The organism is Brevibacterium sp. 1718 (genome assembly GCF_051131255.1).
In the GTDB taxonomy this organism is placed as follows: Bacteria; Actinomycetota; Actinomycetes; order Actinomycetales; family Brevibacteriaceae; genus Brevibacterium; species Brevibacterium sediminis.
In genome coordinates this window covers 1,992,963-2,048,919 of record NZ_CP186550.1, presented here as the reverse complement: position 1 = coordinate 2,048,919, position 55,957 = coordinate 1,992,963, and the positions used below count along the sequence as shown (strand labels likewise).

At 64.1% G+C, this 55,957-nt stretch carries 52 protein-coding genes, 4 tRNA genes and 1 other RNA gene (1 of these 57 running past the window's edge); 29 read left to right on the top strand and 28 right to left on the bottom strand.

Translation table 11 applies throughout. The features are described from left to right. Positions 1-65, top strand: the 3' end of a protein-coding gene (locus ACOZ9V_RS09215) for a DUF3043 domain-containing protein (protein ID WP_434595261.1). 547 nt of this gene lie to the left of the window's left edge; the window shows 65 of its 612 coding nt (coding positions 548-612); the start codon falls outside the window, past its left edge; its stop codon occupies positions 63-65. Here the strand turns inward: ACOZ9V_RS09215 and ACOZ9V_RS09210 are convergent. Further along, positions 40-1,146, bottom strand: coding sequence for a quinone-dependent dihydroorotate dehydrogenase (locus ACOZ9V_RS09210; protein WP_434595258.1), 1,107 nt, complete (start codon positions 1,144-1,146; stop codon positions 40-42). The genes ACOZ9V_RS09215 and ACOZ9V_RS09210 overlap by 26 nt on opposite strands. A gap of 122 nt (positions 1,147-1,268) precedes the next feature. On the opposite strand from ACOZ9V_RS09210, the gene ACOZ9V_RS09205 reads away from it, so the two are divergent. The 3 genes from ACOZ9V_RS09205 (at position 1,269) to sucB (ending at position 6,131) form a co-directional block, all read left to right on the top strand. Continuing rightward, entirely contained in the window at positions 1,269-2,744 is a 1,476-nt protein-coding gene (locus ACOZ9V_RS09205; RefSeq protein ID WP_139908011.1) for a leucyl aminopeptidase, read from the top strand. Positions 2,745-2,897: 153 nt separating this feature from the next. Further along, positions 2,898-4,286, top strand: coding sequence for a dihydrolipoyl dehydrogenase (gene lpdA, locus ACOZ9V_RS09200; protein ID WP_139467181.1), 1,389 nt, complete (start codon positions 2,898-2,900; stop codon positions 4,284-4,286). Between the two features lie 21 nt (positions 4,287-4,307). Then, complete coding sequence (gene sucB / locus ACOZ9V_RS09195; protein ID WP_139467180.1) at positions 4,308-6,131, top strand: 2-oxoglutarate dehydrogenase, E2 component, dihydrolipoamide succinyltransferase; 1,824 nt, start codon at positions 4,308-4,310, stop codon at positions 6,129-6,131. 62 nt (positions 6,132-6,193) lie between these two features. Here the strand turns inward: sucB and ACOZ9V_RS09190 are convergent, their stop codons facing one another. Further along, positions 6,194-7,609, bottom strand: a complete 1,416-nt coding sequence (locus ACOZ9V_RS09190; protein WP_434595255.1) for a hypothetical protein — start codon at positions 7,607-7,609, stop codon at positions 6,194-6,196. 158 nt (positions 7,610-7,767) lie between these two features. Here ACOZ9V_RS09190 and lipB point away from each other — a divergent pair, with 158 nt between their 5' ends. The 3 genes from lipB to ACOZ9V_RS09175 all read left to right on the top strand — a co-directional run bounded on the left by lipB (position 7,768) and on the right by ACOZ9V_RS09175 (position 10,270). Continuing rightward, positions 7,768-8,406: a lipoyl(octanoyl) transferase LipB gene (gene lipB / locus ACOZ9V_RS09185; RefSeq protein WP_139467178.1), complete on the top strand. Its 639-nt coding sequence runs from the start codon at positions 7,768-7,770 to the stop codon at positions 8,404-8,406. 10 nt (positions 8,407-8,416) lie between these two features. After that, positions 8,417-9,469, top strand: coding sequence for a lipoyl synthase (gene lipA, locus ACOZ9V_RS09180; RefSeq protein ID WP_139467177.1), 1,053 nt, complete (start codon positions 8,417-8,419; stop codon positions 9,467-9,469). Between the two features lie 63 nt (positions 9,470-9,532). Beyond that, entirely contained in the window at positions 9,533-10,270 is a 738-nt protein-coding gene (locus ACOZ9V_RS09175) for a DUF4191 domain-containing protein (RefSeq protein ID WP_139467176.1), read from the top strand. Positions 10,271-10,443: 173 nt separating this feature from the next. Here ACOZ9V_RS09175 and ACOZ9V_RS09170 read toward each other — a convergent pair whose 3' ends face one another. Further along, positions 10,444-10,884, bottom strand: coding sequence for an RDD family protein (locus ACOZ9V_RS09170; protein ID WP_139467175.1), 441 nt, complete (start codon positions 10,882-10,884; stop codon positions 10,444-10,446). Between the two features lie 143 nt (positions 10,885-11,027). Between ACOZ9V_RS09170 and glnA (ACOZ9V_RS09165) the strand changes: the two genes are divergently transcribed. Further along, a complete protein-coding gene (glnA, locus tag ACOZ9V_RS09165; RefSeq protein ID WP_101547431.1) occupies positions 11,028-12,452 on the top strand; it encodes a type I glutamate--ammonia ligase in 1,425 nt (474 codons plus the stop codon). Between the two features lie 150 nt (positions 12,453-12,602). Then, the gene (locus ACOZ9V_RS09160) at positions 12,603-14,069 is read left to right on the top strand and encodes a mycothione reductase (protein WP_434595250.1); all 1,467 of its coding nucleotides are present in this window, start codon (positions 12,603-12,605) and stop codon (positions 14,067-14,069) included. A gap of 78 nt (positions 14,070-14,147) precedes the next feature. Here the strand turns inward: ACOZ9V_RS09160 and ACOZ9V_RS09155 are convergent, their stop codons facing one another. From ACOZ9V_RS09155 to ACOZ9V_RS09145, 3 genes are read right to left on the bottom strand one after another with little or no spacing between them, the layout of a single operon-like run. Further along, positions 14,148-17,189, bottom strand: a complete 3,042-nt coding sequence (locus ACOZ9V_RS09155) for a bifunctional [glutamine synthetase] adenylyltransferase/[glutamine synthetase]-adenylyl-L-tyrosine phosphorylase (RefSeq protein ID WP_434595247.1) — start codon at positions 17,187-17,189, stop codon at positions 14,148-14,150. After that, entirely contained in the window at positions 17,189-18,547 is a 1,359-nt protein-coding gene (gene glnA / locus ACOZ9V_RS09150) for a type I glutamate--ammonia ligase (protein ID WP_062242448.1), read from the bottom strand. The genes ACOZ9V_RS09155 and glnA (ACOZ9V_RS09150) overlap by 1 nt, the downstream gene beginning before the upstream one ends. A 4-nt stretch (positions 18,548-18,551) precedes the next feature. Further along, positions 18,552-18,755, bottom strand: a complete 204-nt coding sequence (locus tag ACOZ9V_RS09145) for a hypothetical protein (protein ID WP_062242447.1) — start codon at positions 18,753-18,755, stop codon at positions 18,552-18,554. Between the two features lie 319 nt (positions 18,756-19,074). Between ACOZ9V_RS09145 and ald the strand changes: the two genes are divergently transcribed. Next, positions 19,075-20,193, top strand: a complete 1,119-nt coding sequence (gene ald, locus ACOZ9V_RS09140) for an alanine dehydrogenase (protein WP_139467172.1) — start codon at positions 19,075-19,077, stop codon at positions 20,191-20,193. Between the two features lie 77 nt (positions 20,194-20,270). On the opposite strand, the gene ACOZ9V_RS09135 is transcribed toward ald, so the two are convergent. Then, positions 20,271-20,996, bottom strand: coding sequence for a FadR/GntR family transcriptional regulator (locus ACOZ9V_RS09135; RefSeq protein ID WP_434595243.1), 726 nt, complete (start codon positions 20,994-20,996; stop codon positions 20,271-20,273). A 125-nt stretch (positions 20,997-21,121) separates the two neighbouring features. Here ACOZ9V_RS09135 and map point away from each other — a divergent pair, with 125 nt between their 5' ends. Together map and ppgK are read left to right on the top strand one after the other, a co-directional pair. Then, a complete protein-coding gene (gene map / locus ACOZ9V_RS09130) occupies positions 21,122-22,030 on the top strand; it encodes a type I methionyl aminopeptidase (RefSeq protein ID WP_434595241.1) in 909 nt (302 codons plus the stop codon). 1 nt (position 22,031) lies between these two features. Next, positions 22,032-22,865 (top strand): polyphosphate--glucose phosphotransferase, encoded by an 834-nt coding sequence (gene ppgK / locus ACOZ9V_RS09125; protein ID WP_434595238.1) that lies wholly within the window; start codon positions 22,032-22,034, stop codon positions 22,863-22,865. Positions 22,866-22,893: 28 nt separating this feature from the next. Here the strand turns inward: ppgK and rnpB are convergent. Next, positions 22,894-23,262, bottom strand: an RNA gene (gene rnpB, locus ACOZ9V_RS09120) — RNase P RNA component class A. Positions 23,263-23,403: 141 nt separating this feature from the next. On the opposite strand from rnpB, the gene ACOZ9V_RS09115 reads away from it, so the two are divergent. Further along, positions 23,404-24,180, top strand: coding sequence for a YaaA family protein (locus tag ACOZ9V_RS09115; protein WP_434595235.1), 777 nt, complete (start codon positions 23,404-23,406; stop codon positions 24,178-24,180). A 57-nt stretch (positions 24,181-24,237) separates the two neighbouring features. Here the strand turns inward: ACOZ9V_RS09115 and ACOZ9V_RS09110 are convergent, their stop codons facing one another. Continuing rightward, positions 24,238-24,966, bottom strand: a complete 729-nt coding sequence (locus ACOZ9V_RS09110; protein WP_139908001.1) for a zinc ribbon domain-containing protein — start codon at positions 24,964-24,966, stop codon at positions 24,238-24,240. 14 nt (positions 24,967-24,980) lie between these two features. Further along, complete coding sequence (locus tag ACOZ9V_RS09105; RefSeq protein ID WP_434595231.1) at positions 24,981-25,835, bottom strand: Nif3-like dinuclear metal center hexameric protein; 855 nt, start codon at positions 25,833-25,835, stop codon at positions 24,981-24,983. Positions 25,836-25,963: 128 nt separating this feature from the next. Between ACOZ9V_RS09105 and ACOZ9V_RS09100 the strand changes: the two genes are divergently transcribed. Next, the gene (locus ACOZ9V_RS09100; RefSeq protein ID WP_434595228.1) at positions 25,964-27,505 is read left to right on the top strand and encodes a fatty acyl-CoA synthetase; all 1,542 of its coding nucleotides are present in this window, start codon (positions 25,964-25,966) and stop codon (positions 27,503-27,505) included. A 14-nt stretch (positions 27,506-27,519) separates the two neighbouring features. Here ACOZ9V_RS09100 and bioB read toward each other — a convergent pair whose 3' ends face one another. Continuing rightward, positions 27,520-28,674 carry a biotin synthase BioB gene (gene bioB, locus ACOZ9V_RS09095; RefSeq protein ID WP_434595225.1) on the bottom strand — a complete coding sequence of 385 codons (1,155 nt, stop codon included), beginning with the start codon at positions 28,672-28,674 and terminating at the stop codon, positions 27,520-27,522. A 260-nt stretch (positions 28,675-28,934) separates the two neighbouring features. On the opposite strand from bioB, the gene ACOZ9V_RS09090 reads away from it, so the two are divergent. Next, positions 28,935-30,392 (top strand): uracil-xanthine permease family protein, encoded by a 1,458-nt coding sequence (locus ACOZ9V_RS09090; protein ID WP_434595222.1) that lies wholly within the window; start codon positions 28,935-28,937, stop codon positions 30,390-30,392. 309 nt (positions 30,393-30,701) lie between these two features. On the opposite strand, the gene ACOZ9V_RS09085 is transcribed toward ACOZ9V_RS09090, so the two are convergent. After that, positions 30,702-30,778 (bottom strand) — tRNA-Pro (locus tag ACOZ9V_RS09085). 82 nt (positions 30,779-30,860) lie between these two features. On the opposite strand from ACOZ9V_RS09085, the gene ACOZ9V_RS09080 reads away from it, so the two are divergent. From ACOZ9V_RS09080 to ACOZ9V_RS09070, 3 genes are all read left to right on the top strand, one after another. Then, on the top strand, positions 30,861-31,346 hold the full coding sequence (locus ACOZ9V_RS09080; RefSeq protein ID WP_139467163.1) for a TetR family transcriptional regulator: 486 nt from the start codon (positions 30,861-30,863) through the stop codon (positions 31,344-31,346). A gap of 118 nt (positions 31,347-31,464) precedes the next feature. Continuing rightward, positions 31,465-31,538, top strand: a tRNA-Val gene (locus ACOZ9V_RS09075). 157 nt (positions 31,539-31,695) lie between these two features. After that, positions 31,696-32,286, top strand: coding sequence for a DUF2249 domain-containing protein (locus tag ACOZ9V_RS09070; protein ID WP_139467162.1), 591 nt, complete (start codon positions 31,696-31,698; stop codon positions 32,284-32,286). Between the two features lie 79 nt (positions 32,287-32,365). Here the strand turns inward: ACOZ9V_RS09070 and ACOZ9V_RS09065 are convergent, their stop codons facing one another. The 3 genes from ACOZ9V_RS09065 to ACOZ9V_RS09055 are packed head-to-tail and all read right to left on the bottom strand — an operon-like array spanning position 32,366 to position 33,287. After that, complete coding sequence (locus tag ACOZ9V_RS09065) at positions 32,366-32,608, bottom strand: hypothetical protein (protein ID WP_434595219.1); 243 nt, start codon at positions 32,606-32,608, stop codon at positions 32,366-32,368. Then, positions 32,605-32,793 (bottom strand): hypothetical protein, encoded by a 189-nt coding sequence (locus ACOZ9V_RS09060; protein WP_434595216.1) that lies wholly within the window; start codon positions 32,791-32,793, stop codon positions 32,605-32,607. Before ACOZ9V_RS09060 ends, ACOZ9V_RS09065 begins: the two co-directional genes overlap by 4 nt. Positions 32,794-32,810: 17 nt before the next feature. After that, positions 32,811-33,287, bottom strand: a complete 477-nt coding sequence (locus tag ACOZ9V_RS09055; RefSeq protein ID WP_101546684.1) for an Lrp/AsnC family transcriptional regulator — start codon at positions 33,285-33,287, stop codon at positions 32,811-32,813. 109 nt (positions 33,288-33,396) lie between these two features. Here ACOZ9V_RS09055 and ACOZ9V_RS09050 point away from each other — a divergent pair, with 109 nt between their 5' ends. Beyond that, on the top strand, positions 33,397-34,578 hold the full coding sequence (locus tag ACOZ9V_RS09050) for a trans-sulfuration enzyme family protein (RefSeq protein WP_181270482.1): 1,182 nt from the start codon (positions 33,397-33,399) through the stop codon (positions 34,576-34,578). A gap of 71 nt (positions 34,579-34,649) precedes the next feature. Then, positions 34,650-35,411, top strand: a complete 762-nt coding sequence (locus ACOZ9V_RS09045; RefSeq protein ID WP_139467157.1) for a MerR family transcriptional regulator — start codon at positions 34,650-34,652, stop codon at positions 35,409-35,411. Positions 35,412-35,437: 26 nt separating this feature from the next. Here ACOZ9V_RS09045 and ACOZ9V_RS09040 read toward each other — a convergent pair whose 3' ends face one another. The 3 genes from ACOZ9V_RS09040 to ACOZ9V_RS09030 form a co-directional block, all read right to left on the bottom strand. After that, on the bottom strand, positions 35,438-35,842 hold the full coding sequence (locus ACOZ9V_RS09040) for an HIT family protein (protein ID WP_139467155.1): 405 nt from the start codon (positions 35,840-35,842) through the stop codon (positions 35,438-35,440). Positions 35,843-35,905: 63 nt separating this feature from the next. Continuing rightward, complete coding sequence (locus tag ACOZ9V_RS09035) at positions 35,906-36,373, bottom strand: redoxin domain-containing protein (protein WP_139467153.1); 468 nt, start codon at positions 36,371-36,373, stop codon at positions 35,906-35,908. Further along, positions 36,370-36,813, bottom strand: a complete 444-nt coding sequence (locus ACOZ9V_RS09030) for a DUF3052 domain-containing protein (RefSeq protein ID WP_139467151.1) — start codon at positions 36,811-36,813, stop codon at positions 36,370-36,372. Before ACOZ9V_RS09030 ends, ACOZ9V_RS09035 begins: the two co-directional genes overlap by 4 nt. Positions 36,814-37,106: 293 nt before the next feature. On the opposite strand from ACOZ9V_RS09030, the gene aceE reads away from it, so the two are divergent. The 6 genes from aceE (at position 37,107) to ACOZ9V_RS09000 (ending at position 44,859) form a co-directional block, all read left to right on the top strand. Then, a complete protein-coding gene (aceE, locus tag ACOZ9V_RS09025) occupies positions 37,107-39,869 on the top strand; it encodes a pyruvate dehydrogenase (acetyl-transferring), homodimeric type (protein WP_139467150.1) in 2,763 nt (920 codons plus the stop codon). A 126-nt stretch (positions 39,870-39,995) separates the two neighbouring features. Continuing rightward, positions 39,996-41,216: a PucR family transcriptional regulator gene (locus ACOZ9V_RS09020; protein WP_139467149.1), complete on the top strand. Its 1,221-nt coding sequence runs from the start codon at positions 39,996-39,998 to the stop codon at positions 41,214-41,216. Between the two features lie 34 nt (positions 41,217-41,250). Continuing rightward, the gene (locus ACOZ9V_RS09015) at positions 41,251-42,156 is read left to right on the top strand and encodes an ACP S-malonyltransferase (protein ID WP_139467147.1); all 906 of its coding nucleotides are present in this window, start codon (positions 41,251-41,253) and stop codon (positions 42,154-42,156) included. Positions 42,157-42,174: 18 nt separating this feature from the next. Beyond that, positions 42,175-43,176: a beta-ketoacyl-ACP synthase III gene (locus ACOZ9V_RS09010; protein ID WP_139467145.1), complete on the top strand. Its 1,002-nt coding sequence runs from the start codon at positions 42,175-42,177 to the stop codon at positions 43,174-43,176. A gap of 119 nt (positions 43,177-43,295) precedes the next feature. After that, the gene (locus ACOZ9V_RS09005; protein WP_025776743.1) at positions 43,296-43,547 is read left to right on the top strand and encodes an acyl carrier protein; all 252 of its coding nucleotides are present in this window, start codon (positions 43,296-43,298) and stop codon (positions 43,545-43,547) included. Between the two features lie 67 nt (positions 43,548-43,614). Further along, entirely contained in the window at positions 43,615-44,859 is a 1,245-nt protein-coding gene (locus ACOZ9V_RS09000; RefSeq protein ID WP_139467143.1) for a beta-ketoacyl-[acyl-carrier-protein] synthase family protein, read from the top strand. 275 nt (positions 44,860-45,134) lie between these two features. Here ACOZ9V_RS09000 and ACOZ9V_RS08995 read toward each other — a convergent pair whose 3' ends face one another. After that, on the bottom strand, positions 45,135-45,626 hold the full coding sequence (locus ACOZ9V_RS08995) for a DUF3145 domain-containing protein (protein WP_039211244.1): 492 nt from the start codon (positions 45,624-45,626) through the stop codon (positions 45,135-45,137). Between the two features lie 158 nt (positions 45,627-45,784). Between ACOZ9V_RS08995 and ACOZ9V_RS08990 the strand changes: the two genes are divergently transcribed. Then, entirely contained in the window at positions 45,785-46,312 is a 528-nt protein-coding gene (locus ACOZ9V_RS08990) for a hypothetical protein (RefSeq protein ID WP_434595211.1), read from the top strand. Positions 46,313-46,353: 41 nt separating this feature from the next. Here the strand turns inward: ACOZ9V_RS08990 and ACOZ9V_RS08985 are convergent. From ACOZ9V_RS08985 to ACOZ9V_RS08965, 5 genes are all read right to left on the bottom strand, one after another. Further along, positions 46,354-46,430 (bottom strand) — tRNA-Ile (locus ACOZ9V_RS08985). A 92-nt stretch (positions 46,431-46,522) separates the two neighbouring features. Further along, the gene (locus ACOZ9V_RS08980) at positions 46,523-47,824 is read right to left on the bottom strand and encodes an EAL domain-containing protein (protein ID WP_229663919.1); all 1,302 of its coding nucleotides are present in this window, start codon (positions 47,822-47,824) and stop codon (positions 46,523-46,525) included. A gap of 102 nt (positions 47,825-47,926) precedes the next feature. Beyond that, positions 47,927-49,348, bottom strand: coding sequence for an MFS transporter (locus ACOZ9V_RS08975; protein ID WP_180345525.1), 1,422 nt, complete (start codon positions 49,346-49,348; stop codon positions 47,927-47,929). A gap of 92 nt (positions 49,349-49,440) precedes the next feature. After that, positions 49,441-50,463, bottom strand: coding sequence for an LLM class flavin-dependent oxidoreductase (locus ACOZ9V_RS08970; RefSeq protein ID WP_139467115.1), 1,023 nt, complete (start codon positions 50,461-50,463; stop codon positions 49,441-49,443). A 110-nt stretch (positions 50,464-50,573) separates the two neighbouring features. Continuing rightward, positions 50,574-50,646, bottom strand: a tRNA-Asn gene (locus ACOZ9V_RS08965). A gap of 256 nt (positions 50,647-50,902) precedes the next feature. Between ACOZ9V_RS08965 and ACOZ9V_RS08960 the strand changes: the two genes are divergently transcribed. Further along, positions 50,903-51,814, top strand: coding sequence for a DMT family transporter (locus ACOZ9V_RS08960; RefSeq protein WP_229663917.1), 912 nt, complete (start codon positions 50,903-50,905; stop codon positions 51,812-51,814). After that, a complete protein-coding gene (locus tag ACOZ9V_RS08955) occupies positions 51,815-53,026 on the top strand; it encodes a glycosyltransferase (RefSeq protein ID WP_318278510.1) in 1,212 nt (403 codons plus the stop codon). Positions 53,027-53,070: 44 nt separating this feature from the next. Here ACOZ9V_RS08955 and gluQRS read toward each other — a convergent pair whose 3' ends face one another. From gluQRS to ACOZ9V_RS08935, 4 genes are all read right to left on the bottom strand, one after another. Further along, the gene (gene gluQRS, locus ACOZ9V_RS08950; RefSeq protein WP_181270479.1) at positions 53,071-54,009 is read right to left on the bottom strand and encodes a tRNA glutamyl-Q(34) synthetase GluQRS; all 939 of its coding nucleotides are present in this window, start codon (positions 54,007-54,009) and stop codon (positions 53,071-53,073) included. Continuing rightward, entirely contained in the window at positions 54,006-54,326 is a 321-nt protein-coding gene (locus tag ACOZ9V_RS08945; RefSeq protein WP_139467109.1) for a GNAT family N-acetyltransferase, read from the bottom strand. Before ACOZ9V_RS08945 ends, gluQRS begins: the two co-directional genes overlap by 4 nt. A 95-nt stretch (positions 54,327-54,421) precedes the next feature. Next, positions 54,422-55,264 (bottom strand): amino acid ABC transporter permease, encoded by an 843-nt coding sequence (locus ACOZ9V_RS08940; protein ID WP_139907983.1) that lies wholly within the window; start codon positions 55,262-55,264, stop codon positions 54,422-54,424. Further along, positions 55,261-55,923, bottom strand: a complete 663-nt coding sequence (locus tag ACOZ9V_RS08935) for an amino acid ABC transporter permease (RefSeq protein WP_092014068.1) — start codon at positions 55,921-55,923, stop codon at positions 55,261-55,263. The genes ACOZ9V_RS08940 and ACOZ9V_RS08935 overlap by 4 nt, the downstream gene beginning before the upstream one ends. Positions 55,924-55,957: the final 34 nt, after the last annotated feature.

Below are 55,957 nucleotides of genomic sequence, written 5' to 3'. Positions count from 1 at the left end.
GCATCCAGCTGCGTCCGCTGCGCATGCCCAAGCCTCAGGTCAAGCGCCGCCAGTACCCCGAGTGAGCAGCCGGCTCGACTCGAGGCCGCGTGCGATGCGGCCGGGGAAGAACGGACCGGAGTAGATCATCTCCGAATAGAATTGAACCAGATCGGCGCCCGCGGCCACTCGAGCCCGGGCGTCTTTCGCATCCGCGACGCCGCCGACGGAGATGACGGTGAGCTCGTCGCCCACGTGCCTCTTGACCAGACGCAGCACCTCGAGAGAGCGTTCGGCCACGGGGCGTCCGGAGATGCCGCCTGCCTGACCTTCGGCGAACTCCGCCTCGGCGCCGGTCAGCACACCGCGATCGATCGTCGTGTTCGTCGTGATGAGTCCGTCGACGCCGGTGCGCAGAGCGAGGTCGCAGATCTCGGCCACATCCTCGTCGGCGAGATCCGGGGCGATCTTGACCAGCAGGGGCACATGACCCAGCGTCGACCGCGGGCGCTCGACCACCTCGGCGGCGGTGTCGCGGACGGCGGTGATGATCGGCTCCAGGCTGCCCACGGACTGCAGATCGCGCAGACCGGGAGTGTTCGGTGAGCTGACATTGATGACGAGGTAGTCGGCCAAGGGAGCCAGCGCACGGGTCGAGGCGGCATAGTCGGCCACCGCGTCGGCCGCCTCGACGACCTTCGTCTTGCCGATGTTGATGCCCACGATGGGACGCAGGCGCTGCGGGAGGGATTCGATCTTCCTCCGTTCGGCGGCGATGTTGAACGATGCCTGCCGGGCTCCGTCGTTGTTGAACCCCATCCGATTGAGCAGGGCGAGATTCTTCCGCAGACGGAACAGCCGCGGACGATCATTGCCCGGCTGCGCATGGGCGGTGATCGTTCCGACCTCGATATGTCCGAAGCCCAATGACGACAGAGCACGGACCCCCACGCCGTTCTTGTCGAACCCCGCGGCCAGGCCCACTCGGTTGGGGAAGGGCAGACCCATCACCTGAGCGGGCCGGACGGTGCCGCGGGCACAGACGACGCGGAGCAGGCGACCGAGCAGAGGAATGGAGTCAAGAAGGCGCAGCGCGGAGAACGAGAGGTGATGGGCCCGTTCGGCGTCCATGGGAACGAAGAGGAGTCTGAAGATCAATGAGTACACGCACCTAAGAATATGTCAGAGTCCCTCATCGCTTCAGCAGGCGCTCGACTCACTGCTTCAGCAAGTCGGCGTGTTTGGCATTAGGATCGAAGCAACGTTCAAAGACGACTGAAAGGGAACTCATGGCTGGTGCATCCACCCTCAGCAGCTACTCCACGACCTCACCGGTGAAGGCCACCGCCTCCGTTCTGGTGCTGGCGGCAGCCGACTCGACGGTCCTCGGACTCGAAGGGGCGAAGGCGGCGAAGACCGCCCTCGACGAAGCCGCTCGCGCCATCGGGTTCAGCGGAAAGGCCGGATCCACCGCTCGTGTTCCCGCTCCGAAGGGTGTCGCCGCCGACTCCGTCCTGCTCGTGGGGCTCGGGGACTTCGATCCCGATGACTCCGATGTCGCCGCAGCTGCTGAAACGCTGCGTCGCGGCGCGGGAGCGGCGCTGCGTGCACTCGACGGTGTCGAGTCGATCGCACTGGCCCTGCCCGCCGCCACTCCGACAGAGGTCGAAGCGATCACGGTGGGCGCGGGACTCGGAACCTACCGTTTCCTCGACTACCGCAGCGAAGGCGGGACTCCGGGCGAGATCACCGTCATCGGCCCCAAGGGCAAGACCTTCGCCGCAGCCCATGACGCCGGCGCAGTGATCGCGGCCGCGACGAACAGAGCTCGCGATCTCGTCAACACTCCCCCACTGGATCTCTACCCGGAGTCCTACGCGGAGATCGTCAAGGACCAGGCCAAGGACCGCAAGCTCAAGGTCACAGTGCTCGGCGAGAAGGAGCTCAAGGCCGGAGGCTACGGCGGAATCATCGGCGTCGGCCAGGGTTCGACTCGTGGACCCCGCCTCGTCAAGGTCGAATACGCACCTCGCGGCGCCAAGCGCCATCTCAGCTTCGTCGGCAAGGGAATCACCTTCGACTCCGGCGGCATCTCACTCAAGCCGGCGAAGAGCATGGAGGACATGAAGTCCGATATGGCCGGTTCCGCGGCCGTCGTTCAGGCGCTCTTCGGCATCGCCGACCTCAAGCTCCCGGTGCGTGTCACTGCGTGGCTGCCGATGGCGGAGAACATGCCCGGGTCTTCGGCACAGCGCCCCAGCGACGTGCTGAAGATGCGCAGCGGCAAGACCGTCGAGGTCACGAACACCGATGCCGAGGGTCGCCTCGTCCTCGCGGATGCGCTCACCGATGCGGGGGCTGAGAACCCGGATCTGCTCATCGATGTGGCCACACTCACCGGTGCTCAGATCGTCGCCCTCGGCGAACGCACCTCCGGTGTCATGGGTTCCGAGGCCGCACGGGCAGAGGTCATCGCCTCGGCTTCCGTAGCCGGTGAGCAGATGTGGGCGATGCCGATCCCCGAGGAGATGCTCTCCGGGTTCGACTCCACCGCCGCCGATCTCACGAACTCAGGACCGCGCCCCGGCGGCATGCTCGCCGCTGCGGCGTTCCTGCGTGAATTCGTCGGAGAGGATGCGAACTGGGCGCATATCGACATCGCCGGACCGAGCTTCAACGGTTCAGCACCCTTCGGCTACACGCCGAAGGCCGCGACTGGAGCCGCGGTGCGCACCCTCATCGAAATCGCGAAGGCGAAGGCCTGAGCCCGGTGGTTCTACACGCTGTCGAGGTGAACGTGATGATGCCCACCTGTGTCCAATCAGACAGCGTTTTTCTTCGCCCCGCGCAAGAAAAGTGGAAAGATAAGACTGAAAGCTGCGTACTGCAGGCTTATTCACAGCTACGAGGAGAAATCCGTGAGTGACGAATTGACCTACGACCTTGTCGTTCTGGGTGGCGGAACCGGTGGCTATGCCGCTGCTCTGCGAGCCGCAGAGCTCGACATGAAGGTCGCTTTGATCGAACGCGACAAGGTGGGAGGCACCTGCCTGCACCGTGGCTGCGTGCCGACGAAGGCTCTTCTGCACGCCGCAGAAGTCGCCGACACCGCCAAGAACTCTGAGACCTTCGGCATCGAAGCCGAGTTCAAGGGGATCGACATCGCCAAGGTGCTCGAGTACAAGGACGGGGTCATCACCCGCAACTACAAGGGTCTGCAGGGTCTGGTCAAGGCTCGCGGAATCGACACCTACTTCGGCACCGGCAAGCTCGTCGGCAAAGACACTGTCGAGGTCACCGGCGAAGACGGCAACCACACCGTCAAGGGCACGAACGTTCTGCTCTCGACCGGTTCGACATCGAAGACCATCGGTCTCGAGGTCACCGACCGCGTGATCACGAGCACCGAGGCTCTCCAGCTCGACAAGGTCCCGAGCTCGGCCATCGTGCTCGGCGGCGGCGTCATCGGCGTCGAGTTCGCCAGCGTTTGGAACTCCTTCGGAGCTGACGTCACGATCGTCGAGGGCCTCAAGCACCTCGTTGCCAACGAGGACGAGACCATCTCGAAGAACCTCGAGCGCGCCTTCAAGAAGCGCAAGATCAAGTTCAAGCTCGGCGTCATGTTCAAGGGCGTCGAAGAGACTGCCGACGGGGTCAAGGTCACTCTCGAAGACGGTTCGACGCTCGAGGCGGAGTACCTCCTCGTCGCCGTCGGCCGCGGCCCAGTCACCGAGGGCTTCGGCTTCGAAGAGCAGGGTATCCCGATGGATCGCGGGTTCGTCCTCGCCAATGAACGTCTCCACACCGGCGTCGGCAACATCTACGCCTGCGGCGATATCGTCCCCGGACTCCAACTGGCCCATCGCGCCTTCGGCCAGGGCATCTTCATCGCGGAGGAGATCGCCGGCCTCAACCCGGCACCGGTCGTCGAATCGGGCATCCCGCGCGTGACGTACTGCGAACCGGAGATCTTCTCCGTCGGACTGTCCTCCGCTCAGGCGGAAGAGAAGTACGGAGCGGACCAGGTCGAATCGCTCGAGTACAACCTCGGCGGCAACGGCAAGTCCGTGATCCTGGGCACCACAGGCCTGATCAAGGTCATCCGCGAGAAGGACGGTCCGGTCGTGGGCGTGCACGGAATCGGTGCTCGCCTGTCCGAGCAGGCCGGTGAAGCGCAGCTCATCGTCAATTGGGAAGCATTCCCCGAGGAAGTCGCGCAGCTCATCCACGCGCACCCCACGCAGAACGAAGCACTCGGCGAGGCGCACTTGGCCCTGGCCGGCAAACCCCTGCACTTCCACTCATAAGATCCGAGGAGACGAATACTCATGTCGAATTCCGTTCAGATGCCGGCTCTCGGAGAGTCGGTCACCGAGGGCACTGTCACTCGCTGGCTCAAGGAAGTGGGCGAAGAAGTCGAGGTAGACGAGCCGTTGCTCGAGGTGTCGACCGACAAGGTCGACACTGAGATCCCGAGCCCCTACGCAGGCACCCTCGAGAAGATCCTGGCCGAAGAAGATGACGTGGTCGAGGTCGGCGGCGACCTCGCCTACATCGGCGACGGCAGCGGCGCTTCAACCCACGACGAGGAACCTGCGGAGGAACCCGCCGAGGAGCCTGCAGAGGCCCCGGCTGAAGAAGCACCCGCCGAAGAAGCACCGGCGGCCGAAGAGGCCCCGGCCGAGGATCCGAAACCTGCCGCTTCGGATTCAGGATCCTCCGAAGGCACCGAGATCACAATGCCCGCGCTCGGCGAATCCGTCACCGAGGGCACCGTGACCCGCTGGCTCAAGGAAGTCGGTGAAGAGGTCGAGGTCGACGAACCGCTCCTCGAGGTCTCCACCGACAAGGTCGACACCGAGGTCCCCTCCCCCGTTGCCGGAGTCGTTCAGGCTCACTTGGCGGAAGAGGACGATACCGTCGAGGTCGGCGCGCCTCTGGCTCGCATCGGTTCCGGTGCCCCGGCCGAATCCGCACCGGCTGAGGATGCGCCCAAGGAAGAGGCCCCCGCCGAGGAAGCTCCGGAGCAGGAAGCCCCCGCCGAAGAGGCTCCGAAACAGGAAGCCCCCAAGGAGGAGGCAGCGAAGCAGGAATCGGCTCCCAAGCCGGCCGCGACCGCATCCGCACAGTCCGCCTCGGCCGCTCAGGCCGAAGAGCCGGTGGAAGCAGCTGCACAGGCACCTGCCGCCGCCGACACCGTCGGTGAGAACGCTGCCTACGTCACTCCCCTCGTGCGCCGTCTGGCCCGCGAGAAGGGTGTCGACCTCTCGCAGGTCTCCGGCACCGGAGTGGGCGGTCGCATCCGCAAGCAGGATGTCGAATCGGCCGCGAAGAACGGCCCTGCTGCCGCTCCCGCGGCACAGTCCGGCGCATCGGCCGGAGCTCCGAAGGCTCCGTTCAAGGTCGAGATCCCCGAGGAGGCTGCGAAGCTGCGCGGCACCACGGAGAAGGCTTCGCGTATCCGCCAGACCATCGCCAAGCGCATGAGCGAGTCACTCGATGTCTCCGCTCAGCTCACGCAGGTCATCGAAGTGGATATGTCTCGCGTCGTCAAGCTGCGCAAGGCCAATAAGGAGGCATTCCAGGCCAAGCACGGTTCGAAGCTGACCTACCTGCCGTTCTTCGCCAAGGCCATCGTCGAAGCGCTTCAGGTGCACCCGAAGGTCAACGCTCAGTACGATCTCGAGTCGCAGCAGATCACCTACTTCGATCACGAGCACCTGGCCGTTGCGGTCGATACCCCGCGCGGACTGCTCGTGCCCGTGATCAAGGATGCCGGTGACCTCAGCGTCGCAGGTCTGTCGAAGGCCATCGACGATGTCGCCGACCGGACCCGCAACAACAAGATCATGCCGGACGAGCTTTCGGGTGGAACCTTCACGGTGACCAACATCGGTTCCGTCGGGGCACTGTTCGACACGCCGATCATCAACCAGCCGCAGATGGGCATCATCGGCACGGGCGCGATCGTCCGCCGTCCCATCGCCGTGAAGACGGCCGACGGCGATGAGGCGATCGCCATCCGCGACATGGTGTACCTGCCGTTGACCTACAACCACCAGCTGGTCGACGGTGCGGATGCAGGACGATTCCTGCAGACCATCAAGGCACGTCTGGAAGAAGGCAACTTCGAGGCCGATCTCGACCTCTGAGCCTGACTCTCCGACACACCTGATCGAGGGGCCGACCATTCGTGGTCGGCCCCTCGGGCCATTCACCGCGTCGTCGCCTCCCGGACCTCCGCTACGAGCCATGTACCCTCGACTCTGTGCAGTTCGAACTCGACGGTCTGCTCGGCGAACTCCACCAGGGCGGCCCCGGTGCCTCCGCTCGACCGCATAAGCGCCGAGGCGACCACCCGGTCATCGTCGGCGGCGACGATCTCCACGTCCTCGACATCGATCGAATAGTCGGAGTCGGCATACGCCGAGGGATCGATGAGCTCATCGGCTGCTGCGGCAGCCGAGTCGGGCACCGTCAGTGCCTTCAGAGCCGCCTCGTCGCCATTGCTGAGAGCTGCTGCGCGTGACTCGCACAGTTCCTCGAGGACGGCGGACACGTCGTCTGCGCTCGGCGTCGACGTCGCTTCGGGCGGCCGGGTCGCCCCCTCGGCGGACGGCGCCTCTTCTCCGCTCACGGCCACGGTGGACGACCATGAGGACCAGACGACGACTCCGCCCAGAACCGTCAGGCACACGGCGAGGCCGATGAGCAGGGTGCCGTGACCGAACACACGATGCAGGTCCACCGCCCGCAGGCGGGTCCACAGGGAGCCCACGGAGCCCAGCAGCGGTACCATCCACTCCTTTCGGCCGCCTGCGCGTCGGCGATCACGTCTCGAGCGTCGCGAGCTCTTCGCCTCGGCGCGCAGCGGAGTCACTCCGCCTCCGCGCAGAGGCGGGGCCGGTGCGCTGTGCGTCGAACCGCTGTCCTCCTCGGATCGCCGGTGCGGTCTGAGTCCGGTTGCCACGCGCAGACGAGCCGTGAGGGCCGATTCCGGCGACGTTCCGCTCTCGGCAGGCACCATTGGAAGCGCAGCGGGACGGTCGAGTGTACGAAGGGAATCCGCCGCCTCGGCGAGGGCGGTGCCCAACCCGATTTCGGACGCCGCATCGTCCAGGAGGCCTGCGACGAGCGACCGCAGAGCCGACGATGACTCGGACAGAGCGAGGTCGACGGGAAGCAGCACCTCGGCCCACGGCCGCCCGTGGACGGCGTGATAGATCATCTCTCCCACGGCGCGGCGCGGTGTCGTCGCAATGGGCGCCGAGACTCCGGGAATGAGGACCGGTCGACCGTGGGCGTCGAGGGAGAACGCGGACAGAGTGAGCCGATCCTCTGGTCGCGTGCACGTCGTGAGCTCCTCGATGATGCCCAGGAACAGGGTGCACAGCTCGGCCTCGGTCAGTCCCTGATAGGTGCGGATCACGTCGAGGACGAGACCACCGGGCGAAGCGGGGACGATGAGAAGGGAACGGGCGCCGGTCGGAAGAGCCACCTCGGTGAGGGCGAGAACACGGGGGTCGTCGGCATCGAAATCATTGTGCACGACGCCCCATGCACTGCGACCGTCGGAATCGACGACGCGATGGATATCATCCGCGATCGTTGCTTGGAACTCCCATGTCATGGTTCGTCATCTCCGTTGATGATGATCAGTCGCATTTAGTGTTGTTTAATGATGCTCGCCGATGTCGTTATGTGTCAAGGGCCACAGCCTCGGTGAAGGTCGCCAGATGTGATTGGAAACAAATTGAACACTGGGGTCAAGAGTCATAGTGTGGAGCCATGCCCCTGGCCACAGAAACGCTCGGGTTCGCCCCTGTCCTCTCGGACTATCGGCAGACTTGGGAATTGCAGAAGAGATACCACGACGAAGTGCTCGCCGGCGACCGTCGATCGACGATCCTGCTCCTCGAGCATTCCCCGGTCTATACGGCCGGCAAGCGCACCGAGGACTTCGAACGACCGACCGACGGCACAGATGTCATCGACGTCGACCGCGGCGGGAAGATCACCTGGCACGGTCCCGGACAGCTGGTCGCCTACTGCATCTACAAGCTCAACGACCCCAAAGAGGTCCGACTCTTCGTGTCCCAACTCGAGGACGCGATGATCCGACTGCTCTCCGAATACGAGATCGAGGCGACCACGATCGAGGGCCGGGCCGGTGTCTGGCTGCGCGGCGACGAACTCCGTCGCGACCGCAAGATCGGTGCCATCGGCATCCGCATCCACGAAGGCGTGACGATGCACGGCCTGGCCCTGAACTGCAGCAACGACCTCGGCGCCTATGAGTCCATCATCCCGTGTGGGATCACAGACGCCGACACCACGTCCATCAGTGCTGAGCTCGGTCGGACCGTCACTCCCGAAGATGTGGCGCAGCGACTCGACGAAATCCTGCACGAGACCATCACCGCTTAGGAGAACTCAGATGACGATCGCACCAGAGGGCCGCCGCATGCTCCGCGTCGAAGCCCGCAACTCCGAGACTCCCATCGAGGACAAGCCGGCCTGGATCAAAGCGAAGGCCCATATCGGCCCCGAATACACCGCACTGAAGTCGCTCGTGCGCAAGCAGGAGCTGCACACGGTCTGCGAAGAGGCAGGCTGCCCGAACATCTTCGAATGCTGGGAAGATCGCGAAGCGACCTTCCTCATCGGCGGCGAACAGTGCACCCGGCGCTGTGACTTCTGCCAGATCGACACCGGCCGACCGGCTGAATTCGACGCTGACGAACCTCGCCGCGTGGCCGCCTCGGTGGCGGAGATGGGTCTGCGCTACTCGACGATCACCGGTGTGGCACGAGACGACCTCGAAGACGGCGGCGCCTGGCTCTATGCAGAGACCGTGCGCCAGATCCACGACCTCTCGTATGTCGACGGACGCGGCACCGGCGTGGAGCTGCTCATCCCCGATTTCAATGCCAAGCCGGATCAGCTCGCCGAGGTGTTCTCCTCCCGACCTGAAGTGCTCGCGCACAATGTTGAAACGGTTCCGCGCATCTTCAAGCGCATCCGTCCCGCATTCCGCTACGAACGATCGCTGTCGGTGATCACTCAGGCCCGCGAGGCCGGCCTGGTCACGAAATCGAACCTCATCCTCGGGATGGGTGAGACGAACGACGAGATCATCTCCGCACTGCAGGACCTCCACGATGCCGGCTGCGACCTCATCACCATCACGCAGTACCTGCGTCCCTCTCCTCGGCACCATCCCGTCACCCGGTGGGTCAAGCCCGCCGACTTCGTGATGCTGCGTGACGCTGCAGAGGAGATCGGCTTCCTCGGTGTCATGTCGGGTCCGCTCGTGCGTTCGTCGTACCGTGCCGGACGCCTGTGGGCCACCGCCATGCGCCGCCGCGGAGAGGAGATCCCCTCGCATCTGGCGCACCTGGACAAGCACACCCCCGCCAAGCAGGAGGCGCAGGCCGTTGTGGATACCTTCGGCCCCGGCGAAGAGGTAGACTTGACTGCTAAGCAATGAGCGTCGGCCTCCCCCTGATTACCGGAGGCGACGCCGCAACGCCCCTCAAGAGCAAGTGAGAGAATGAGCGAAGAACCGCGTAAGGGACTCTTCCGGCGCAAGCCAAAGGATCCGAACAAGAAGCCCGGCCGACTGGCGCAGATGCGTCAGGTCTACGAGCTGTCCGCTAAACACAACAAAGCGACTCCGTGGCTGCTGGCTGCGGCGATCCTCGGATGCACGCTCATCGGTCTGCTGATCGGTCTGCTCATCGGCGGCACCACCGCGATCTTCACGACGATCCTCGGCTTCATGGTCGGTCTGCTGTTGGGCATGTTCATGCTCGGCCGCTTCGCCGAGACCGCCGCTTTCGCTCAGATGGACGGACAGCCCGGAGCCTTCGGCGCTGTTCTCAACACGGCCCGCCGCGGATACCTGATGGATGAGAAGCCCATCGCCGTCGATCCGAAGAGCCGCGACCTCGTGTTCCGATCGACCGGTCGCGCCGGCGTCGTGCTGCTGAGCGAAGGTCCGAAGGGACGCAGCGCGAAGCTGCTGGCCAAGGAGAAGAAGCGCCACGAGCGCATCCTCCCCAATGTTCCGGTCCACACCTTCCAGGGTGGCAAGGAAGAGGGCCAGCTCGCGATGAAGCAGGTCGTCCCGGCCGTGCAGAAGCTGCCGCGCAAGCTCAACCGCGCCGAGGTCCTGGCCGTGCGCAATCGTCTGGCTGCTCTCGGGACGCAGGGCACGCGCCCGCCGATCCCGAAGGGCATCGACCCGAACAAGGCCCGCCCGAACCACAAGGCGATGCGCGGACGCTGATCCGCATCCCCTCCGCCGAAATCCCACGGCCGAGGCGAAAGAAAGCGGCGCCGACTCAACGAGAGTCGGCGCCGCTTCCCATTCCCCGTGTATTCCCCTCCAATTGCTACCTGACGGCGGCCCAGCAACCTCGCGCGAGGTTGCTGGGCCGCCGTCAGGTAGCAACTGGGAGGTCAGCGGCGGAGAATGACTGTTCCTGCCGCAAGGTCGTGGACTCCGCGGTTGTCGCGGTTGAAGATGAGCGCCGGAATGACGAGCACGACGAGGACTGAGCGGATGAGCGACTTGATCAGTCCCGGCACGTGGCCGTCGAGGCGCCGGACTTCGATGCCGAAGAGACGATGGCCAACCGAATACCCGAGAGTTCCCACGAGCACGAAATTCTCGAGGGCGAAGAACGCGGGCGCGAGGATCGGATTCGCCGGATCGATGAGATTGGCGATCGCCAGACACATCAGCCAGTCGACGAGCAGGGCGAGGATTCGCTTCCACGCCGGGGCCAGAGAATGCGAGCCGTTGACAGGCAGACCCAGCCGCTTTCCGGGCCAGTCGTCTTCTTCCCTGTCGAACCGGGGTCCTTCGAGCCAGGAACCAAGGTCGTCACGATTGATCACTCCCCCAGCCTACGAAATCCGGCCTGAGTGGATCCTCAGGAAACATGCCCGAAACATGGTCGACATCACCACTTCATTCTTCGGCGACTAAGATTGACCGTGGTCAGGACAAACGGCCACCGTACACGAACTAGGAGACCTAAGTGTTCTCGTCTGCTGAAGAACTCGTCAACTACATATCGGACAATGACGTCAAATTCGTCGATGTCCGGTTCTGCGACCTGCCCGGTGTGGTCCAGCACTTCAATCTCCCCGCCGCCTCATACGGCACCGAGGAGATCACCGAAGGTCTGCTCTTCGACGGGTCCTCCATCACAGGCTTCCAGGGCATCCACGAATCCGATATGAAACTGCTGGCCGATGTCACCTCCGCGTACATCGACCCCTTCCGTGAGGCCAAGACGCTGGTCGTCACGCACTCGATCGTCGATCCGTTCACCGATGAGCCCTACTCCCGCGATCCCCGGCAGGTCGCGGCCAAGGCCGAGGCCTACCTCGAATCCACTGGGATCGCCGACACTGTCTTCTTCGGCGCCGAGGCCGAGTTCTACCTCTTCGACTCCATCCGCTACGAGAACACTCCCGGCGGCAGCTTCTACAAGATCGGCTCACAGGAAGCTGCGTGGAACACCGGCTCTGATGAGGTCGGCGGAAACCAGGGCTACAAGACCCCGTTCAAGGGCGGCTACTTCCCGGTCTCGCCGCAGGATCAGTACGCAGATGTCCGTGACAAGATGTCGCTGACGCTCGAGGAGATCGGCTTCGAGATGGAGCGGGCGCACCATGAGGTCGGCACCGCCGGTCAGCAGGAGATCAACTACAAGTTCAAGACGCTCCAGCACGCAGGCGATCAGCTGCTCGACTTCAAGTACGTGATCAAGAACACCGCTTTCGAGCTCGGCAAGTCCGCGACCTTCATGCCCAAGCCGCTCTTCGACGACAACGGCTCCGGCATGCACTGCCACCAGTCGCTGTGGAAGAACGGCGAGCCGCTGTTCTACGACGAGAACGGCTACGGCGGGCTCTCTGACCTGGCTCGCTGGTACATCGGCGGACTCATCGAGCACGCCGGCGCGGTGCTGGCGTTCACGAACCCGACTATCAACTCCTACCGCCGCCTGGTGCCCGGCTATGAGGCTCCGGTCAACCTCGTCTACTCCGCGCGCAACCGTTCTGCCGCGATCCGCATTCCGGTGACCGGATCCTCGCCGAAGGCCAAACGGCTCGAGTTCCGCGTTCCGGACCCCTCGTCGAACCCCTACCTCGCCTTCTCGGCCCAGCTCATGGCCGGGCTCGACGGTATCCGCAACCGCATCGAACCGCCGGAGCCCATCGACAAGGACCTCTACGAGCTCCCGCCCGAGGAGGCCAAGGACATCAAGCTCGTCCCCGGCACCCTCGACGAGGCGCTCAACGAGCTCGAGAAGGACCACGACTTCCTCACCGCCGGCGATGTGTTCACTCCCGACCTCATCGAGACGTGGATCCGCATCAAGCGTGAGAACGAACTCGATGTTGCTCGTCTGCGTCCGACACCGACCGAGTTCGAGCTCTACTACGCACTCTGACCTCGGTCGGCGGTCGATTCCAGGTGAACTGAGATCCCGCCGCCGGGTGGAATAGAGTGAGGGCGTCACGGGTTATCACCCGTGGCGCCCTTTCGGCTCTGCGGCCGTCGACGCGGCCGGTCGGACCACGCACCATCGGAGGGATGGACTTTGACGCATTATGACCTGCTGCTCATCGGCACCGGATCGGGAAACATGTTCCTCGACAAGCGGTTCGCCGGACTGAAGACCGCCATCGCCGAGGAATGGCACTTCGGCGGTACCTGCCTCAACGTCGGGTGCATCCCGACGAAGATGTTCGTCTACCCCGCCACCCTCGCCGAGCAGGCCGCCCAAGCCGATCGATACAACCTCACCCCGACCCACCCGAAAGTGGATTGGGCCGGACTCCAGGACCGCATCTTCTCCCGCATCGACGCGATCGAATCCGGAGGACGCGAGTACCGCAGCAGCGACCGCCAGCCCAATATCACCGTTGTCGCTGAACATGTTCACTTCACCGGGCAGAAGACCGTGCGCACCGCCTCCGGTGAGGAGATCACCGCCGAACGCATCGTCATCGCCGCCGGCGCCCACCCGATCATCCCCGACATCGCCGGGCTCGACTCAGCCCGCATCGACACCGATGACTATCCGGTGTTCACATCGAACACGGTGATGCGCCGCGCCGCACAGCCGAAGCGACTGGTCATCATCGGCTCCGGGATCATCGCCATGGAATTCGCCCACGTCTTCGCCGCCCTCGGCACCGAGGTGACCGTCCTCGCCCGCGGCCCCCGCCTCCTGGGCAATATCGACGAGGAGGCCGCCGACGAGTTCACTCGCATCTTCGACTCCTCCCACACCGTCCTCCATGGTGCTCAGTCCAAGCAGATCGACATCGCCGACGGTGAAGTCACATTGACCCTCGAACCCAGCGGCCGCCTCGCCGAGGCGGACCTGCCGGAGACGATCACCGCCGACGGAGTGCTCGTGGCCACGGGAAGGGTTCCCAACACCGCCGAGCTCGACGTCGAGGCCGCCGGTTTCGACGTCACCGACGGCAACCGCCTGTCCGTGGACGAGCACCAAAGAGTCCTCTCGGGCGGTCAGCCCGTTCCCGGAGTATTCGCTCTCGGAGACATCTCCTCACTCCATCAGCTCAAACACGTCGCCAACCACGAAGCGAAGATCGTCGGCCGCAATCTGGCCGCAGACGTTGCCGCAGGGTCGCCCGGCAGTGCTCGGGGGAACGACCTCGCCGCGGTCAATCACCATGCCGTTCCCGGTGCCGTCTTCTCCTCCCCACAGGTCGCCTATGTGGGCATGACTGAAGCAGAGGCCATAGATGCCGGACACGACGTCACGATCAAGGTGCAGAAGTTCTCCGATGTCGCCTACGGTTGGGCGATGGCCGATGATCCGGGAATCGTGAAGATCATCGCCGATCGCAGCACCAGGCGCATCCTCGGCGCTCATATCGTCGGTCACGAAGCCTCGATGCTCATTCAACCGCTCATCCAGGCCATGGCCTTCGGCCAGAAAGCCGACGAGGTGGCAACCGGCCAGTACTGGATCCACCCCGCCCTGCCCGAGGTGGTCGAAAACGCCCTGCTCGGACTCGAATTCGACGACTGAGCACATCAACTGGCAGCTGATTCGGCCGATGACCGGGAGCGGCAGATCGCACGTAGGCGGACTGCCGCACCTGGAGAATCAGAAGTCGTAGAAGCGGTGTTCCATCACTGAACGTGCGTGCCTGGTGGTGCGCAGATAGTCGTCTTCGAGGTCATGGCCCGCCCCAGCCGGATAACCGAGCAGGCGGGCTGTGGCCTCGAGCTCGGTATGATCGGCCGGCAGCGACTCGGCGGTGCGCCCACGGAAGAGCATCACGGCCGAACGCACATCAGTGGCCAGCTGCCAGGCAGCGGCCAGCTGTTCGGCATCCTCGGTCGGCAGCAGACCCCCGTCAGCGGCCACGTCGAGGGCCGTCAGCGTCGAGGTCGTGCGCAGCCCTTCCACCTGATGCCCGTGCTGGAGCTGCAGTAGCTGAACGGTCCATTCGACATCGGAGAGGCTGCCCCGGCCGAGCTTGAGATGTCGGCGCTTATCGGCATTGCGCGGCAGTCGCTCGTCTTCCATCCGCGCCTTGAGAGTGCGCACCTGCGTCAGTGCCTTCTGCGGCATCTCCGAGGGATAGCGCAGCGGATCGATAAGCGCCAGGTAGTCGGCGATGAGGCCGTCATCGCCTGCCACCGGCCTGGCCCGCAGCAGCGCCTGCGCCTCCCATGGTTGGGACCACTTTGCGTAATAGGCCTGGTAAGACGAGAAGCTGCGCACCAAGGGGCCATTCTTGCCCTCCGGACGCAGATCAGCATCGAGATCGACCCCTTGAGCGCCTTCGCTGGCCTTGAGGCGAGTCGACAGCTGGAGGGCCACCTTCGTCACGTGCTTGCTCAGTCTTCCGCGCGCCTCGGCGTCGAGGTCGTCTGACATGGGACGGTAGACGAACATCGCATCGGCGTCCGAGAAGTAGCCGATCTCCCGTCCGCCCCACCGGCCCATGGCGATGATTGCGAATTCGTAGTCCGGGGTCTCGGGCCCGTCGAGGTCTGCTCGCACCGCCTGCAGGGCACCTCTGACCGCCAGGTCCATGAGGTCGGAGAGATCACCGGGTATGGCGACTCGGTCCCCGACCCCGAGGACGTCGCGCAACGCGATCCGCAGAAGTTCACGGCTGTAGGTCTCACGGATCGGAGTCACCGCCTCGGCGCCATGGCGCTTGAGCAGTCCATCGACCTCAGCATTGAGAATCTCCAAGTCACGGGCCTCGAGGTTCTCGTGGCGGTCCAACCAGGCGACAGCGGCGGGCTGGCGCAGCAGAAGTTCCGTCGCATATCCGGACAGGGAGAGCACTTCGGCCACAGATTTGGCCGCCAGACCGGAGTCGCGGAGCATCTTGAGGAACCAGCCGGAGGAGGACAGCGATTCGCTCAGCCGGCGGAAGGCCAGCAGTGCTCGGTCGGGCTCGACTCCATCGGAGAACCAATCGAGCAGGGCCGGAAGCACCTGCTTGATGACCATGGCAGTGCGTGACATCCCAGTCGTCAGCGCCTTGATATGGCCCAAAGCTCCTTGTGGGTCCACGTATCCGAACGCCTGAAGACGGTCGGCGGCAGCCTGCAGGCTCGACCCGCGCTTCTGTGCATCGACGACGGCGCCGTGGACGCCGACAGCCGCCTCGAGGATGGGCCGATAGAAGATCTGTTCGTGGAGGCGGGTGACTTGTTTGGCATAGTCGCGGCGGGCCTCTTCGAGGCGATCCCCGGTCCGAGATCCGGACCGGAAGACGGAACGGGCCAACGACCGAAGTTTGGCTTCATCATCGGGGATGAGCGCATTGCGCATCATCCTCGGGATCTGCACTCGGTGTTCGACGACACGCATGAACCGGTATGCAGTGGAGAAGACGGAGGCGTCCTGCTGCCCGATATAGCCATGTTCTCCGAGTTCACCGAGGGCGACGAGCGTATTCGGGGTGCGGATGTCCTCATCATTGCGTCCATGGACGAGCTGGAGCATCTGTGCGGAGAACTCGACATCACGCAAACCGCCGCGACCCAGTTTGATCTGACGCGGGGCTTCGACCGCCGGGATGAGGTCGACGACGCGCCGACGCATCGCACGGATCCCGTCGATGAAGCCGGGACGGCTGGCCGCCTGCCAGACCAAGGGCAGGAGCGACTGGGAGAACGCCTCCCCCACTGCGACATCGCCGGCAACCGGTCGGGCCTTGAGGAGGGCCTGGAATTCCCAGTTCTCCGCGATATCGGCGTAATAGTGCTCGAACTCCGAGAGCGTACGCACGAGCGCACCGGCTTTGCCTTCGGGGCGCAGCGCCGTATCGACTTCCCACAGTGCAGGCTCACCACCGGCATCGGAGAGGATGCCGCGCATGCGTTGGGCGATGTCGGTGGCCAGGCTCCTGGCCCCTTCGGTCTCGGCGGACTCGAGAACGAAGACGACATCGACATCGGAGACGTAGTTGAGTTCTCGTGCTCCGGTCTTACCCAAAGCGATGACCGCCAGACGGACGTCGGCCGCCTCGTCGAGTTCGGCTCGTGCGATGGCCAGCGCCGCGTCGAGGGCAGCGGCGGCCAGGTCGGAGAGGACTGCCATGACATGGTCGACGATTTCGTCAGGAGACTCCGCCGACAGATCATCGGCGACGAGGCGAAGCACCGCATCCCGGTAGTTCCTTCGCAGCGCCTTGACCCCGTCATCTCCGGTCACAGTCGCGCGCGGAGCCGGGTCCTCGGGGTCCGCACCGAGGACCGTGAGCATCTCTGCTCGCAGGGATACCGCCGAGGCGGCAGGCGTGGAGATCAGCAGGAACGGGTCGGGAACGAGCAGCAGCGGCAGGGAGTCGGGATGCCGGACCAGATGGTCGACCATCGCCTCCGAGGTGCCGACGACCGCGAGGAGCCGGGCCAGGAGGGGGCGGTTGAGTTCGTCCTCGGCCAGCTCGCTCTTCGATCCGGTCCGCACTGCGTCCAGCAGGGCCGCGGAACCCTCCCCTGCGGCCTCGATCACGCGCAGCAGACCCAGCGCCGCTCCATGCGGATCCGGGGTTGCCATGAGGAGATCAACGAACCGCGAATCAGTGGCCAGAGGGACACCGAGGAGCTCATCGAGCTCATGGAGGAACCGAGAGGTGGCCTCCGGGACGCTGGTCGTGCGTGAGGTGATAGCGGCCATCACATCGAGGTGAAGTGCTTCGCGAGCTCATATGGAGTCACCTGCGCGCGGTAATCGGTCCATTCCTGCCGTTTGTTGCGCAGAAAGAAGTCGAACACCTCTTCGCCCAGGGTCTCGGCGACGAGATCCGATCCCTCCATCAGCTCCAGGGCATGTGACAGACTGCGCGGCAGCGCTTCGATCCCCATCGCCCGACGTTCGGTGGAAGAGAGCAGCCAGACGTTGTCCTCGGCCTCTTCGGGCAGTTCGTAGCCCTCTTCGATCCCTTTGAGTCCCGCTGCGAGCATAAGCGCATACGACAGGTACGGGTTGGCCGAGGAGTCCAGAGCACGGTACTCGACGCGGGCGGATGAGGACTTTCCGGAGTTGTACTGCGGGACCCGCACGAGAGCAGAACGGTTGCGGTGGCCCCAGGAGATGTACGACGGAGCTTCATGGCCGGTCCAGAGGCGTTTATAGGAGTTCACGTGCTGGTTGGTCACTGCCGAGATCTCGGCGGCGTGGGTGAGCAGTCCGGCGATGAACTGTCGGCCGGTCTTCGACAGCTGATATTCGGCCCCCGGTTCGAAGAAGGCATTGTTCTCGCCCTCGAACAGGGAGACGTGCGTGTGCATCCCATTGCCTGGGTGATCGGCCATCGGCTTGGGCATGAACGAAGCGTAGACGCCTTGGGAGATCGCGACCTCTTTGATGACCGACCGGAACGTCATGACGTTGTCGGCCATGGTCAGCGCGTCGGCGTAGCGCAAGTCGATCTCGTTCTGACCGGGCCCGGCCTCATGATGGGAGAACTCCACGGACAGCCCCATCGCCTCGAGCATGGTGACAGCTTCGCGCCGGAAATCATTGGCCGTTCCCCCGTTGACATGGTCGAAGTAGCCGGCTGTGTCGACGGGCATCGGGGCTGTGCCGTCGCTGATCCCGGAGACAGGATCGAGGTTGTCGGTCTTGAAGAGGTAGAACTCGATCTCAGGATGCACATAGAAGGTGAAGCCGCGTTCGGCGGCTTTGGCCAGAGTGCGTTTGAGGACGTTGCGCGGATCGGCCGGCGCCGGCTCTCCCCCGGGCACGTGGATATCGCAGAACATCCTCCCGGTGGGCTCGGTCTCCCCGCGCCAGGGCAGCAGAGAGAACGTCGAGGGGTCGGGCTTGAGCACCATATCGGCCTCGAACACGCGGGACAGTCCTTCGACTGCCGAGCCGTCGAATCCGATGCCTTCGGAGAAGGCGCCTTCGAGTTCGGCGGGGACGATGGCCACGGACTTCAGCTGTCCCAGGACATCAGTGAACCAGAGTCGGATGAATCGCACTTCACGATCCTCGACGGTCCTGAGAACGAATTCCTCCTGACGCGACATCTATTCAGCCGTTCCACTTCTCGTCGTCTTCGTCCCACTGCTGATTGCGTTCACGTGCCTTCTCCAGGGCGGCGCGGGCGACTTCCTCGGTCTCGTAGGGCCCCATGCGGTGGGTCCAGTCGCTGACCAGGCCCTTTTCCACGGTGTTCGTCTCGAGGTTGAAGTAGTACTTCGAGTTCGGGTCGTCGATATCTTCGTAGAGTCCCATGGCGAGCCTTCTCTCCTCTGCGGGGTTCTGCATTGACGCTTTCAGCTTACCGTTTCAAGTCGCGAACTGACGGCATGTGTCGCTTATGCGTTGGAAGCGCCCTATCAGCATCTTTGGTGCAGTCTGAGTCCAACTGGAATCATGTTTTCCGTGTTATCTGGCACCCAGACGCACTGATTTCGCATCATTGGTGACGAAAACAGATTTAAAGGTTTGCTCTCCAAACCTTCTAAGGAATAGAGTTGACACCATCGACGACCGACGGAGAAGTCGGTCGCCTCCGCCCCTGCGGCACACGATCAGGAGAGAAGGACACACCATGCGCATTTCAGTGCCCACCGAGGTCAAGAACAATGAGTTCCGAGTCGCCATCACCGCTGCCGGCGTCCATGAACTCGTCGCCCACGGCCACGAGGTCACCGTGCAGGCAGGAGCCGGCGAGGGCTCCTTCATCGCCGATGCCGAATACGAGGCTGCCGGAGCGAAGATCGCCCCCGACGCCGCCACCACATGGGCAGCCGGCGACCTCGTGCTCAAGGTCAAGGAGCCGATCGCCCAGGAGTACGGCTTCCTGCGCAAGGATCTCGTCCTGTTCACCTACCTCCACCTCGCCGCGGATGAGGCGCTCACCACTGCTCTCATGGAGGCCGGCACCACCGCGATCGCCTATGAGACCGTCCAGCCCGACGGCGGCGGACTTCCGCTGCTCGCTCCGATGAGCGAGATCGCCGGACGCCTGTCGACTCAGGTCGGCGCTCACAGCCTGCTCAAGGCCAACGGCGGCCGCGGGATCCTGCTGTCCGGAGTCCCCGGTGTCGAGCGCGCGAATGTCGTCGTCATCGGTGCCGGTGTGGCCGGAACGAATGCCGCCCGGATGGCTCTGGGCCTGGGAGCGACCGTCGAGGTCATCGACATCAACATTCCGCGTCTGCGGCAGATCGATGAGACCTTCGCAGGTGCCATCGGCACGAAAGTGTCAAATAAGTACGAGATCACGAAGTCTCTGGCCACAGCCGACCTCGTCATCGGTTCGGTGCTCATCCCGGGCAAGAAGGCGCCGAAGCTCGTCACCGACGAGATGGTCTCTGGGATGAAGCCGGGCTCGGTGCTCGTCGATATCGCCATCGACCAGGGCGGCTGCTTCGAGAATTCGCGTCCGACGACTCACGACGATCCGACGTTCACCGTCCATAACTCGGTCTACTACTGCGTGGCGAACATGCCGGGTGCGGTGCCGAACACAGCCACGGCGGCGCTGACGAATGCGACTCTGCCCTTTGCCGTGAAGATCGCCGACCAGGGGTGGCACAAGGCGCTGTCGAACGATTCGGCTCTGGCCCGTGGTCTCAACATCCACAACGGGCACGTCACGAACGACAACGTCGCCGAGGCATTCGGCTTCGAAGCAGTGTCCGTGGCCCACGCCCTAGCCAACTGAAGAACCCCTATTACTACCTGACGGCGGCCCAGCAACCTCGCGCGAGGTTGCTGGGCCGCCGTCAGGTAGTAATTGGGTTAGGGGCGGGGGACGATGGTCGTGTACCTGAAGTGCTCCTCGCAGAGTCTTCCCGCAGCTTCTGCGTCTCCGGCAGCGATCGCTTCGACGATCGCGGCGTGGTCGTCCACGGCGTGATCGAAGAGCTCGGCCGAGAACGGGTCGTGACGGAACCCGGCGTTGATCTTCGTATCGAGGTCGATGGCCATGCGCACGAGTTCCGGGTTGTGACCGGCACGGGCGATGGCGAAGTGGAACTGCGCGTCCGCGGTGCGCGCGGCAGCCGCTTCGGCGCGTTGGGAATAGACTTCGGCCAGTTCCCGGAGCTCGCTCAGCTCCTCCTCGGTACGTCGCAGGGCCGCGGTGGCCGCCAGCGAATTCTGGAAGACGGCGCGGGCGTCAAGCAGGTTCCGCCTCTCGGCATGGAACTCGTCGATTCTGCCGGCCATGGGAGCCAGCGCCTCGGGGCGGGCGGTCTTGACGAACGTCCCTCCCCCGCGGCCGCGGCGGCGCTCGACGACTCCCAGACGCTCTAAGCGCAGCAGGGCTGCGCGCACGCTCGAACGGGACACCTGCAGATCTGCGGCCAACGTCCGTTCGCCCGGCAGCAGGGTGCCTTCCGGCAACGCTCCGACGGCGATTCCGGAGAGGATGTGGTCGGCGATCTGCTGCGGCGCGCTCGTCAGGCTCACCACTTCGCCCAGTCCAGCGAACTCGTGGCCCGCCGATGTCGTGTCGTCGCTCAATCTGCCTCCCGCTTCCTTGGCACGGCTGCTTCCGATTCTAGACTCCACAGGTCCCGCACCGCGGCATCGACAGGCGACCGAGCAGCGGGACAAAGCCGCGTTTCCAGCATAGGATCGACACCATCATGACTGTTCACACTCGCCTGCTCACGCCCGGCACCATTTCGCCCGAACGCGGTGTGCCGAAGGACATCCCCCGCCCGGAGTACGTCGGTCGCGCCGACGCCGATGAAGGCCGGGGAAACAATTTCTACAGCCCCGAGGAAGTCGAGGTCGTCCGGGCGGCCGGTCGGATCGCAGCCAATGCCCTGGCCGCCGTCGGCGAGATGATCGTCCCCGGCATCACGACCGACGATATCGACAGGGTGGCGCACGAGTTCATGTGCGATCACGGAGCGTACCCGTCGACGCTGAGCTATCGCGGGTTCCCGAAATCCGTGTGCACCTCCGTCAACGAGGTGATCTGCCACGGCATCCCCGATTCGACCGTCATCGAGGACGGCGACATCGTCAATGTCGATATCACCGCCTACTACCAGGGCATGCACGGAGACACGAACTACACATTCACCGCCGGTGACGCCGATGAGGAGTCCCGTCTCCTCATCGAACGCACCTACGAGTCGATGATGCGAGGAATCAAGGCGGTCAAACCGGGCCGTCAGATCAACGTCATCGGACGAGTGATCGAGAAGTACGCGAAGCGCTTCGGCTACGGAGTCGTGCGCGACTACAGCGGGCATGGAGTCGGACGCGAATTCCACTCCGGGCTCATCATCCCGCACTATGACGCGGCTCCCGCCCACGCGGAGACGATGGAACCTGGAATGATCTTCACGATCGAACCGATGCTCAACCTCGGTACGATCGACTGGGACGTCTGGGATGATTCCTGGACCGTGGTGACGAAGGATCGCAAGCGCTCCGCTCAGTTCGAGCACACACTGGTGGTGACCGAGTCCGGCGCCGATATCCTGACTCTGCCCGATGCCGATACCGCGATTGCCGCCGGACCCGCACACGAGGAGAGCTGATATGAGCGCGGAGACCTCCCCACGCTTTGCGATCGGCATCGACATCGGCGGCACCGGGATCAAAGCGGCACTCGTCGACACGGTGACGGGCAAGCTGCCGTTCAAGCGGCTGCGCGAACTCACACCGAAGCCGAGCACCCCGGATGCCGTGGCTGCCATGATCGCCACGCTGCTGGATGCACTGAGCGAACATGCCGTCGAACTCGAACTCGTCGCCGACCGTGCCGCGATCGACTCCCTGCCTGTCGGCTGCGGATTCCCCGGCGTGATCCGCGAAGGACTCGTCGAGTACACGGCGAACCTCGACCAGAGTTGGATCGGTTCACCCATCGCCGACATCATCGGTGAGAGCACCGGCCGCACCGTGTACTTCCTCAACGATGCCGATGCCGCCGGCCTGGCAGAGATGACCTTCGGCGCCGGGCGCAAGCACCGCAAGAAGACGGTGCTGCTGACGACGCTGGGCACCGGAATCGGAACCGCCCTGTTCACTCACGGTCGAATGGTTCCCTACACCGAACTCGGCCATATCGAGATGAACGGCGCCGATGCCGAGACTCAGGCCGCGGAATCGGTCAGGACCCGGCTGGGACTGACCTATCCGGAGTGGGCGGCTCGGCTGCAGCAGTACTATTCGCAGATCGAACTGCTGGTCGCACCCGACGTCATCATCGTCGGCGGCGGAGTCTCGAAGTCCCATGACCAGTTCCTGCCGCTCATCGAGACGCGGGCGAAACTCAAACCGGCGAAGCTGTACAACAACGCCGGAATCGTGGGAGCTGCGATGATCGCGGTCAACGGCGGTAAGGCCAAAGTTCGTCGCAGTCCGTCCTGAATGGGACGTCGCAGCTGAGGATGAGGGTGAGGACAGGCCACCGATAAGCCGGGTTCTGTCGACGAGTCGGTTGCCCTTCTCGCCTGACGGTCATCTATCTGGGACCGATGTTGCCACCGGCCTCAAGCAATCCACCCGACGACTCGGCGAGCAGCCTCGAACGTCGTCTGTCTGATCTTGCTCCGGATGGGGTTTACCCAGCAGCGACGGTCACCCGCCGCCCTGGTGGTCTCTTACACCACCGTTTCACCCTTACCCAGTCGGAACTGGGCGGTCTGCTTTCTGTTGCACTGGCCCGCGGGTCGCCCCGGGTGGGTGTTACCCACCATCCCTGCTCTGTGGAGCCCGGACGTTCCTCAGCCCTCGTGAAGAGAGCCGCGACCGTCTGGTGACCTGTCCTCAAGCATCCCAGTGTAGTCGCTCAGTGACTCCCCCACGCGCACAGCACCCGCATGCAGCGGCGGCCGGACATCGAAAGTGATCAACCTCATCCGCCCCCGGTCCCAGCCGCGTCACTGCGTGATCATACGATGGGGTGGTGAAGATCCTCCTGCCGCCCTCCGAGGGCAAGACTCCGTCGCCGGCCGGTCCCACGCTCGATCTCGACGGTCTCTCGGCTCCGGAACTCACCACGAAGCGCAAGCGTGTGCTCGCTGCGCTGAAGAAGGTCTCGAAGCGCCGAGATGCCCTCGAGAAGCTCGGCGTCGGCGCGTCACTTTCAGCGGACGTCGAACGGAACACCGTCCTCGATGAGATCCCCAGTGCCCCCGCGCTGCTCACCTATTCCGGTGTGCTCTATGAGGCGATGGGCGCGAGCGAGCTGGTGGCGCAGTCGAACGATGACGATAAGCTGAGAGACCGCCTCCACGACGTTTACGTATTCTCGGCCCTGTTCGGCCGGGTGCACGGACTCGACGATATCCCCGCTTACCGACTGGCGATGAAGACCGATCTGGGGACCTTGGGAAAGCTGACATCCTATTGGAAGCCGGTTCTGGCGAAGTCCTGCTCCCTCGACCCCGCCGAGGTGGCCCTCGACTGCCGCTCGAGCGATTACCGGTCCGTGTGGCCGGGTCCCACCGATCAGGTCGTCACCATGGGTGCCGTGTCCGTGAGCGGCGGGAAACGTCGCGTCGTCTCCCACTGGGCGAAGTTCTACCGAGGTGAGTTCGCCGGTCGACTGCTCTCCGATGAGCGGGCCCTGCCGGAGACCGCTGAAGACCTTGTGTCTCGGGCGGAGGAGCTGTATGAGGTCGAGTTCACAGGCTCGACGAACTCGAAGCCGGCCAACCTCATGATCGTCCTCCGCGACTGAGACGCGCCTCAACAACGACCCTGTCGACCAAGGTCGACGAGATCAGTCGAGGCAGGATCAGCTGCGACGCAGCAGCACCGCCTCGCATTCTTCGCATTCATAGGTTTCGTTGACATCGGCGCCGAGCATTCCGTGCCAGACTGCTCCGCCGATCTCCTGTCCGCACGCCTGACAGTTCGGTCCGTTGAGCAGGGCGGCCCCGGGACCGCCCTGGCGGACATTGGCATCGAATGTCGTGAGCAGCTGCTCCGGCAGCTCGCTCCTCGCGCCCGACGCCGCGGACTCGTTCTCGGCGATGAGCTCCCGCAGTTCGGCCTTCCTGTCCTTCACCGCGGTCTGCACCTCTTTACCGGAGGCCGTGACCTCGGCGATTCGGTCATCGACTGCCGCGAGTTCGTCTTCAGCGGCTTCGAGCTTCTCCATCTCCTCCAGCTGCGATTCTTCGAGTTCGGCGACCCGAGCTTCGTGACCGGCGATCTCCTCTTGCAGATTCACCATGTCTCTGCTGGTCAGACCGGTGCCGTCGTTGAGCTCGGCGGTCTTCTTCTCGATCTTCGATCGCTGTGCTTCGATGAGTCCGGTGGCTTCGGTGATGGCGTCCTGATGGCCGTCGACGACAGCGGCGGCCTCGGTCCGCTTCTCGCCGAGTTCCTTGTGGCGGGAGATGAGCTCCTGCAGCTCCTCCGCCCGTTTCGGGTTGTCATGTTCGAACTGCAGGGCGCGCCCGTGGGCGATGAGTTCGATGAGGGTCTGCAGCGCGGTTCTCTGGCTGTCGGTGATGAGCATCGTCGGTCTCCTTGTCAGTACCGTTCGACCCAGGGGTCGGTGTTGACTGCCGAATGCTGCAGCGAGACAGTGAACCCGCGCCGCGCGAATTCGGTCTCGAGAGCCTCGGCCGCCGCACTCAGCCAGACTGTCTCGGACGCCCAGTGGGAGACGTCGATGAGCGAGAGTCCGCTCTCTCGACGATTCGCCGCATCGAGCGCCTCGGTGGCCGGGTGATGGCGGAGGTCAGCCGTCACGTAGACGTCGGCGCCGCTGGCCCTGACCTCGTCGAACAGCGAGTCGCCGGCGCCACCGCAGACCGCGACACGGGTCGCTGTCGCAGCGGGATCGCCGGCGATGCGCACACCGGTCGTGGTGCGCGGCAGCTGCGCAGCCAGTCGCCTGGCAAGGTCCCGGACCGGTGTGGGCCGGTCGAGGTCGCCGACGCGGCCGATTCCGGTCGGCAGCGAGCCGCGTCCCGAATCATCAGCCTCGTCATGGGGGGACAGTGGCTGCGCGCCCTCGATGCCCAGGAGTGAGATGAGCACATCGGAGACTCCGCCGCGGGCCGAATCAGCGTTCGTATGCGCATTGAACAGCGCAATATCGCTGCTGATGAGAGTATGGACGGCTCCGCCCTTCAAAGTTGCGGCGTTCACCGACTTCACGGGTTTGAGCATGAGCGGATGATGGTTGAACACCAGGTCTGCGCCGAGAACGACGGCCTCGGCGATCACGGCGTCCATTGGATCGAGAGCCAAGAGGATCGACTGGACCTCGGCGTCGGGGTCGCCGACGGCCAGGCCCACGGAGTCCCAGGACTCGGCCAAGGCCGGTGGCCACAGTGAGTCGAACACCTCTGCGCAGTCACTCACCTTCGGATGTCTCATGCCCCCACACTATTACATCCGAACCGGGGCACATCGTCGGCACCGTGGGATCGAAGACCAGCCGGCCGATGAAGCAGAGATGGGCGGACGATTTTCAGAGAGAGTGATGTGGCTCATATATTTGGGTCATGACATCTACACGCATCTCCTCCGAATCACCCGTCATCAGAAACTCGTCCACGGTCTCGGATCTCATCCGCCGCAGCGCCGGCCGATTCCCCACCGACACGGCCCTCGAATTCGGGGACCGAACCTGGACCTATGCAGAACTTGACTCTGCCGTGACCGCGGTGGCCCGCGAACTCGTCCGTCTCGGTGTGACGAAAGGCGACCGTGTCGCCGCCTATGGGAAGAACTCCGACCTCTTCGTCCTCCTCTATCTCGGCTGCGCACGTGCCGGATTCATCCACGTGCCGGTCAACTATCAGCTGAAGAACGACGAACTCGACTACATCCTCAGCAACTCCGGTGCCGAGATCGTCTTCTCCGACTCCGACCTCATGTCCGCAGTCGCCTCAACCCCGACCGGAGCCGAGGCGCAGGTGATCGACTTCGCCGATCTCGTTCCGGTCGCCACCGCGGAGGAGATCGCCCCAGCCGTCAGCACAGAGTTCTCCGTCGACGACACGGACGTGGCTCAGCTGCTCTACACCTCCGGCACCACCTCGGCGCCGAAAGGTGCGGTGATGACCCATCGCGCCCTTCTGCACGAGTACCTGTCGTCCCTCATGTCCCTCGACTTCGCTGCGACAGATCGCGCCGTCCACGCCCTGCCGCTCTATCACTCAGCGCAGATGCACGTCTTCCTGCTGCCGCTTCTGTCGATCGGCGCGCACAACATCATCGTCCCCGCTCCCGTGCCCGAGCAGCTGCTCGCCATCTTCGAGGAGCGGGAGGTCAATTCGTTCTTCGCCGCCCCCACCGTCTGGGTGGCATTGGCCAACAGCCCCGACCTCGAAACCCGCAACCTCGACAGTCTCCACAAGGCCTACTACGGTGCTTCGATCATGCCCGGGCCGATCCTCGAGCGCCTGCGCCGGCGACTTCCGCAGCTGGGTTTCTACAACTGCTTCGGCCAGTCGGAGCTCGGCCCGTTGTGCACTGTGCTGCGTCCCGAGGAGCACGACGATCACCCTGGTTCGGCCGGTCGCCCGGTGATGTTCGTCGAGACCCGCGTCGTCAACGCCGGCGGTGACGACGTCGGCCCCGGCGAGGAGGGCGAGATCCTCTACCGGTCGCCGCAGCTGTGCGAAGGCTACTGGAACCGGCCGGAGGCCACCGCCGAGGCGTTCGACAACGGCTGGTTCCATTCCGGGGACCTGGTCAAGGTCGACGAGGAGGGTTTCGTCGAGGTCGTCGACCGGGTCAAGGACGTCATCAACACGGGTGGCGTGCTGGTCGCCAGCCGCCAGGTCGAGGATGCCGTCTTCGAGCTGCCGCAGGTCGCCGAGGTGGCTGTGGTCGGGATCGCCGATGAGAAGTGGATCGAGGCGGTGGCCGCCTTCGTCGTCCTCAAGGACGGCCAGCCGCCGTTGTCGGCCGACGATGTCATCGGTCACGTCAAGTCCCGTTTGGCCGGATTCAAGGTGCCCAAGCGGGTGGAGTTCGTTGCCGAACTGCCGAAGAACTCGGCCGGGAAGATCCTCAAGCGGAGCCTGCGCCAAGCCTGACGGCATGCGGCCGCTCAGGCGTTGGCGACTTCAGCGGTGCCTGCACCGCGCCTGCGGATGACGGGATCGGTGTGGGTGGCCGCCTCGGCGGTGGTCTTCGAATCGGAACAGCAGCCGGCTGCCGCACCGCAGCACCCAACGGATTCTTCCGTCCGGGCCTCCTCGTCCTCCTGGCCGAGGATAGTGAATCCGTTGTCTCGGATCATGGCGAGGTCGTCGGCTGCGGCTTGGCCCTCGGCGGTGAGGTAGTCGCCGAGGAAGATCGAGTTGGCCAGCTGCAGCGCCATCGGCTGGAGGGATTTGAGGTGGATCTCGCGACCGCCGGCCAGCCGGATCTCCCGGTCGGGGCAGACGAAGCGGGCTGTCGCGACGATCTTCATGCACCGCATGGGTGTGAGGTTCCACTGTCCTTCGAGCGGTGTTCCGTCGAACGGGACGAGGAAGTTGATCGGGATCGACTCGGAGCCGAGGGCCTTGAGCGCGAACAGCGCTTCGACGATCTGTTCGTCGCTTTCGCCGAGCCCGACGATGAGGCCGCTGCAGGGTGAGAGTCCCGCCGCTTTGGCGTGTTCGACGGTATTCGTCCGGTCCTCGTAGGTGTGGGTCTTGACGATATTGTCGTGGAAGGATTCCGCGGTGTTGATGTTGTGGTTGTAGGCATCGGCGCCGGCTTCCTTGAGCGCCTCGGCCTGACCTTCCTTGAGGATGCCCAGACACGCACACACCTCGACTTCGGGATTCTCGTCTTTGAGGCGTTCGACGATCTCACCGACGCGGCCCACGTCGCGACGGCTCGGCCCACGACCGCTGGCGACGAGGCAGACGCGGGACGCCCCTCCGCCGATGCCCATGCTCGCCTGTTCCATGGCCTCGTCGGTGCTCAGCCACGAGTATTTGAGGATCTCGGCCTTCGACCCCAGTGACTGTGAGCAGTAGGTGCAGCTTTCCGGGCACATTCCCGATTTGAGGTTGACGAGATAGTTCAACTTGATCGTCATGCCGAAGTGCTCTCGGCGGAGTCGCGATCCGGCATGGACGAGACCGAACAGCTCCTCATCCGGCGTAGCCAGGAGCGTGAGCGCGTCGGCTTCGGTGGCCGCTCCCCCGTTGAGGATGGACTCGGCGAGTTGGCCGGGGTTCACGTTCTGGTCAGGGTTCACAGTCGTCATCGATTGGTCCTTTGTCTCCGTGCGATTGAACAAGGTCAGAATCGGTCGAGTTCAGATCCCCTGAACACTGTTCAATAGGCTATCAGAATGCTGACCCCGCCTTCCGGAGCAGGGTCCTCAGACACACCGGCCATACCGCTTCGTCAGCCGTCGAGTCGGCGTGCCGGTGAGCTGGAGCATAGAATTCTTTCGCCGGCCCGGAGCACTGCCCGACCGCCGGCCAACGACCCAGTACAGGGAAGAACGGAACGAGGAACACAATGGCGGAGTCGGCACCCACGGACACCCACAAAGGAACAGGCAATCGCCTCGGCTGGCGTCTGCACGGAAACGGGCGGACGATCGCTCCCGGTGAGAGGGTTCTGCCGGAAGAGCGTCTGAGCTGGCCGCGGACCATCAGCATCGGCGCACAGCACGTCGTGGCGATGTTCGGCGCGACGTTCCTCGTGCCCCTTCTGACCGGGTTCCCACCATCGACGACGCTGTTCTTCACCGCCATCGGCACGTTGCTGTTCCTGCTCATCACGAAGGGGATGATGCCCTCCTACCTCGGCTCGTCGTTCGGGCTGCTCGCCCCGATCGGGGCGGTCACGGGGTTCTCGGCCACGGCCGGAGAGGACCTCGAACCTCATGCCATGGCTTTGGCTCAAGGTGGAATCATCTCGGTGGGAGTCACCTTGGCGCTCGTCGGGCTCGTGGTCCATTTCGTCGGCGTCCGATGGATCGAAGTGACAATGCCCCCAGTGGTGACCGGGGCCATTGTGGCCCTCATCGGCCTCAACCTGGCCCCGGCCGCCTGGGATTGGGTCAAGGCCGCTCCCCTGACCGCCGTGATCACGATCGTCGCGATCCTGCTGACCACGGTGCTCTTCCGCGGGATGCTCGGCCGACTCTCGATCCTCATCGGCGTCCTGGTCGGCTATGGTGCGGCATGGCTGCAGGGTGAGCTCGACTTCTCCACCGTCTCGAAAGCCGACTGGGTGGGACTGCCCGCGTTCCATGCACCGGCGTTCGATCTCGGCTACCTCGGCCTGTTCCTGCCCGTCGTCCTCGTCCTCATCGCCGAGAACATCGGCCATGTGAAATCAGTCGCCGCAATGACCGGCCGCGACCTCGATCACCTGACGGGCCGGACGCTCTTCGCCGACGGGTTCTCCACCATCCTCGCCGGATCCGGCGGCGGTTCCGGAACGACGACCTATGCCGAGAACATCGGCGTCATGGCAGCCACGCGCATCTTCTCCACTGCCGCCTACCTGTGCGCGGCGGTCATCGCCCTCGTCCTCAGCATGCTGCCGAAGTTCGGCGAGATCATCGCGACGATCCCTCCCGGAGTCCTCGGCGGAGCGGCGACCGTGCTCTACGGAATGATCGGCATGCTCGGCGTGCGCATCTGGGTGGAGAACAAGGTCGACTTCTCCAACCCGATCAATCTCAACACTGCCGCGGTCTCGCTCATCGTCGCCATCGCGAACTTCACCTGGACCCCGGGCGGACTGCAGTTCGAAGGCATCGCCCTGGGCACCGCCTCGGCGATCATCATCTATCAGGTGATGAAGGCGATCGCCCGATGGCGGGGCACAGACCCTGACAACGTGACAGAGAACTTCGCCGAGGCGGCCGACCGAGCCGATGCGCCGCAGGCTCCTCGACGGGGCCGGGCGACCCACCCGTTCGCTTCCGACGCGACGGACGGCTCCTCCCAAGAGCCGGGCTAACCCGTCTGAGCACGAGTTGAGGCGATGGGGCGCACTGCGGTTTCGAGCAGTGCGCCCCATCGCCTTTGTGCATTTCAGCATCGAGTTCTGGACCAGTCATCGGGGTCAAACTCGATCATCTGGTCAGAACTCGATTGGTCCTGCGCCACGGCGAGAACGCACCGCACCACTTTCGGTGCGGCCGTGCGCTGCTTCTCGTTCTAGGCGTCTGCTCGCGTCTTGATGGTTTGGACGCAGAGTGGTCTCGCAACGGTCCGGGAATGCAGAAGTGCCGCAGCCTCGCCTGAGCGATGCTGCGGCACTTTCCCTTGGTCGGGATAGCGGGATTCGAACCCACGACCTCCTCGTCCCGAACGAGGCGCGCTACCAAGCTGCGCTATATCCCGTGACCAGGAACTACTATAGCGAGGGGAACGCGATCTGAAAAATCGGAAAGGACCTCTGCTCGAGAATGAAAGGTATGTCTCATTGGCACTGACAGCCGAAAGCATCACCACCACTGCATTGAGCATTCTTTCGCAGTACGGTCTGGGCGATCTGTCCATGCGCCGGCTCGCCCGCGAACTCGACGTTCAGCCGTCTGCACTGTACTGGCACGTCAAGGACAAGCAGTCACTGCTCATCCTCATCTCACGTTCGCTCAAAGCCGAAGTCGATGCCCTCTGTCCCGCCACTGCCGACCCGCTCGCCGCGGCGATGTCTCTGCGCGAGGTGCTGCTGAAATACCGTGATGGAGCAGAGATCGTGCTGCTGGGGTATTCGATCGCTCCGACAGACGTTGCGCCTCGGGCCCTGAGTGCTGATCGCCTGGGCGCCGAACTCTCGCACGGAATCCTCACCCTCACACTCGGTGCCGTGGCCGTTGAGCAGAATCGCAGGATCTTCGACGTCGACACCGCAGAGGCAGCTGAGAATTTCGCCGCCAATGCGGCACGCCTGCTCCGATCCTCCTGATGGCAGTCCGGACCGACGCACTGACCGGTCCCGCGACCGCCTGCGTTCCCGTTTCGCCGGTCCCCATCGGATGTGGCATACTGATCAAGCGCTGTCGGAGACATCGACGACGCAGGTGGGGCCTATAGCTCAGTTGGCTAGAGCATCTCGTTTACACCGAGAGGGTCGGGGGTTCGAGTCCCTCTGGGCCCACCGTCAAGGCATCCCGTATCACGGGGTGCCTTTTCCGTTCTCCTGTAGGACCGACCCGAGCGGTCTTTGCCCGGCGCCGCTGGCCGGCCCAGGCCGCTGTCATCACTCCGGTGATAGTTTCGAGGAGGAACTATCGAAGCGATTGAGAGGGGCAGCCGTGGCAGACGAACCCGTCATCGACGTCCGGACCTTACCGAAGTCGGAACGGCATCCGCTCGTCATCAGAGCGTATGAAGATCTTGACGTCGGCTCCAGCCTGATCCTCATCAATGACCACTCGCCTGAAGGGCTGCGCGTCGAAATGGACCGCGAGTTCGCCGAGGCGGTCGGGTGGGAGCCGCTGGAGAGCACGCAGGACGGGGTTCGGGTGCGCATCATCCGTCGTGCCGCCACCCCTGTACCCCGCGTCGTTCTCGATGTTGCCGAGCTGACCGCGACCGTCGAGGATTCCGGGTCCGTCTGGCAGCTGCCGACGCACCACCGTGACCTCGATGCGAATGTCATCGCGCTCGCCCCCGGCGGCGAGATCCGCGAACACACCGGCCCATCTCTCGACGTGCTCATCCACGTCCTCGCCGGTGCCGGCACCCTTGAGACCGCAACCGGAACGATCGAACTGTCCCCCGGTCAGATCGTGTGGCTGCCCCGCCGCTCCCGCCGGCGATTCCTAGCCGACGCCGAGGCGGGACTGCAGTACTTCTCAGTCCATCAGCGCAAATCGGGGCTGAGCATCACGGCTCGCAGATGAACACCGCGACGTTCTCGGCCACCGAGGTCATTCTGCGATCTCTCGGACAGGACCTGTCATCGACCGTCAGCGTGTGCAATCAGCTGCCCGGCTCGGGATCGTCGGGACGGGCAGCGGCGATCGCGATGAGTCGGCGCAGCACCGCCTCGTCGATGTTCTCCAGACGGCGCGCATAGACGCACCCGGCCCCCTCGGTGTACTTTCCGAGCTGCGGGAGCAGCCTCGCTCCTTCGGGAAGGTCCTTGAGTCCGTACAGAGAGAGCTGGCTCCTGCGCGGGGAGAATCCCGTGGCCGGCCACTCACCGTGGTTGCGCGGGTTCACGGGCGACCGATAGTGGTACCGGCCGTAGCCGACGATCGAGGGCCCCACATCACGGGTTCCTCACCGGTGACGTCTCGGAAGATCGCGTCAAGAGCGATTCCATCCTCGCGACGCTTCTCGGGAGTCACCGAATCGAGGTAAGCGGCGACATCGGCATCGGTCGGCTGGGTCTTGTTCTCTGCCATGAAGCCAGTATGGCAGTTCAGGCCTCCGAAGGGATCCAGGCAGAACCGTCTTCGACCCGATAGATGAGGTTCGTGCGCGTATGTGCGACAGCGGGATATCGGGTGAGGTAGTCGAGGACGAAGGACTGTACCGCAGCGGTGTCAGTGGCGACGATATGCAGCAGGTAGTCATCGGCTCCGGCCATGTGGTACATCCGCACCACCCCAGGGAACTTCGGCGCAGCCGCCGTGAACGCGTCGATCTCGGCCCGATCGTGTTTGGCCAGCCGAATCGATACGAGAGCCTGCAGACCGACCCCGAGCGCAGTCGGATCGACGTCGATATGGAAGCCGCGGATGACGCCGAGCGACTTCAGTCTCTTGAGACGCAGGGAGACCGTCGATTCGGAGATCCCGACGGCCGCAGCCAAGACCGCACCCGAGGCCCGGGCATCGGCGTTGAGCTCCTGCAGAAGGCGAAGATCGGTGTCATCGAGTGAGACGTTCTGCGACATGAGTCACAGTCTCCCATATCTGATCGCAGACTATCCCGGAAACGGCCGAATACTTGGAGGAGATTGCACGTTCATTGCACAGACTGGGAGAAGTGTATTGAATGCGCTTATGACTTCTATGCACCCTGAGACCCGTATGGTTCACGGCGGAATGGACGGTCTCGCGGCCGCAGGCGTCCATGTCCCCGCCATCGACCTCTCCACCACCAACCCGGTCAACGACGTCCGCACGGGAGGAGATTCCTATGAGAGCCTCGCCAGCGGACATCCTCTGAAGGAAGGGGACTCCCCCGTCTACCAACGTCTGTGGCAGCCCGGTGTGGCGCGATTCGAATCCGCGCTCGCCGAATTGGAGAACGCCGAATCTGCCGTCGCCTTCGCCACGGGAATGGCTGCCATGACCGCCGCGCTGCTGGCCGCAGTCGAGGCCGGGACGCCCCATATCGTCGCCGTCCGTCCCCTCTACGGCGGCAGTGACCACCTGCTCGAGTCAGGTCTTCTCGGCGCGTCGGTCACCTGGGCGGAGGAGGACCAGATCGCCGAGGCGATTCGCGAGGACACCGGGCTCGTCATCGTCGAGACACCGGCGAACCCCAGCCTCGACCTCGTCGACATCGGCTCGGTCGTCGCCGCAGCGGGAGTTGTGCCGGTGCTGGTCGACAACACCTTCTGCACCCCCGTGCTCCAACGGCCGATCGATCACGGGGCCGCCCTCGTCCTCCACAGCGCCACGAAATACCTCGGCGGTCACGGCGACGCGATGGGCGGAATCATCGCGACGAACACCGAATGGACCATGCGCCTGCGCCGGGTCCGCGCCATCACAGGGGCCCTCCTGCACCCGATGGGCGCCTATCTCCTCCATCGCGGGCTGCGGACGCTGGCCGTGCGGATGCGCGCAGCTCAGGACACCGCAGGTGAGCTCGCTCGTCGTCTCCAGACACGCCCCGAGGTCGCCCGGGTCCACTATCCCGGTCTCGCCGGGTCCGATCCGCGAGGTTTGGTCGGTTCGCAGATGCGCGGCGGAGGGGCGATGATCGCCATCGAACTCGCCGGTGGATTCGAAGCGGCCCGCACCTTCGTCGAACACTGCGACCTCATCGTGCACGCGGTCTCGCTCGGCGACGCCGATACCCTCGTCCAGCATCCGGCCTCACTCACACACCGGCCCGTAGCCGCGACGGCGAAGCCCGGCGACGGCCTCGTCCGCCTGTCGGTCGGGCTCGAACATGTCGACGACCTTGCACGCGACCTATTCACGGCGCTGGACGCGATTCGCGAAGCGGCCTGACACCGTCCACTCGTCGAAGGTCTCAAACGGCTCTTGACCTTGACGCCGCGTCAACTTCTAAGCTGTCAGGCATGGACTGGTCCATTCAGGAAATCGCACGGCTGACGGGAACGACGAGCCGAACCCTGCGTCATTATGACGCCATCGGTCTGCTGCCGCCGACCTCCATCGCCGCCAACGGCTATCGCTGCTACGACGAAGCAGCCCTGGTGCGCCTCCAGCGCATCCTGCTGCTCAAGGAGCTGGGACTGCCATTGACGACGATATCGGAGGTACTCGATCGGAGAGACGATCCGGTCGAGGCGCTGTCGCAGCATCTGGTCTCACTCGGACGCGAGAGAGACCGGCTCGACCGACAGCTCACCGCCGTCACCGTCACCATCACACGACTGAAAGCAGGTGAGCCGCTCATGGCTGAAGAGATGTTCGATGGTTTCGACCATCGCGAGTACGAAGAGGAAGTGACCAGGCGCTGGGGAGCCGACGCCTACCGACGAGGAGACGAATGGTGGTCCAGCCAGTCGCCTGAGGAGAAGAAGGAGTGGAAAGCCCTCGTTTCCGCTCTCTCCGCGGACTGGATCGCCGCCGCCGAGGCGGGGGCGCGTCCCGAATCGGACCGCTGCCAGGACCTCGCCCGACGTCATATCGAATGGCTGCGAGCAGTTCCGGGCACGCCCGCAGATGATCCCGACGGAGACCTCGGAGGATACGTGCGCGGTCTCGGGCAGATGTATGTCGACGACCCGCGATTCGGCGCGAACTACGGCGGAACCGCGGGAGCCGAGCTCGTCAGAGACTCACTCGACCACTACCTCGAGGTCAAAGGCCTCTGAGTCGATCTGAGCCGAGCAGCATCGGATCAGGACAGTGCGGAGAGCGCCTGCCGAATCTTCTCGGCGGGCGCCTCCAGCTGCTCCGGTGTCTGCATCGGAGCACGGTCGGAGATGTCGAAGTCATCCATGGAGTTCGTCGGCAGGACGTGGATGTGCAGGTGGGGCACTTCGTAGCCGACGATGAGGAGGCCGATCCGCTCGCAGTCGAAGGCCGCCTTCTGGGCTTCTCCGATCCTCTTCGCCACTGCGGTGAGGTGGGCGAGAAGCTCTGCGTCGGCGTCGATCCAGTGAGAGATCTCGTCGCGCGGGACGACCATCACATGGCCCTCGGTCATCGGAGCGACATCGAGGAATGCGACGCACTTGTCATCCTGATGGACGAAGGTGCCGGGGATCTCTCCGTTGATGATCTTCGTGAACAGCGTGGCCATGATGGGTCCTCCTCAATAGGCGCCGAAGGTGCCGTCGATCGGTTCTTCGGCGAGGCTCGATTCTCAGAGGCTGGAAAGCGCCGCGGCGAAATCCTCGGAGAAGTCCCGAGTCTCGGTGCGGGCGACATGCCTGCCACTCACGATCGTACCCGCAGGTGAGATGACGAAGACTCCTCGTTCGGCGACACCGTGGACCTCGTCGAAGACGCCGAACGCGCGAGCCGCCTCACCGTGGGGCCAGAAGTCCGATGCGAGAGTGACGTCGACCCTCGTCTGCCGTGCCCACGCCGCCAAGGTGTACTTGGAGTCGGTTGAGACGACCGCGACGTCGACGGCATGAGAGCCCTTTCGCATCCGTTCCTGCCACTGTTCGAGAGCGGCGAGTTCGTCTCCGCAGATCGGAGAGAAGGCGAACGGAACGAATGCGAGCACACGAGCGGTAAGTGGGGCCGCCTCGGTGAGGGTGATGACCGATCCGAGGTGATCGGGAAGGGTGAGATCCGGGGCCCGATCACCGGGCCGCAGGATCATGAATAGTTCTTCTTGCCCACGAGCCGGAATCCGGCCCAATCGTCGGCGGCGCTGACCGTGGAGGTCACGTGCATTCCGGCGGTGGGAGCCGCTTCGGAGATGTCGGCGGGGCTGATGTGTCCCGGACGGTTCGCCTTCGGGCTGAGCAGCCAGACGACTCCGCCCTCCTTCAGTGTGGTCTGGGCGTCGACGAGACCGTCGACGAGGTCGTCGTCGTCCGACCGCCACCACATGAGGATCACGTCGTAGACGTCATCCTCTTCGCCATCGGCGATCTTGTCTCCGATGATGTTCTCGATCGCCTCGCAGAGTGCCTGATCGACGTCGTCGTCATAGCCGACCTCTTGCACATAGTCGCCCTTTTTCAAGCCGAGGTTGTGTCCCAGCTCGTTTGCGAGGGTCGAAGTGGAGGATGTCCTTTCAGAAGCGGAGTTGCTCATGCCTGTATTCTTCCGCCAACAGTGGCCAAGGTGCAAATATCGGCGCGCCCGCGCGCGGCAAGCGCACTCAAACGGCACTCAATCAGCACACCGGACTGTGAGCCTGTCAGCACAGTGCGCAGATGCGTCAGAGAGATCACAACTTCGCGGGAGCGCGAAGTTCGGCTGGGAGTACTAGGCTGACAGGTAGATCGGGTGGCCTCTGGGCTCAGACAACCTGCGGAGCACACACCATCCGATGGTCATGATCTCTACACCAAAGAAGATCGTGGAGCTGAAGAGAGGACCACATCGTGGACAATCGGAATCAGGGCGGGCCCATCCTCAACGGGCTGCCCAGCCAGGTGCCCGACATCGACCCGGAGGAGACCGCTGAATGGCTGGCCTCCCTCGATGGCCTCATCGACGAGGGCGGTCGGACTCGAGCACGCTATGTCATGCTGCGCATGCTCGAGCGCTCTCGCCAGAAGCAGATCGGCGTGCCCAGCCTCACTGCCACCGACTACGTCAACACCATCGGTCCGGAGAACGAACCCTGGTTCCCCGGAGATGAAGAGGTCGAACGCCGCTACCGTCGCTGGAACCGCTGGAATGCCGCCATGCTCGTCCACCGGGCACAGCGTCCCGGCGTCGAGGTCGGCGGGCACATCTCCACCTACGCCTCCTCGGCGACCCTCTACGAGGTCGGTCTCAACCACTTCTTCCGCGGCAAGGACCATCCAGGCGGCGGCGACCATATCTTCTATCAGGGCCACGCCTCCCCCGGCATGTATGCGCGCGCCTACCTCGAGGGCCGGATGAGCGCAGAACAGCTCGACGGCTTCCGTCAGCAGCAGTCGCACTTCATCGACGGCAAGCCGCAGGGACTGCCGTCCTACCCCCACCCGCACCAGCTGCCCGACTTCTGGGAGCATCCGACGGTGTCGATGGGTCTGGGACCGATGAATGCGATCGCGCAGGCACAGTTCGACAAATACCTGCACAATCGTGGGATCAAGGACACCTCACAGCAGCAGACCTGGGCTTTCCTCGGTGACGGCGAGCTCGACGAGCCGGAGAGCCGCGGCATGCTCCACGTCGCTGCCTTCGAAGAGCTCGACAACCTCAACTTCGTCATCAACTGCAACCTGCAGCGTCTCGATGGGCCCGTCCGCGGCAACGGCAAGATCATGCAGGAACTCGAGTCGTACTTCCGCGGTGCCGGCTGGAACGTCATCAAGGTCGTCTGGGGACGCGAATGGGACGCGCTGCTGGCCAAGGACCGCGACGGCGCGCTCGTCAACCTCATGAATGCCACCCCCGACGGCGATTACCAGACCTACAAGGGTGAGTCCGGCGGCTTCGTGCGCGACAACTTCTTCGGCCGCGACCCGCGGACGAAGGCAATGGTCGAGGACTACAGCGACGAGCAGATCTGGAACCTCAAGCGCGGCGGGCATGACTACCGAAAGGTCTTCGCCGCCTACAAGGCCGCGATGGAGCACACCGGACAGCCCACCGTCATCCTCGTCAAGACGGTCAAGGGCTACTCGCTCGGACCGCACTTCGAGGCCCGCAACGCCACGCACCAGATGAAGAAGCTCACGGTCGACGATCTCAAGCTCGCCCGCGATCACTTCCAGATCCCGATCTCGGACAAGGAACTCGAAGACAACCCGAAGCTGCCTCCGTACTACCACCCGGGTGTCGACGCACCCGAGATCAAGTACATGCAGGAGCGCCGCGCGGAGCTCGGCGGCTACTCCCCCGAGCGTCGATCGACCCATGTCGATCTCAAGATGCCCTCGGACAAGGCCTACCAGGCCGGTCGTCGTGGATCAGGCAAACAGGAGATCGCCACCACGATGGGCTTCGTACGCGTGCTCAAGGATCTCATGCGGGAGAAGGAGTTCGGCCACCGGATCGTGCCGATCATCCCCGATGAGGCTCGCACCTTCGGCATGGACTCGTTCTTCCCGACGGCGAAGATCTACAATCCGCACGGACAGAACTACATCTCCGTCGACCGCGACCTGTTCCTCGCCTACAAGGAGGCCACGGACGGTCAGCTGCTCCACGTCGGCATCAACGAGGCCGGGGCGACCGCGGCACTGACCGCGGTCGGCACCTCGTATGCCACCCACGGTGAGCCGATGATCCCGTTCTACATCTTCTACTCGATGTTCGGCTTCCAACGCACCGGTGACTTCTTCTGGGCCGCCGGTGACCAGATGGCTCGCGGCTTCGTCCTCGGCGCCACCGCGGGACGCACCACTCTGGTGGCCGAGGGCCTCCAGCACGGCGACGGACATTCGCACGTGCTGGCGTCGACCTATCCGTCCGTGGTCTCGTACGACCCGGCCTACAGCTATGAGATCGCGCATATCGTCAAGGACGGCATCCACCGGATGTACGATCCCGCCGATGAGCGAGATCCTGACGTGCTCTACTACATCACCATGTACAACGAGCCGATGGTCCAGCCGCCCGAACCGGAGGATCTCGACGTCGAAGGCGTGCTCAAGGGTCTTTACCTCCTGAAGAAGGGACCCGACAACGGCGGACCGAAGGTTCAGCTGATGGCCTCCGGCGTCGGTGTGCCGTGGGTGCTCGAGGCTCAGGAGCTGCTTGACCAGGACTGGGGCGTCTCGGCTGATGTGTGGTCGGTGACGTCGTGGACCGAGCTGCGCCGTGACGGACTCGACGCCGAGAACGAGCGTCTGAAGAACCCCGAATCCGAACCGCGGACTCCGTATGTCACCGAGAAGATGGCCGAGACCGAGGGCCCGGTCATCGCGACCTCGGATTATATGCGCGCAGTGCCGGATCAGATCCGCCAGTACGTGCCCAGCCACTTCACCTCGCTGGGGACCGACGGATACGGAATCTCGGACACCCGTCCTGCCGCACGTCGCTATTACCTCGTCGATGGTCCTTCCGTGGTCACGCAGGCACTCATCTCGCTGGCCGATACCGGGAAGATCTCGATCGACAAGGCCGCCGAGGCGGCTGAGAAGTACCAGCTCAACGATGTCCGTGCCGGCAACTCGGGTTCCACCGAGGGGGCAGGCGCCTGATCTCGCCCGCACACTGACAGCGAATATGGCCGGAGTCTCCAAGACTCCGGCCATATTTGTCACCTTTTTCGACTCTTTGTATGTCGCTGACAACCGGATTGTTCTCATTCATCTAAACTCGTGCTCATGATGTCTGATGCCGAGACCCTGCGCCGTCGTGCCGAAACCGCCCGCAGACTGCGTGCCGGAGTCGGCGTCCTGTCATCGGTGACTCTGCAGCGGCTGGAGGCTCAGCTGCCCTGGTACCGCTCGATGTCGTCGTCCGATCGCTCTTGGGTGGGGCTGCTCGCCCAATCGGGCATCTCCTCGTTCGTCGATTGGTACCGCAAGCCCGATACGAATCTGCGTGTGGTCTCCGACATCTTCAAGACTGCGCCACGCGACCTCATCCGGGCCATCAGCCTGCAGCAGACCCTGCAGCTGCTCAAGATCGTCGTCGAAGTCGTCGAGGAACGCGTTCCGGACATCGCTCGCCCCGTCGAGCAGCCGGCGCTCCGCGAAGCGGTGCTCATCTACTCCCGGGAGATCGCGTTCGCCGCGGCCGATGTCTACGCCCGGGCCGCAGAGGCCAGAGGCAGCTGGGACGCACGACTCGAGGCGATGGTCGTCGACGCCCTCGTCCGCGGAGACTCCGTCGACGAACTCGCCAGCCGCACCGCTGCCTTCGGCTGGCAGTCAGAAGGTCCCGTGTGCGTCATCGTCGGCCGCGCACCGCAGCGCTCGGCGAAGAAGGGATTGGACGGCATCCGCCGCAAGGCCAGTCGCTGGGCCGATGATGCTCTTGTGGGCATCCACGACAACCGTCTGCTCATCGTCCTCGGCGGGGTGACGGAACTCGACGATGCCGTCGAGGACCTCTCGGACTGCTTCGGGCCTTCCGAAGTCATCGTCGGACCGGCAGTGCCGGGACTTGCCGAAGCGGCCACCTCGGCGAAGGCGGCGATCCGCGCACTCAAGGCGGCGACCGCCCGCCCCGATTCCCCGCGCCCGGTCAAAGCCGATGATCTTCTGCCCGAACGCGCCCTGTCCGGGGACCGGATCGCCTTGACCGAACTCATCGAACGCTATTACGAACCGTTGACCTCGGGAACGGGTCAGCTGCTGAAGACCGTGAGCGCCTATGTCGAATTCGGGTCCTCGCTCGAAGCCACGGCCAAGGCACTGTCCGTGCACCCGAATACCGTGCGCTACCGACTGCGGAAGATCACCGACGCCATCGGGCTCGATCCGACGACTTCGCGTGATGCCTTCGTCATCCACATCGCCTTGGTGTATGGGCGACTGTCCGAGGACGGCGTATTGTCGAACAACGACAAATCTCGCCGAGATCGGTCCAGTGTCCATTAGATTGATCAACGGAACCCAACGAAAAGAGAACTGAGTGCTTGCAATCACCTGTCCGGGCCAGGGAGCCCAGAAGACCGGTTTCCTGAGTTCGTTCCTCGAACTCGACACCTTCTCGGCACAGATCGACGAACTCTCGACCGCATCGGGAATCGATCTGCGTCTGCACGGAACCGAATCCGATGACGAGACGATCAAGGACACCGCGGTGGCACAGCCTCTGCTCGTCGCCTCCGCCGTCGCCTGCGCCGCTGAGCTCGGCGTCAGCCCTGCCGTCGTCGCCGGCCACTCCGTGGGAGAGATCGCAGCCGCACAGATCGCAGGCATCTTCACCCCGGCGGACGCCATGGCCTTCGTCAAGGTCCGTGCCGATGGAATGGCGGCCGCTGCCGCCGTCACCCCGACCGGCATGTCCGCCGTGGTCGGCGGCCAGCCCGAGGACGTTCTCGCCGCGATCGAGGCCGCCGGGGCCAGCCCCGCCAACGTCAACGGCGGAGGCCAGACCGTGGCTGCCGGCTCTCTCGAGGCGCTCGAGACCCTGGCCGAGAACCCGCCGGAACGTGCTCGGGTCATCCCGCTGGCAGTGGCCGGCGCCTTCCACACCGAGTTCATGGCTCCCGCCACCGCTGATCTCGATGCCGCCGCCTCGGCGATGGAGGTCTCCGATCCCTCCGTGTCGATCCTCAGCAACTCCGACGGCACTGCGGTCGAAGCCGGCCGAGAGTATGTCGACCGTCTGGTCAAGCAGGTCACGAACCCGGTGCGCTGGGATCTGTGCCAGGAGGCGCTGCTGAACTCCGGTGTGACCGGAATGATCGAACTCGTCCCCGGTGGCACGCTGACCGGAATCGCTCGCCGCGCCATGAAGGGCGTGGAGACATTCGCCATCAAATCGGCCGCCGACCTCGACGGCGCGCGTGAGTTCGCGGCAGCCCACGCCTGAGAATCGAAAGAAGACGCCATGCCTACACTCAAGACTGCCGAACTCGGCACTTTCTCCCGCATTGCCGGAATCGGTGCCTACCGTGCGGAGAACCTCGTCACCAATGACGATATCGCCGGACCCATCAACTCCTCCGACGAATGGATCCGGCAGCGCACGGGCATCGTCACCCGCCGTCGTGCCAGCAAGGACGTCGGCGTCCTCGACATGTCCGAGGAAGCCGCGCTCGAGGCGATCGCCTCGGCGGGGCTGAAGCCGGAGGACGTCGGCGGCATCATCATCTCGACCGTCACGTTCGAGTACTTCACACCCTCAGCGGCTGCGGCTCTGACCGCACGACTGGGGACCGGGCCGATTCCGGCTTGGGACATCAGCGCGGCGTGTGCCGGCTACTGCTACGGTATCTCGCAGGCCGATGCACTGGTGCGTGCAGGCACGCTCGACAATGTCCTCGTCATCGGAGCCGAGAAGCTCTCCGAGGTCATCGACCCCGAGGACCGTTCGATCTCGTTCATCCTCGGTGATGGCGCCGGCGCGGTCGTCGTGTCCTCCTCCGACGAACCCGGCATCTCGAAGACGGTGTGGGGCTCGAAGGGCGAGAACTGGTCGACCATCCGGATGACGGATTCCCTCTACGACATCCGTGACGACCGGGAACTGCCCTTCCCGACCCTGCGTCAGGACGGGCCGACCGTCTTCCGCTGGGCCGTGTGGGACGGCGCCGAGGTGGCAAAGGAGGCTCTCGCTGCTTCCGGCATCGAGGCCGAGGACCTCGCTGCATTCATCCCACACCAGGCGAACATGCGCATCATCGACGAGCTCGCCAAGCAGCTGAAGCTCCCCGAGTCCGTTGTCATCGCACGTGACATCGCCGACAACGGGAACACCTCGGCGGCGTCGATCCCACTGGCCACCGAACGTCTCCTGCGTGAACAGCCCGAACTCAGCGGCGGTCTCGCCCTGCAGATGGGCTTCGGTGCGGGCCTCGTCTACGGTGCTCAGGTCGTGCGCCTGCCCTGAGACACACCCATTCACGGAAAACTCTCCGTGAATGTCCTAAGATATTCGGCGGGACACTCGTCGAAAAGTTCCTCAAACGGTCGAAAAACCCTCGACCGAAATCAGAAAGTAGGAAAGAAATGGCATTCACCGAAGCTGAAGTCCTCGCTGGGCTGGCAGAGATCGTCAACGAAGAGACCGGCCTGGCTGTCGAAGCAGTCGAAGCCGACAAGTCGTTCACCGATGACCTCGACATCGACTCCATCTCGATGATGACCATCGTCGTCAACGCTGAGAAGAAGTTCGGCGTGAAGATCCCCGATGACGACGTCAAGGACCTCGTCACCGTTCAGGACGCTGTCGACTACATCAACAAGGCTCAGGAAGCCTGACACACAGCAGCCGAACACGGCCCGTCCACAGACGGGCCGTGTCCACACTATCGACGAGGTTTGTACCATGACATCTAAAGTTGTCGTCACCGGAATCGGTGCGGTAACCCCCTTGGGCGCGACTGTCGATGCCACTTGGGAAGCCATTCTGGCCGGTCAGTCCGGCGTCCACACGATGGACAACGATTGGTCAGAGAAGTACGGCCTCGCCGTGGACTTCGCAGCGCAGGTCGACCCACAGGTCGTGCCCGACAATCTCAAACGGGTCCAGGCCAAACGCCTCGATCCTTCGAGCCAGTTCGCTCTCATCTCTGCTCGTGAAGCCATGGCCGATGCCGGTCTCGAGGAGACCGATCCGGAACGCACCGCCGTCTCCTGGGCCACCGGGATCGGCGGAGTCTGGACTCTGCTCGACGCCTGGGACACCCTGCAGGAGGAAGGCCCGCGCCGGGTCATGCCCCTGACAGTTCCCATGCTCATGCCCAATGGACCTGCGGCCGCTATCGGCATGGAATTCAAGGCACGTGCCGGTGTGCAGACCCTGGTCTCCGCCTGCGCCTCATCGACCGAGAGCCTCGGCCACGCCTATGACGTTCTCGCTTCGGGCAAGGCCGACATCATCATCGCCGGCGGTTCGGAAGCAGCGATCCACCCGATCACTCTTGCCGCGTTCAATTCGATGCAGGCGCTGTCACGTCGCACCGATTCACCCGAGACCGCTTCGCGTCCCTATGACGTCGACCGCGACGGCTTCGTCATGGGCGAAGGTGCGGGCACGCTCATCCTCGAGACCGAGGAGCATGCGAAGGCTCGTGGAGCGAAGATCTACGCCGAGGTGGCCAGCTGGGGCATCTCGAACGACGCCTACCACATCACCGGTGGAGAGCCGGAGGGCAAGCACGCGCTGGCCGCCATGCAGCAGGCACTCGACGCCGGAGGTCTGACCGCCGGCGAAATCAAGCACGTCAACGCGCATGCCACGTCGACTCCGGTCGGAGACATCCCGGAATCGCTGGCCATCAGCGAACTCCTTGGTGACAACGTCTCCGATGCACTGGTCTCGGCCACGAAGTCGATGACCGGACACCTCCTCGGAGGTACGGGTGCCGTGGAGGCGATCCTCACGGTCAAGGCGCTGCAGACTCGCACCGCTCCCCCGACCATCAACATCGACGAAGTCGACCCGAAGGTCAAGGGGATCAACATCGTCCGTGACACTCCTGCTGATCTGCCTGCCGGCGATATCGCAGCGATCACGAACTCGTTCGGCTTCGGCGGTCACAACGCCGTCGTCGCGTTCCGCTCAGTCTGAGGTTCTGAGCGAACTCAGACAGCTCTACGGCCCACTCTGAGTCGGAAAGCACGGTTTTGAAACTGTGCTTTCCGACTCAGAGTGGGCCGTTTCCATGAGGGCGCAGGACGCGGTGCGTGCTTGGGAAGGTAATTTGTGCAGCGCGTCGTGCACGGGGCGTTCAGGCACGAAAGCATGCGAAATGGACACACCCGAGGTAGGAAGGTGTGCCCATCGGCATTTGTGAACGCCCGTACTCTCGCACCTGAGTGCAGTTCGGCGGTGAAGGGAGCGGCTCAGCCGACCTTCGTCAGCCAGCGCACCGGTGCGCCTTCACCTGCGTGGCGGAACGCGTCGAGCTCCTCGTCCCAGGCTTCGCCGAGGGCGATCGCCATCTCCGAGGAGAACTTCGCCGGGTCCCCGGCAGCGCGTTCCATCACGGAGCGGATGCGGTCTTCAGGGACGAGGATGTTGCCGGCTGTGTCGGTGACAGCGTGGTAGATGCCCAGATCGGGTGTGTGGCTCCATCGACCGCCGTCGACTCCGGCCGAGGGCTCCTCGGTGACTTCGTAGCGGAGTGAGTCCCAGCCGCGCAGGGCGGATGCGATGCGAGCTCCGGAGCCTGCGGGCGCGCGCCAGCAGACTTCTGCGCGCACGAGACCTGGTGCTGCCGGCTGGGGTGTCCAGTCGAAGCGTGCCTGTGCGCCGATGGCCCCGCCCGCTGCCCACTCGATGTGAGGGCACAGCGCACGAGGTGCTGAGTGGACGAAGAGCACGCCCTGAGTCATATCCATTTCTGCCTCCTACCTCGGATACGTCTTCCCCTACGATCCGAAAGGAGGTGCTGACCACATGATAGTCGATGTTCGGCGTGCAGCCAAGCATCAAAGATGCTGGTGGCGTCGGGTGTCTGGGCCGAGCGAATGATCGGCGTTAGGCTGGCGCCATGACCGAGGAGCAGATGACCGACGAACGACCGCCGCGGACCATCCGCATGTTCCCCGACTATGCAGGTACGGTGCTGTGGATCAGCACGCCCATCGACTACGAGGACACGGGGCTGTCCGGCGCACTTGTCGCGCAGCTGGAGGCATGGGAACAGTCCTACTATGACTCGCTGGATTCCGACTTCAATTGGGTGCCGGAGACTGCTGCGCGCATTTTCGCCGAGCAAGGCGTGCATCTCGCGCGACTCGTGTCTGCCGAAGTCGGCCCGCAGTTCGTCGTCGAGATCTCTTCATCCGATGACGACACCGAGGCAATGCGAATACGGGCCGAGCATTCCGCCGAGAACCCGAAGGCGGAAGCAGCTTTCACACGGCTGTTCGACGAGGCGGAGGCAGACGACCGCAGAATTGCCGAACTCGTCAGGAACGAACCGGACGGAGAGTGGACTGCCTACGCTCCGTTGTCCGGGACCGTCTTCAAACCGAATTCGAATGAGAAAGTCGAGCCGCCAACAGAAGCTGAGTGACGGGGCCTGAGGGTTCGCGTCCGAATCAGCGGAGCGCTTCGTGGTGCCCCCGGTCGGACTTGAACCGACGACCAAGGAATTATGAGTTCCCTGCTCTAACCAGCTGAGCTACGGGGGCCAGCCGAGACAACATTAGCACCATCGGAGTCCGCTTCCCCATTCGGATCACACGTGCGTTCAGCGGAGTCGAGACACCCGGACTCGCGCTGCTCAGGTCCGCAGCTTCGCCGTTGCGGTGAGAGGTGCGACGCGAGTGAGAACGCTGCGTGCGGCGTCGACGCATGTGTATCGGTCGGTCGTGATGTAGACATCGAAGACGGTCTGTCCGTCGCTGCCCGGGTCGTTGCGTTTCGACGCGGCAACCATGCCCGACCAGTCCGGCCCGACCACGACGACGCCGTGTTCGTTGCGGATGGGATCGGACGCGTCGACGAGTCCGGTGCGCACTCCGGGAATCGGCGGTCCGTCGAAGCCGCCGGAGAACATCGCCGTGAGCCCCACGGTGTCCCGGATCTTCTCGTACCGGAGTCGCGTCGCCTCGGAGAATTCGTCGTCCTCCCCGAACACGCCGAGGGTGATGGTTGCGGTACCCGATGCCAGAGCGCGTTCTTCCAATGCCGCGATCTGAGCGACGAGAAGTTCGCGGTTCATCACCAGAGGCTCGCGCCGCAGTCCCTGAGAGATCGAATACGGGGTGCCCAGCGCAGGCAGATTGCGAGAGTAGTGAGAGACGAGGGCATCCTCGCTCGGCTCGGAGAACGCCTGCGGTTGCTTCGTGGCCTCACCGAAGTAGGGCCCAGACATGAACCGTGCCCCGAGCGCACGCACACGGTCCAGGTCGTCTTCGGTCTCGACACCGTCGGCGAGGATGACCGCACCGGTGCGTTCGAGATGGGCGTGGAGAAGACGGTTGAGTTCGGCAAGATGAGAGTCGCAGTCGATGCGCAGAACGTCCGGGTGGAGTCCGACCACCGAAGGATTGACCAGCGGGACGAAAGCGGTGCTGCGCAGGTCGGCACCCACAGAAGACATGCCGACTCCCCATCCCATGGCGCGTGCGGAGCGCACCGAGCGCAGCACGGAGGCCGGGGACGAGGCGACCCGAGTGGCGTCGAGCTGGAGGATGACCGAGCGGTCGGGTTCTCCGGTGCGGTCCTCGAGGGTCGCGAAAGACTCAGCTTCGGCATGGAGGAACAGGCGGTTCGACTTCGGCAGTCCGGCACCTTCTGCCGTGCGCAGCGCAGAGTCACGCAGAGAGGCATCGATATCACCCGTGATCGTCGAGGCGCGCATGGCGTGGCGCAGGTTCTCCGACTCGGCGCGACCCAACTCCGGGGAACCCGTGGGAGCCTGCAGAATCTGGTGGCCGACTCGGTGGAAGGTCAGTGCGTCGACGACGGGGGCGAAATAGGTTTCGATCCCGCCCGAGCGCACGAGTTCCTCGAGCTCCAGCTCGTCATCGGGTACGGCCTCGACCACTGCGTTTCCTTCCATGGGCTGATGTGCGTTCACAGTCTTCCACATTCGGACACAGCGGATTGTCTAAAATCCGTAACATTATTGCGCTGACAGCTGACGATTGCCTCACTCAGCCGGGCGCGCCGCGAGCGGCACTCAAGCCCGGCGGGGGCCGCCTCGGCGAACCTCGATGAGACCGACGATTCCGGCGAGGATGACGATGACGGCGATGGCGACGAACGCCCCCATCATCCCCCAATGCCAATTGCTCACCGCGGTGATCGAGAACGCCAGCGCGGTCATGATCGCAAGCCCCATCGAAGTGCCGATGCGCTGCCCGGTCTGGAGCACTCCTCCCGATGATCCGGCGTATCTCAGGGGGACCTCCTGCAGAGTGAGAGTCTGGTTGGGGCTGATGACCATGCCCTGCGCGGTGCCGATGAACGCCAGAGTCAGCAGCAACCACCACTCGCTGCCGATGCCCTGGGACAGGAGCGCGACGACGGCGATCGTGGCCACCAGACCGACGAAGCACAGCGCGATCCCCCAGACGACGAGGCGGCGCCCGATCTGGAAGACGAACCGTCCGGACACGTCGGCTGAGACCGCCGAGCACAGCGCGGCCGGCAGACCGATCATTCCCGCGGCCAGGGCTGTATGTCCCAGTCCCTGCTGCATGTACATGGCGACGAGGACCCAGACGCTGGTGACGCCGAGGAAATAGAGGGCGATGATGATCGAACCGTTGCTGAAGCTGCGGATGCGAAAGAGATCGAGATCGACCATCGGGGGACGGCCCAGATGCGCGTACCGACGTTCCCACCGGGTCCACACCCAGATCATGCCGATGCCGATCGGCAGGGACAGCCAGATGAACCAGCCCAGCGATGATTCGACGAAGGGCAGAAGGATGAGGAGGACACCGACGCCGAGGAGGATGACTCCCACGGGGTCGAGATCCTTGCCGCCATCGGAGTTCTTCGCATCCTGGTCGACGGCGGGTCGCCATGCGCCGGCAGGCAGCCAGGCCCGGGCGAGGATGAGAGAGGCGATGGCGAAGGGCACATTGACCAGGAAAGTCGCTCTCCAGCCGAGGTCGCTGCCGAACAGTGCGATGAGGGCACCGCCGAGCACAGGGCCGATGGCCACCGACAAACCGACGGTGGTGCCCATCAGCCCGAATGCACGACCGCGCGGCGGCCCCTGGAAATACTGCTGCAGCAGGCCCACGACCTGTGGGTTGAGGAATCCCGAGCCCAGCCCCATGGTCACTCGGGAGATATTGAGCGTCAGCGGATCCGGGGCGATTCCGGCCACCAGCGAGGACAGGCCGAACAGGCCGACTCCGATGGCGAACAGCTGTCCGCGTCCGAAGACGTCTCCGGCACGTCCGGCGGCGACGAGGACCACACCGAAGGACAGCGCATAACCGGTGAGCACCCATTGCAGCGCCGAAGTGGAAGCGTCGATATCAGCAGCGATCGACGGCAGGACGACGTTGATGCTGGACACCGACAGCAGGGACATGAAGAGGGGAACGAGGCCGATGAGGAGGATGCGCTTCTGCGTCTGCGTCATCTTCGTGCTCTCGCTCACGCGGCCCCCTCAGCTACTCATCGTCTCTGCCTCGTCTCATCCTACGTTCATGCAGTTCAGTTCGGCCCCGTGTCTCAGCTCTGTCCGGCAGGAACCCAGCCCAGGGCCGGCGCGACGTGCTGGGCAAAGGACTCGAGGATATGCAGGTTGTAGTCGACGCCGAGCTGACTGGGGATGGTGAGCATGAGGGTATCGGCTGCCGCGATCGCCGCGTCGGCCTTGAGCTCTTCGATCAGCTTGTCCGGTTCACCTGCGTAGGTACGGCCGAACGTCGACCGTGTGTCGTCGATGATGCCGATCTGATCCCCTTGGCCTGCCCCACGCCGACCGAAGTAGAGGTCGTCGAGGTCAGTGGTGATCGGGAAGATGCTGCGGCTGACGGACACTCGTGGAGTCCATCCGTGCCCCGCGGCGCTCCATGCCTGACGGTACCTGGCGATCTGCTCGGCCTGCAGGTCTCCGAATGCGGCGCCTGTCGCCTCGGTGAGCAGAGTCGAACTCATCAGGTTCACACCCTGATGTGCAGCCCATTCGGCGGTGGAGGCGGACCCGGCTCCCCACCAGATGCGGCGTTCAAGGCCAGGGGAATGCGGTTCGATGCGCAGACGCTTCCCCGAACCGAACTGCTCCGGATCGGCCGGGGCAAGTTCCTCGCCGCGGACGGCCCGGAGGAACCGATCGAACTTCTCTCTGGCCATGTTCGCGGCCTTCGGCTCGGTGAGATCCTCGTAGCCGAACGCCTCCCATCCGCGCAGGGCAGGCTCCGGGGACCCGCGACTGATGCCCATCGCCACTCGCTGGTCGGAAAGCAGATCGAGGGCGGCGGCCTCCTCGGCGAGGTAGAGCGGGTTCTCATATCTCATGTCGATGACCCCGGTGCCGACCTCGATGTTGCTGGTCTTCGCGGCGATCGTCGCCAGCAGCGGAATGGGAGAGGCCGCCTGGGTCGCGAGATGGTGGACTCGGAAGTAGGCGCCGTTGACGCCGAGCTCGTCGGCACCGACGGAGATCTCCACCGCATCGCGCAGCATCCGCCCGGCGTCGAGGTCGCCGCCAAGGTCGTAGTGACCGAAACTGAGGAATCCGAAAGACTTCATGCCAGATGAACCCGCCGCGTGCAGAGCCTATTCCCCAGCCACGTCGACGACCCCGAGCGCGGTGTCGGGCAACGACGAAGGCCCCGTCCTAACGGACGGGGCCTTGGCTGCTCCCCCGGCTGGGCTCGAACCAGCGACCCTTCGATTAACAGTCGAATGCTCTGCCAACTGAGCTACGGAGGAATGCCGCAGTTTCCTGCGGACGTGTGTTCCAGCTTAGCAAACCCCCGGGCCGGCGAACAAAACCGTGACGAGTGCTTTAGCTCACAGCATTGAGGGTGCTTCGGCCACGGCGCTGAGGGTTTCCCCACCTGTCGCCGCAGGGTTGCCTTACAGTCAGGACAAACACAGTCTGCGGCCATCTTCGCCGCCGCCTCGCGCGATAGACTCGAAGCGATCCGCTCTCCACATCTACACCGTCGATACCGGAAGACTCATCGTGACCATAGTGGCAATCGCCCTCGCCGTCCTCGCGGCCGTGGCACTGGCCTATGGCGCCTTGTATCAGCACGATGCGGTCGCCGGGCAGGATGACTCCCACAACGGCCTGAGCTGGGCCCATTTCACCGAACTGCTGCGCAATCGTCGGTGGCTGCTCGGACTGATCATCCTCGGAGTGGGAACGGCGGGCAATTTCGTGGCCCTGGCGCTGGCTCCGGTGATGGTCGTGCAGCCGATCGGAGCGTTCTCACTCATCGTCTCGGTGCTGCTCGGCGTCCGCCACCGTGGGCTCAAGGTCAACAGGCGACTCGTCCAGTCAGTCGTCTGGTGTACCGCCGGGGTGACGCTCTTCGTCGCGCTATCGGCGACGACGGCACAATCGGAGGTCCACCTCGGAGCCGATGCGATGCCGCTGTTCTGGATCACTGCCGTTGCCGTGGCGGTCGGCCTGGTGATCGTGGTGGTCTTCCGCCACGCCCCTCAGCTCGTGCTCATCATCGCCGCCGGCCTGCTGTTCGCCTGTGTGGCGACGAACGCTCACCTGGTCAGCGTCCAGTTCCTCCAGGCCGGACTCGACCAGGTCACCTGGATCAACGTCGCGGCGCTGCTGGCGGCAGTTGCCCTGGGGTCCCTGTTCGTCCAGAATTCCTATGCCGCGGGCCCCCCGGAGATGGTCATCGCCGGCCTGACCGTCATCGACCCGATCGGTGCCGTGATCCTCGGCACCGTCGTCCTCGGCGAGGCGGCTCACTCCCCCGTCTGGCTCATCATCCTCATCTCTCTCACCGGATTGGTCGCCTGCGCAGCCGTCGTTGTATTGTCGCGGTATCATCCCGATGTCAGAGATCGAGAAGCTCAGCGCAGGAACGCCCGCCGTTCCGACACCATGACCGACACCGAGGAGAGCTGAATCCTGTCTGCGCACCGTCCCACCCCGAAACGCCGCATCCTCATCCCGGCGGAGACGTACGCCCCCGAAGTCAATGGTGCCGCGAAGTTCGCCGAGCGCTTGGCCGAAGGTCTCGCCGCTCGCGGGAATGATGTCCACGTGGCCTGCCCCTCGGCCACGGGCAAACCCTCGGTCAGTGTCGAGAACGGGGTCACCGTCCACCGCCTCACCGCTCACAGATGGCCTCTGCACCCGACGTGGATGATCTGCATGCCGTGGGAGACGAAGCCCGAGCTCTCGCGACTCCTCGACAGCGTCCGCCCCGATGTCGTGCATACTCAGGCGCATTTCGTCATCGGCCGCTATGCCTTCTCCGAATCGATCAGGCGCGGAATCCCTGTCGTGGCCACGAACCACTTCATGCCCGACAACGTCCGCCCCTATCTCAAGGCTCCGAAGGCCGTTCTCGACGGCGGCACCGCCATCGCCTGGTGGGATCTGCGCCGGAAGTTCCAGTCCGCCGATTTCATCACGGTTCCGACGCAGCTGGCCGCCGATCTGCTCACCGAGAACGGGTTCTCCTCGCCCATCAGGGCGGTGTCCTGCGGGATCGACCTGGAACGCTTCGCTCATCTGCGCGAACTCGACTGCGCCGCGTCGCGGGCCGTTCCCCCGCGTGTTCTCTTCGTCGGCCGACTCTCCTCGGAGAAGCACGCCGCCGACATCGTCGAGGCCGTGGCGAAGACCGATCCAGCGCTGGGGCTCGAAGCCGATATCGTCGGCGGTGGTGACCAGGAGGAGCCGCTGAAGCAGCTGGCTGTCGAACTCGGCATCGCCGATCGTGTGCATGTGCTCGGGAAGATCAGTGACGAGGCGCTCATGGAGGCCTACCAGCGCTGCACCTTCTTCTGCATGCCCTCGACCGCTGAGCTGCAGTCCATCGCTACGCTGGAGGCGCTGGCGTCGCGCAAACCCGTGGTCCTCGCCGATGCGGTGGCTCTGCCGCACCTCGTCCGCGACGAAGTCAACGGGTACCTGTTCCCGCCGCGCGACACAGATGCGCTGGCTGACCGGTTCACCCGTATCTGCCGAATGCCCGATGATGAACTCGATGCCATGTCGAAGGCGTCGCTCGACGTCGTGGCCAAACACGATATCGAATACACTCTCGACACGTTCGAAGCGATCTACGACGGAGTCATCCGAGACGCCGTCGACTCGTCAGCAGCCTGATGAAGAAGCGGCCTGACGAGGCGCCGGCATGAGCGGATTCGGCCCTAGGAACCCGCAGGCGGGATGAAGACCGTCGGCGTCGTGGACATCCGGGCGAAATCGATGCCGCTGACCATATCGTCGACGGATCTCCACGGGCCACCGTCTCCGGCGAATCCCAGCGACTGCTGCATCCAGGCGAAGAGGTCCTCGTTGGTCCATCCGAGGCCGCACAGCTGCTGATAAGTCACCGCTCCATCACGTTTGGCCAACCGCTGACCGCACTCGTTGAGCACCAGCGGAACATGCACCCAGCCCGGTTCGGCCAGACCAAGCAGCCGAGCCAGATACGCCTGCCTGGGTGCCGAAGAAGCGAGATCGTCCCCGCGCAGGATCTCGTCGATTCCGGTCGCTGCATCATCGACGACGACGGTGAGATTGTAGGCGAAGACACCGTCACCTCGCCGCAGCACGAGATCGTCGACGACCGCCTCCACCCGGCCGAGCAGCACATCGTCGATGCTGTGAACTCGATTGTCCGCGCGCAGACGCAGCGCCGGCCGCCGGTCGTTCGCTTCGAGCCTCAGCCGGGCGGACTCGCGCTCCTCTTCCCCGAGGCGGCGACAGGTCCCCGGGTAGGCTCCGGGTGGTGCGTGCGGTGCACTGGGGGCCTGAGCGATGTCTTTGCGTGAGCAATAGCATTCGTAGACGAGTCCGTCCGCCTCCAGCCTCGCAAGCGCAGCGGCGTATTCGGCAGTGCGTTCGGATTGGACCAGCGGCGCCTCGTCCGGGACGACGCCGAGATCGGCGAAGACCTGAAGCTGTGAGGCGGCCGCGCCGACCTTCACCCGATCGAGGTCTTCGATCCGCCACAGGAATCGCCGGCCCGTCTGCCGGGCACGCACATAGCTGAGCAGCCCGGAGCGGATATTGCCGATGTGGAGGTCACCGCTCGGGCTCGGAGCGAAACGGCCGGCCCCGCCGCCTCGAGGTCTCTCCGTCACTGATGGGCCACGAGATCGCCGTACTGCGGGAACCGCTCGAGGTAGTCCTGCACGTACGAACAGGTCGGCACGAGGGTCGACTCGTCGGCCCGAATGAGGTCGAGCACCCGAGTGACGAGGGTACGGGCGAAGCCTCGTCGGGAGAAGCCTTCGGAGATGATCGTGTGCTGGAGTTCCAGGGTGTGGTCATCGATGACCTGGTAGGCGAGGAACCCGATGAACTCTCCCGGTGTCTCATCGGTGAACAGCTCGTACCGTTCGCGGTCGATGTTCTTCACTACTCGAACCGGTGTGGGGCTGAGTTGAGGCTGTGGCATTGATGCACTCCTTCATGGCCGACTCCTATGTGAACGATACATGGTCGAACGAGGGCCCGGTCGCTGCCGACCGGGCCCTGTTCGCGACTGCAGAGTCAGTCGACGATCTTCGAGGTCAGGCCGTCGGCCTCGGTGTCGGCGGTGGTCTTGCGCTGGAGTCGGGACTCGAGCCAGCGGGCGAACCCGGCGACGATCATGTTGATGATGATGAACAGTGCCGCACCGACGATGAACGTCGGCAGCAGGTTGTTGTACTCACGACCGATGAGGTTCACCTGGTAGAGCAGGTCTTGATACGTGACGATGAAGCCCAGGGCCGAATCCTTCAGGAGCACGACGATCTGGGCGATGATCGTCGGCATCATCGCTCGCAGCGCCTGCGGCATGAGCACCAGGCTCATCACCTGCCCCGAGCGCAGCCCGATCGCCATGGCCGCTTCACGCTGCCCGGTGGGGACGGCGAGAATGCCTGCGCGGATGATCTCGGCCAGCACCATTCCGTTGTAGAGAGTCAGGCCGAAGACGACCGACCAGAAGGCACCGATCTCGTTGCCGAAGAGGAGGAACATCGCGAAGATGAGCAGCAGCACGGGCACGCCGCGGAAGAATTCGAGGACGATCGTTCCGGGAACCGAGATGACTTTCTTGTGTGAGAGCCGCAGGAGGGCGAAGACCACTCCGACCACCAAGGCAAGGACCGATGCCACGACCGCGACTTTGAGGGTCGCGAGCATGCCTTGGAGAAGGACGGTCTGAATCTGCGCGAAGGTGAAGGGGTACCACTTCTCGGGTTCGAGCTGACCGGCGTCGGCGAATTTCCAGATCACAAACGCCACGAGAGCCAACAGCACGATCAGCGACACGATCGAGAGGATGATGTTGTTCCGGCGGGACTTCGGCCCCGGTTCGTCGAACAGCACTTGAGTGGGTGCGCTCATCGCAGAATCACCAGCTTCTTCTCCAGGTAGTCGAAGACACGGCCGAGCAGCAGAGCCAGGATCAGATAGGCCAATGCGGTGCCGAACAGAATCGGGATGACGAGGTCACCGCGGATTTCGATGGCATTGCGCATCGCGGAGATCAGCTCTCGGTTGTTGAACGCCGAAGCGATCGAGGTGTTCTTGAGCATCGCGATGATCACACTGCCCAGGGGCGGGATGACCGTTCGGAAGGCCTGAGGCAGAACCACTTCGCTCAAGGTCTGTCCGAAACTCAGGCCTACTGCGCGGGCGGCTTCGGCCTGTCCGACGGGAATCGTCGAGATTCCCGACTTCAGCGTCTCCGCAACGAAGCACGCGGTGTAGGCGATGAGAGCGATCGTGGCGTAGACGAAGGAGTTGAAAGAACTCGTCGACCCGAATCGGATGTCGAGGAACGGCAGTCCGAATGCACAGAAGAACATCACGAGCGTCAGCGGAGTGTTCCGGACGACGTTGATGTACGTCGATGCGGCGATGCGCAGCACCGGGGTCGGTGAGACACGCATGGCGGCGAGTACCGTACCGAGGATCATCGATCCGATCAGGGCGACGGTGAAGAGTCTGATCGTTCCCCACGCGCCGGAGAGGAACATCTGGAGAAGCTCCAGGAAATCCATGGCAGATTCCTTAATCGATGCGAGGGCACCGCAC

Excerpts from the sequence above, each read along its gene's own strand:
- ACOZ9V_RS09205 (WP_139908011.1), top strand. The coding sequence starts at position 1,269 with ATGGCTGGTGCATCCACCCTCAGCAGCTACTCCACGACCTCACCGGTG.
- sucB (WP_139467180.1), top strand. The coding sequence starts at position 4,308 with ATGTCGAATTCCGTTCAGATGCCGGCTCTCGGAGAGTCGGTCACCGAG.
- ACOZ9V_RS09190 (WP_434595255.1), bottom strand. The coding sequence starts at position 7,609 with ATGACATGGGAGTTCCAAGCAACGATCGCGGATGATATCCATCGCGTC.
- lipB (WP_139467178.1), top strand. The coding sequence starts at position 7,768 with ATGCCCCTGGCCACAGAAACGCTCGGGTTCGCCCCTGTCCTCTCGGAC.
- lipA (WP_139467177.1), top strand. The coding sequence starts at position 8,417 with ATGACGATCGCACCAGAGGGCCGCCGCATGCTCCGCGTCGAAGCCCGC.
- ACOZ9V_RS09175 (WP_139467176.1), top strand. The coding sequence starts at position 9,533 with ATGAGCGAAGAACCGCGTAAGGGACTCTTCCGGCGCAAGCCAAAGGAT.
- ACOZ9V_RS09155 (WP_434595247.1), bottom strand. The coding sequence starts at position 17,189 with ATGGCCGCTATCACCTCACGCACGACCAGCGTCCCGGAGGCCACCTCT.
- glnA (WP_062242448.1), bottom strand. The coding sequence starts at position 18,547 with ATGTCGCGTCAGGAGGAATTCGTTCTCAGGACCGTCGAGGATCGTGAA.
- ACOZ9V_RS09145 (WP_062242447.1), bottom strand. The coding sequence starts at position 18,755 with ATGGGACTCTACGAAGATATCGACGACCCGAACTCGAAGTACTACTTC.
- ald (WP_139467172.1), top strand. The coding sequence starts at position 19,075 with ATGCGCATTTCAGTGCCCACCGAGGTCAAGAACAATGAGTTCCGAGTC.
- map (WP_434595241.1), top strand. The coding sequence starts at position 21,122 with ATGACTGTTCACACTCGCCTGCTCACGCCCGGCACCATTTCGCCCGAA.
- ppgK (WP_434595238.1), top strand. The coding sequence starts at position 22,032 with ATGAGCGCGGAGACCTCCCCACGCTTTGCGATCGGCATCGACATCGGC.
- ACOZ9V_RS09110 (WP_139908001.1), bottom strand. The coding sequence starts at position 24,966 with ATGCTCATCACCGACAGCCAGAGAACCGCGCTGCAGACCCTCATCGAA.
- ACOZ9V_RS09105 (WP_434595231.1), bottom strand. The coding sequence starts at position 25,835 with ATGAGACATCCGAAGGTGAGTGACTGCGCAGAGGTGTTCGACTCACTG.
- ACOZ9V_RS09100 (WP_434595228.1), top strand. The coding sequence starts at position 25,964 with ATGACATCTACACGCATCTCCTCCGAATCACCCGTCATCAGAAACTCG.
- bioB (WP_434595225.1), bottom strand. The coding sequence starts at position 28,674 with ATGACGACTGTGAACCCTGACCAGAACGTGAACCCCGGCCAACTCGCC.
- ACOZ9V_RS09090 (WP_434595222.1), top strand. The coding sequence starts at position 28,935 with ATGGCGGAGTCGGCACCCACGGACACCCACAAAGGAACAGGCAATCGC.
- ACOZ9V_RS09060 (WP_434595216.1), bottom strand. The coding sequence starts at position 32,793 with ATGGCAGAGAACAAGACCCAGCCGACCGATGCCGATGTCGCCGCTTAC.
- ACOZ9V_RS09055 (WP_101546684.1), bottom strand. The coding sequence starts at position 33,287 with ATGTCGCAGAACGTCTCACTCGATGACACCGATCTTCGCCTTCTGCAG.
- ACOZ9V_RS09050 (WP_181270482.1), top strand. The coding sequence starts at position 33,397 with ATGACTTCTATGCACCCTGAGACCCGTATGGTTCACGGCGGAATGGAC.
- ACOZ9V_RS09045 (WP_139467157.1), top strand. The coding sequence starts at position 34,650 with ATGGACTGGTCCATTCAGGAAATCGCACGGCTGACGGGAACGACGAGC.
- ACOZ9V_RS09040 (WP_139467155.1), bottom strand. The coding sequence starts at position 35,842 with ATGGCCACGCTGTTCACGAAGATCATCAACGGAGAGATCCCCGGCACC.
- ACOZ9V_RS09035 (WP_139467153.1), bottom strand. The coding sequence starts at position 36,373 with ATGATCCTGCGGCCCGGTGATCGGGCCCCGGATCTCACCCTTCCCGAT.
- ACOZ9V_RS09030 (WP_139467151.1), bottom strand. The coding sequence starts at position 36,813 with ATGAGCAACTCCGCTTCTGAAAGGACATCCTCCACTTCGACCCTCGCA.
- ACOZ9V_RS09020 (WP_139467149.1), top strand. The coding sequence starts at position 39,996 with ATGATGTCTGATGCCGAGACCCTGCGCCGTCGTGCCGAAACCGCCCGC.
- ACOZ9V_RS09010 (WP_139467145.1), top strand. The coding sequence starts at position 42,175 with ATGCCTACACTCAAGACTGCCGAACTCGGCACTTTCTCCCGCATTGCC.
- ACOZ9V_RS09005 (WP_025776743.1), top strand. The coding sequence starts at position 43,296 with ATGGCATTCACCGAAGCTGAAGTCCTCGCTGGGCTGGCAGAGATCGTC.
- ACOZ9V_RS09000 (WP_139467143.1), top strand. The coding sequence starts at position 43,615 with ATGACATCTAAAGTTGTCGTCACCGGAATCGGTGCGGTAACCCCCTTG.
- ACOZ9V_RS08995 (WP_039211244.1), bottom strand. The coding sequence starts at position 45,626 with ATGACTCAGGGCGTGCTCTTCGTCCACTCAGCACCTCGTGCGCTGTGC.
- ACOZ9V_RS08990 (WP_434595211.1), top strand. The coding sequence starts at position 45,785 with ATGACCGAGGAGCAGATGACCGACGAACGACCGCCGCGGACCATCCGC.
- ACOZ9V_RS08975 (WP_180345525.1), bottom strand. The coding sequence starts at position 49,348 with ATGACGCAGACGCAGAAGCGCATCCTCCTCATCGGCCTCGTTCCCCTC.
- ACOZ9V_RS08970 (WP_139467115.1), bottom strand. The coding sequence starts at position 50,463 with ATGAAGTCTTTCGGATTCCTCAGTTTCGGTCACTACGACCTTGGCGGC.
- ACOZ9V_RS08945 (WP_139467109.1), bottom strand. The coding sequence starts at position 54,326 with ATGCCACAGCCTCAACTCAGCCCCACACCGGTTCGAGTAGTGAAGAAC.
- ACOZ9V_RS08940 (WP_139907983.1), bottom strand. The coding sequence starts at position 55,264 with ATGAGCGCACCCACTCAAGTGCTGTTCGACGAACCGGGGCCGAAGTCC.
- ACOZ9V_RS08935 (WP_092014068.1), bottom strand. The coding sequence starts at position 55,923 with ATGGATTTCCTGGAGCTTCTCCAGATGTTCCTCTCCGGCGCGTGGGGA.